The organism is Sphingomonas sp. LaA6.9 (assembly GCF_022601895.1).
Classification (GTDB): Bacteria; Pseudomonadota; Alphaproteobacteria; order Sphingomonadales; family Sphingomonadaceae; genus Sphingobium_A.
Genome location: NZ_JAKVIO010000001.1, coordinates 173,015 through 229,019, shown reverse-complemented (window position 1 = coordinate 229,019; position 56,005 = coordinate 173,015). Strand labels below are relative to the sequence as shown.

54 protein-coding genes and 1 riboswitch (1 of these 55 only partly in view) are annotated in these 56,005 nt (G+C 64.7%); of the genes, 31 read left to right on the top strand and 23 right to left on the bottom strand.

Translation table 11 applies throughout. The features are described 5' to 3' along the window. The 4 genes from MKI88_RS01010 to MKI88_RS00995 form a co-directional block, all read left to right on the top strand. Positions 1-50, top strand: partial view of a DUF2849 domain-containing protein gene (locus MKI88_RS01010; protein WP_241628547.1) — the 3' portion only. Its footprint begins 247 nt before the window's first position; only the last 50 of its 297 coding nucleotides appear in the window; its start codon lies off the left edge, out of view; the stop codon is at positions 48-50. A gap of 144 nt (positions 51-194) precedes the next feature. Further along, entirely contained in the window at positions 195-1,826 is a 1,632-nt protein-coding gene (locus tag MKI88_RS01005; protein ID WP_241628545.1) for a nitrite/sulfite reductase, read from the top strand. Beyond that, positions 1,819-2,256: a DUF934 domain-containing protein gene (locus tag MKI88_RS01000; RefSeq protein WP_241628543.1), complete on the top strand. Its 438-nt coding sequence runs from the start codon at positions 1,819-1,821 to the stop codon at positions 2,254-2,256. Before MKI88_RS01005 ends, MKI88_RS01000 begins: the two co-directional genes overlap by 8 nt. Continuing rightward, on the top strand, positions 2,237-3,007 hold the full coding sequence (locus tag MKI88_RS00995; RefSeq protein ID WP_241628533.1) for a phosphoadenylyl-sulfate reductase: 771 nt from the start codon (positions 2,237-2,239) through the stop codon (positions 3,005-3,007). The genes MKI88_RS01000 and MKI88_RS00995 overlap by 20 nt, the downstream gene beginning before the upstream one ends. Before the next feature lie 185 nt (positions 3,008-3,192). On the opposite strand, the gene MKI88_RS00990 is transcribed toward MKI88_RS00995, so the two are convergent. Together MKI88_RS00990 and MKI88_RS00985 are read right to left on the bottom strand one after the other, a co-directional pair. After that, positions 3,193-4,341 (bottom strand): aminotransferase class I/II-fold pyridoxal phosphate-dependent enzyme, encoded by a 1,149-nt coding sequence (locus MKI88_RS00990; protein ID WP_241628531.1) that lies wholly within the window; start codon positions 4,339-4,341, stop codon positions 3,193-3,195. Positions 4,342-4,385: 44 nt separating this feature from the next. Next, entirely contained in the window at positions 4,386-5,279 is an 894-nt protein-coding gene (locus MKI88_RS00985; RefSeq protein ID WP_241628529.1) for a LysR family transcriptional regulator, read from the bottom strand. Positions 5,280-5,381: 102 nt separating this feature from the next. Here MKI88_RS00985 and MKI88_RS00980 point away from each other — a divergent pair, with 102 nt between their 5' ends. The 7 genes from MKI88_RS00980 to MKI88_RS00950 all read left to right on the top strand — a co-directional run bounded on the left by MKI88_RS00980 (position 5,382) and on the right by MKI88_RS00950 (position 11,412). Next, positions 5,382-5,906 carry a DUF3598 domain-containing protein gene (locus MKI88_RS00980; protein WP_241628527.1) on the top strand — a complete coding sequence of 175 codons (525 nt, stop codon included), beginning with the start codon at positions 5,382-5,384 and terminating at the stop codon, positions 5,904-5,906. Further along, a complete protein-coding gene (locus MKI88_RS00975; protein WP_241628525.1) occupies positions 5,903-7,045 on the top strand; it encodes a nitrilase-related carbon-nitrogen hydrolase in 1,143 nt (380 codons plus the stop codon). Before MKI88_RS00980 ends, MKI88_RS00975 begins: the two co-directional genes overlap by 4 nt. Beyond that, a complete protein-coding gene (locus MKI88_RS00970) occupies positions 7,042-7,773 on the top strand; it encodes a DUF3108 domain-containing protein (protein ID WP_241628523.1) in 732 nt (243 codons plus the stop codon). The genes MKI88_RS00975 and MKI88_RS00970 overlap by 4 nt, the downstream gene beginning before the upstream one ends. Then, a complete protein-coding gene (locus tag MKI88_RS00965) occupies positions 7,770-8,432 on the top strand; it encodes a hypothetical protein (RefSeq protein ID WP_241628521.1) in 663 nt (220 codons plus the stop codon). The genes MKI88_RS00970 and MKI88_RS00965 overlap by 4 nt, the downstream gene beginning before the upstream one ends. Then, entirely contained in the window at positions 8,429-9,997 is a 1,569-nt protein-coding gene (locus tag MKI88_RS00960; RefSeq protein ID WP_241628519.1) for an FAD-binding oxidoreductase, read from the top strand. The genes MKI88_RS00965 and MKI88_RS00960 overlap by 4 nt, the downstream gene beginning before the upstream one ends. 21 nt (positions 9,998-10,018) lie before the next feature. After that, positions 10,019-10,393, top strand: a complete 375-nt coding sequence (locus tag MKI88_RS00955) for a cytochrome c family protein (protein ID WP_241628516.1) — start codon at positions 10,019-10,021, stop codon at positions 10,391-10,393. 110 nt (positions 10,394-10,503) lie between these two features. Continuing rightward, entirely contained in the window at positions 10,504-11,412 is a 909-nt protein-coding gene (locus MKI88_RS00950) for a DUF1838 family protein (RefSeq protein ID WP_241628515.1), read from the top strand. A gap of 152 nt (positions 11,413-11,564) precedes the next feature. Here MKI88_RS00950 and MKI88_RS00945 read toward each other — a convergent pair whose 3' ends face one another. Beyond that, positions 11,565-14,114: a TonB-dependent receptor gene (locus MKI88_RS00945; protein ID WP_241628513.1), complete on the bottom strand. Its 2,550-nt coding sequence runs from the start codon at positions 14,112-14,114 to the stop codon at positions 11,565-11,567. A 225-nt stretch (positions 14,115-14,339) separates the two neighbouring features. On the opposite strand from MKI88_RS00945, the gene MKI88_RS00940 reads away from it, so the two are divergent. From MKI88_RS00940 to MKI88_RS00930, 3 genes are read left to right on the top strand one after another with little or no spacing between them, the layout of a single operon-like run. Further along, the gene (locus MKI88_RS00940) at positions 14,340-14,645 is read left to right on the top strand and encodes a DUF1330 domain-containing protein (protein ID WP_241628511.1); all 306 of its coding nucleotides are present in this window, start codon (positions 14,340-14,342) and stop codon (positions 14,643-14,645) included. Between the two features lie 23 nt (positions 14,646-14,668). After that, complete coding sequence (locus MKI88_RS00935; protein ID WP_241628509.1) at positions 14,669-14,974, top strand: YciI family protein; 306 nt, start codon at positions 14,669-14,671, stop codon at positions 14,972-14,974. 10 nt (positions 14,975-14,984) lie between these two features. Further along, positions 14,985-15,959: a quinone oxidoreductase gene (locus MKI88_RS00930; protein WP_241628507.1), complete on the top strand. Its 975-nt coding sequence runs from the start codon at positions 14,985-14,987 to the stop codon at positions 15,957-15,959. A 70-nt stretch (positions 15,960-16,029) separates the two neighbouring features. Here the strand turns inward: MKI88_RS00930 and MKI88_RS00925 are convergent, their stop codons facing one another. The 6 genes from MKI88_RS00925 to MKI88_RS00900 form a co-directional block, all read right to left on the bottom strand. Next, the gene (locus MKI88_RS00925; RefSeq protein WP_241628505.1) at positions 16,030-16,356 is read right to left on the bottom strand and encodes a PspC domain-containing protein; all 327 of its coding nucleotides are present in this window, start codon (positions 16,354-16,356) and stop codon (positions 16,030-16,032) included. A gap of 161 nt (positions 16,357-16,517) precedes the next feature. After that, positions 16,518-16,973, bottom strand: coding sequence for a hypothetical protein (locus MKI88_RS00920; protein WP_241628503.1), 456 nt, complete (start codon positions 16,971-16,973; stop codon positions 16,518-16,520). Beyond that, positions 16,966-18,399, bottom strand: a complete 1,434-nt coding sequence (locus MKI88_RS00915; protein ID WP_241628494.1) for an aldehyde dehydrogenase family protein — start codon at positions 18,397-18,399, stop codon at positions 16,966-16,968. The genes MKI88_RS00920 and MKI88_RS00915 overlap by 8 nt, the downstream gene beginning before the upstream one ends. Next, on the bottom strand, positions 18,396-19,310 hold the full coding sequence (locus MKI88_RS00910; protein ID WP_241628492.1) for a polysaccharide deacetylase family protein: 915 nt from the start codon (positions 19,308-19,310) through the stop codon (positions 18,396-18,398). The genes MKI88_RS00915 and MKI88_RS00910 overlap by 4 nt, the downstream gene beginning before the upstream one ends. Continuing rightward, the gene (locus tag MKI88_RS00905) at positions 19,300-20,202 is read right to left on the bottom strand and encodes a polysaccharide deacetylase family protein (protein WP_241628490.1); all 903 of its coding nucleotides are present in this window, start codon (positions 20,200-20,202) and stop codon (positions 19,300-19,302) included. Before MKI88_RS00905 ends, MKI88_RS00910 begins: the two co-directional genes overlap by 11 nt. Further along, positions 20,202-20,882 carry an isochorismatase family protein gene (locus tag MKI88_RS00900; RefSeq protein ID WP_241628489.1) on the bottom strand — a complete coding sequence of 227 codons (681 nt, stop codon included), beginning with the start codon at positions 20,880-20,882 and terminating at the stop codon, positions 20,202-20,204. Before MKI88_RS00900 ends, MKI88_RS00905 begins: the two co-directional genes overlap by 1 nt. A gap of 86 nt (positions 20,883-20,968) precedes the next feature. Between MKI88_RS00900 and MKI88_RS00895 the strand changes: the two genes are divergently transcribed. The 7 genes from MKI88_RS00895 to MKI88_RS00865 all read left to right on the top strand — a co-directional run bounded on the left by MKI88_RS00895 (position 20,969) and on the right by MKI88_RS00865 (position 27,865). After that, positions 20,969-22,522, top strand: a complete 1,554-nt coding sequence (locus MKI88_RS00895) for an alpha/beta hydrolase (protein WP_241628487.1) — start codon at positions 20,969-20,971, stop codon at positions 22,520-22,522. 13 nt (positions 22,523-22,535) lie between these two features. Continuing rightward, a complete protein-coding gene (locus MKI88_RS00890; RefSeq protein WP_241628485.1) occupies positions 22,536-23,036 on the top strand; it encodes a DUF3598 domain-containing protein in 501 nt (166 codons plus the stop codon). Further along, complete coding sequence (locus MKI88_RS00885) at positions 22,990-24,411, top strand: 3-isopropylmalate dehydratase large subunit (protein ID WP_241628482.1); 1,422 nt, start codon at positions 22,990-22,992, stop codon at positions 24,409-24,411. Before MKI88_RS00890 ends, MKI88_RS00885 begins: the two co-directional genes overlap by 47 nt. Next, positions 24,408-25,025 carry a 3-isopropylmalate dehydratase small subunit gene (leuD, locus tag MKI88_RS00880; protein ID WP_241628480.1) on the top strand — a complete coding sequence of 206 codons (618 nt, stop codon included), beginning with the start codon at positions 24,408-24,410 and terminating at the stop codon, positions 25,023-25,025. The genes MKI88_RS00885 and leuD overlap by 4 nt, the downstream gene beginning before the upstream one ends. Then, the gene (locus MKI88_RS00875) at positions 25,022-25,951 is read left to right on the top strand and encodes a hydroxymethylglutaryl-CoA lyase (RefSeq protein ID WP_241628478.1); all 930 of its coding nucleotides are present in this window, start codon (positions 25,022-25,024) and stop codon (positions 25,949-25,951) included. The genes leuD and MKI88_RS00875 overlap by 4 nt, the downstream gene beginning before the upstream one ends. Then, the gene (locus tag MKI88_RS00870) at positions 25,948-27,090 is read left to right on the top strand and encodes a CaiB/BaiF CoA-transferase family protein (RefSeq protein ID WP_241628476.1); all 1,143 of its coding nucleotides are present in this window, start codon (positions 25,948-25,950) and stop codon (positions 27,088-27,090) included. The genes MKI88_RS00875 and MKI88_RS00870 overlap by 4 nt, the downstream gene beginning before the upstream one ends. Before the next feature lie 82 nt (positions 27,091-27,172). Beyond that, complete coding sequence (locus tag MKI88_RS00865; protein ID WP_241628474.1) at positions 27,173-27,865, top strand: phytanoyl-CoA dioxygenase family protein; 693 nt, start codon at positions 27,173-27,175, stop codon at positions 27,863-27,865. A 9-nt stretch (positions 27,866-27,874) separates the two neighbouring features. On the opposite strand, the gene MKI88_RS00860 is transcribed toward MKI88_RS00865, so the two are convergent. Beyond that, positions 27,875-28,768, bottom strand: a complete 894-nt coding sequence (locus MKI88_RS00860; RefSeq protein ID WP_241628472.1) for a LysR family transcriptional regulator — start codon at positions 28,766-28,768, stop codon at positions 27,875-27,877. Between the two features lie 104 nt (positions 28,769-28,872). Here MKI88_RS00860 and MKI88_RS00855 point away from each other — a divergent pair, with 104 nt between their 5' ends. After that, the gene (locus MKI88_RS00855; RefSeq protein WP_407073282.1) at positions 28,873-30,972 is read left to right on the top strand and encodes a malate synthase G; all 2,100 of its coding nucleotides are present in this window, start codon (positions 28,873-28,875) and stop codon (positions 30,970-30,972) included. Between the two features lie 219 nt (positions 30,973-31,191). Next, complete coding sequence (locus tag MKI88_RS00850) at positions 31,192-32,196, top strand: LLM class flavin-dependent oxidoreductase (protein WP_241628468.1); 1,005 nt, start codon at positions 31,192-31,194, stop codon at positions 32,194-32,196. On the opposite strand, the gene MKI88_RS00845 is transcribed toward MKI88_RS00850, so the two are convergent. Continuing rightward, the gene (locus MKI88_RS00845; protein ID WP_241628467.1) at positions 32,193-33,776 is read right to left on the bottom strand and encodes an ABC-F family ATP-binding cassette domain-containing protein; all 1,584 of its coding nucleotides are present in this window, start codon (positions 33,774-33,776) and stop codon (positions 32,193-32,195) included. The genes MKI88_RS00850 and MKI88_RS00845 overlap by 4 nt on opposite strands. 165 nt (positions 33,777-33,941) lie before the next feature. Here MKI88_RS00845 and MKI88_RS00840 point away from each other — a divergent pair, with 165 nt between their 5' ends. After that, positions 33,942-34,463, top strand: coding sequence for a phosphoribosyltransferase (locus MKI88_RS00840; RefSeq protein ID WP_241628465.1), 522 nt, complete (start codon positions 33,942-33,944; stop codon positions 34,461-34,463). An 11-nt stretch (positions 34,464-34,474) separates the two neighbouring features. On the opposite strand, the gene rnr is transcribed toward MKI88_RS00840, so the two are convergent. After that, entirely contained in the window at positions 34,475-36,769 is a 2,295-nt protein-coding gene (gene rnr, locus MKI88_RS00835) for a ribonuclease R (RefSeq protein WP_241628463.1), read from the bottom strand. A gap of 51 nt (positions 36,770-36,820) precedes the next feature. Between rnr and glpD the strand changes: the two genes are divergently transcribed. Further along, the gene (gene glpD, locus MKI88_RS00830; protein ID WP_241628461.1) at positions 36,821-38,314 is read left to right on the top strand and encodes a glycerol-3-phosphate dehydrogenase; all 1,494 of its coding nucleotides are present in this window, start codon (positions 36,821-36,823) and stop codon (positions 38,312-38,314) included. Here the strand turns inward: glpD and proS are convergent. Further along, positions 38,265-39,797, bottom strand: a complete 1,533-nt coding sequence (gene proS, locus MKI88_RS00825; protein WP_241628460.1) for a proline--tRNA ligase — start codon at positions 39,795-39,797, stop codon at positions 38,265-38,267. The genes glpD and proS overlap by 50 nt on opposite strands. Positions 39,798-39,932: 135 nt before the next feature. Between proS and MKI88_RS00820 the strand changes: the two genes are divergently transcribed. After that, positions 39,933-40,850 carry a DMT family transporter gene (locus MKI88_RS00820; protein WP_241628458.1) on the top strand — a complete coding sequence of 306 codons (918 nt, stop codon included), beginning with the start codon at positions 39,933-39,935 and terminating at the stop codon, positions 40,848-40,850. On the opposite strand, the gene MKI88_RS00815 is transcribed toward MKI88_RS00820, so the two are convergent. Continuing rightward, complete coding sequence (locus MKI88_RS00815) at positions 40,847-43,150, bottom strand: transketolase (RefSeq protein WP_241628456.1); 2,304 nt, start codon at positions 43,148-43,150, stop codon at positions 40,847-40,849. The genes MKI88_RS00820 and MKI88_RS00815 overlap by 4 nt on opposite strands. 45 nt (positions 43,151-43,195) lie before the next feature. After that, positions 43,196-44,101, bottom strand: a complete 906-nt coding sequence (locus MKI88_RS00810; RefSeq protein WP_241628454.1) for a nuclear transport factor 2 family protein — start codon at positions 44,099-44,101, stop codon at positions 43,196-43,198. 202 nt (positions 44,102-44,303) lie between these two features. Here MKI88_RS00810 and MKI88_RS00805 point away from each other — a divergent pair, with 202 nt between their 5' ends. After that, positions 44,304-44,432: an entericidin A/B family lipoprotein gene (locus MKI88_RS00805; RefSeq protein ID WP_241628451.1), complete on the top strand. Its 129-nt coding sequence runs from the start codon at positions 44,304-44,306 to the stop codon at positions 44,430-44,432. Positions 44,433-44,444: 12 nt separating this feature from the next. On the opposite strand, the gene MKI88_RS00800 is transcribed toward MKI88_RS00805, so the two are convergent. Further along, positions 44,445-45,089: a DUF938 domain-containing protein gene (locus tag MKI88_RS00800; protein WP_241628449.1), complete on the bottom strand. Its 645-nt coding sequence runs from the start codon at positions 45,087-45,089 to the stop codon at positions 44,445-44,447. 65 nt (positions 45,090-45,154) lie between these two features. Here MKI88_RS00800 and MKI88_RS00795 point away from each other — a divergent pair, with 65 nt between their 5' ends. Further along, positions 45,155-45,631: an isoprenylcysteine carboxylmethyltransferase family protein gene (locus tag MKI88_RS00795; RefSeq protein ID WP_241628447.1), complete on the top strand. Its 477-nt coding sequence runs from the start codon at positions 45,155-45,157 to the stop codon at positions 45,629-45,631. 74 nt (positions 45,632-45,705) lie between these two features. Here MKI88_RS00795 and gcvPB read toward each other — a convergent pair whose 3' ends face one another. The 7 genes from gcvPB to MKI88_RS00760 all read right to left on the bottom strand — a co-directional run bounded on the left by gcvPB (position 45,706) and on the right by MKI88_RS00760 (position 53,406). Continuing rightward, on the bottom strand, positions 45,706-47,271 hold the full coding sequence (gcvPB, locus tag MKI88_RS00790; RefSeq protein WP_241628445.1) for an aminomethyl-transferring glycine dehydrogenase subunit GcvPB: 1,566 nt from the start codon (positions 47,269-47,271) through the stop codon (positions 45,706-45,708). Then, positions 47,268-48,623, bottom strand: a complete 1,356-nt coding sequence (gene gcvPA / locus MKI88_RS00785) for an aminomethyl-transferring glycine dehydrogenase subunit GcvPA (RefSeq protein WP_241628442.1) — start codon at positions 48,621-48,623, stop codon at positions 47,268-47,270. The genes gcvPB and gcvPA overlap by 4 nt, the downstream gene beginning before the upstream one ends. Further along, positions 48,623-49,387: a trans-aconitate 2-methyltransferase gene (locus MKI88_RS00780; RefSeq protein ID WP_241628440.1), complete on the bottom strand. Its 765-nt coding sequence runs from the start codon at positions 49,385-49,387 to the stop codon at positions 48,623-48,625. Before MKI88_RS00780 ends, gcvPA begins: the two co-directional genes overlap by 1 nt. 26 nt (positions 49,388-49,413) lie before the next feature. Next, the gene (gene gcvH, locus MKI88_RS00775; RefSeq protein ID WP_241628438.1) at positions 49,414-49,785 is read right to left on the bottom strand and encodes a glycine cleavage system protein GcvH; all 372 of its coding nucleotides are present in this window, start codon (positions 49,783-49,785) and stop codon (positions 49,414-49,416) included. Then, the gene (gene gcvT, locus MKI88_RS00770) at positions 49,782-50,924 is read right to left on the bottom strand and encodes a glycine cleavage system aminomethyltransferase GcvT (RefSeq protein WP_241628434.1); all 1,143 of its coding nucleotides are present in this window, start codon (positions 50,922-50,924) and stop codon (positions 49,782-49,784) included. The genes gcvH and gcvT overlap by 4 nt, the downstream gene beginning before the upstream one ends. 169 nt (positions 50,925-51,093) lie before the next feature. Next, positions 51,094-51,193: riboswitch (glycine riboswitch) on the bottom strand. 100 nt (positions 51,194-51,293) lie between these two features. After that, positions 51,294-52,778: a hypothetical protein gene (locus MKI88_RS00765; protein ID WP_241628432.1), complete on the bottom strand. Its 1,485-nt coding sequence runs from the start codon at positions 52,776-52,778 to the stop codon at positions 51,294-51,296. Next, positions 52,765-53,406 carry a hypothetical protein gene (locus MKI88_RS00760; RefSeq protein WP_241628430.1) on the bottom strand — a complete coding sequence of 214 codons (642 nt, stop codon included), beginning with the start codon at positions 53,404-53,406 and terminating at the stop codon, positions 52,765-52,767. Before MKI88_RS00760 ends, MKI88_RS00765 begins: the two co-directional genes overlap by 14 nt. Before the next feature lie 110 nt (positions 53,407-53,516). On the opposite strand from MKI88_RS00760, the gene ispH reads away from it, so the two are divergent. The 3 genes from ispH to rnhA are packed head-to-tail and all read left to right on the top strand — an operon-like array spanning position 53,517 to position 55,884. Beyond that, a complete protein-coding gene (ispH, locus tag MKI88_RS00755) occupies positions 53,517-54,476 on the top strand; it encodes a 4-hydroxy-3-methylbut-2-enyl diphosphate reductase (RefSeq protein WP_241628428.1) in 960 nt (319 codons plus the stop codon). Then, positions 54,476-55,444: a homoserine kinase gene (gene thrB / locus MKI88_RS00750; RefSeq protein WP_241628426.1), complete on the top strand. Its 969-nt coding sequence runs from the start codon at positions 54,476-54,478 to the stop codon at positions 55,442-55,444. The genes ispH and thrB overlap by 1 nt, the downstream gene beginning before the upstream one ends. Continuing rightward, complete coding sequence (rnhA, locus tag MKI88_RS00745; RefSeq protein ID WP_241628424.1) at positions 55,441-55,884, top strand: ribonuclease HI; 444 nt, start codon at positions 55,441-55,443, stop codon at positions 55,882-55,884. Before thrB ends, rnhA begins: the two co-directional genes overlap by 4 nt. The last annotated feature ends 121 nt before the right edge of the window (positions 55,885-56,005 follow it).

Here is a 56,005-nt window from a genome sequence, read left to right as displayed (position 1 = left end):
ACCTGACCCTCAAGCCCGCCGACCCCGAAGCCGGCAACTGGGTGATCTGATGTCCTTCGAGACGGGCCTTCGCCAAGCTCAGTCCCTCCTCAGGATAAGCGGGTGGGTTTGCCCTTTCCCGCTCATCCTGAGTAGCGGCTGAGCGAAGACGAAGACGCGTATCGAAGGACCGCAAGAAGCTGGAATAATCTGACATGTACCAATATGACCAATATGATCAGTCGATCGTCGACGCCCGCGTCGAGGAATTTCGCGATCAGGTGAAGCGCCGCCTTGCAGGCGCGATCACCGAGGACCAGTTCAAGCCGCTTCGGCTGATGAACGGCCTCTACCTCCAGCTTCATGCCTATATGCTGCGCGTCGCGGTGCCCTATGGCACGCTGAGCGGCCAGCAGATGCACCTGCTGGCGCATATCGCGCGCAAGTACGACCGCGGCTACGGCCATTTCACGACGCGCCAGAACATCCAGTATAACTGGATCAAGCTGGAGGATGCGCCCGACATTCTCGCCGAGCTGGCAAAGGTCGAGATGCATGCGATCCAGACCAGCGGCAACTGCATCCGCAACATCAGCTCGGATCAATATGCGGGCGCGGCCGCCGACGAGGTGACCGATCCGCGTCCCTGGGCCGAGTTGATGCGCCAGTGGTCGACCTTCCATCCGGAGTTCAGCTACCTGCCGCGCAAGTTCAAGATCGCGGTGATCGCGGCGCCCGAGGACCGCGCGGCGATGCGGCTGCACGACATCGGCATCGAACTGCTGGAAAAGGACGGCAAGCTCGGCGCGAAGGTCTTCGTGGGTGGCGGCATGGGCCGCACGCCGATGATCGCGCCCGAGATCAAGGATTTCGTGGGCGCCGAGGATCTGCTGAGCTATCTCGAGGCGTGCCTGCGCGTCTACAACCGCTATGGCCGACGCGACAATATCTACAAGGCGCGGATCAAGATCCTCGTCCACGAGATCGGCGCCGACGAATATCGCCGCCAGGTCGAGGAAGAGTTCGCGCATGTGAAGACGCTGGGCATTGATCCGCCCGTGGCCGAGCTCGAGCGGATCGGCGCGTTCTTTGCGCCGCCCCCCTATGAAGCAGGCCTGTCGGACGAGATCGACCTGAGCGATCCCGATTTCCGCATCTGGGTGCAGGCGCAGACCGTCGCGCACAAGCAGCCCGGCTATACGATCGTCAATATCAGCCTGAAGCCGATCGGCGGTATTCCGGGCGACGCCTCGGCCGACCAGATCGACCTGATGGCCGAGCTGGCCGAGAAGTACAGCTTCGACGAGCTGCGCGTGACGCATGCGCAGAACATCGTGCTCCCCAATGTGCGCAAGGCCGATCTCTACACGATCTGGCAGGCGCTCGACGCCGCCGGTCTCGCTACGCCCAATCTGGACCTGATCAGCGACATCATCGCCTGCCCCGGCCTCGATTATTGCAGCCTTGCCAATGCACGCTCGATCCCGGTCGCGCAGAAGATCGCCGAGCGCTTCGCCGATCTCGACCGGCAGCGCGACCTGGGCGAACTGAAGCTCAAGATCTCGGGCTGCATCAACGCGTGCGGCCACCACCATGCGGGCCATATCGGCATCCTTGGGGTCGACCGTAAGGGCACCGAGAACTACCAGCTCCTGCTCGGCGGATCGGGCGCGGAGGACGTGTCGCTCGGCAAGATCACCGGTCCGGGCTTCGACGAGGACGGTGTGGTCGATGCGATCGAGAAGGTGACCGACGTCTACAAGGCGTTGCGCTCCGACGGCGAGCGCTTCGTCGACACCTATCGCCGCGTCGGCATCGAACCCTTCAAGGAAGCCATTTATGGGTAATCCCGTCTCGCTCGCCAACACGTCGCTGCACGAGGAGCCCGCGGTGACGCTCGACGCGTTCCTCGACCAGTCGAACGCGACGGCTGTCAGGGTCGAACCCGATGAAGACGTGCGTGCGCTCTTTCCCTTTCTCGACCGGCTCGCGCTGATCGAGGTCAGCTTTCCCGCATTCAGGGACGGCCGCGGCTATTCGGCCGCGCGCATCCTGCGAGAGGCGGGATACAAGGGCGAACTGCGCGCGCAGGGCGATGTGCTGGTCGACCAGATTCCGCTCATGCGTCGCTGCGGCTTCGACAGCTTCGCGCCCGAACATCCGGTAGATCCCGAGGTACTCAAGGCCACGCTCGAACGCTACGACCAGTTCTATCAGGGCGCGGCCGATGCGGCGGTGCCCGTGTGGAAACGCAGACATGACCCAGCCCTTGCGTAAAATCGACTTCATCGATGCCCGTCCGCGCTTCACCGAGGCGGATGCGATCGCGCTCAACAACCGTTTCCGGGGCACCGAGACGGCAGAGATGCTGCGCACGCTGCTCGAGGAAAACAACCTTGGCCGGATCGCGGTGGTCTCCTCCTTCGGCACCGAGAGCGCGGTGCTGCTGCACCTGATCGCGAGCATCGACCCGGGCGTGCCCGTGCTGTTCGGCGACACGCTCAAGATGTTTCCCGAGACGCTCGACTATCGCGACACGCTGACCAGGCTGCTTGGGCTGACCAATGTCATCACCTACCAGCCCGATCCGGAAGCGCTCGCGAAGAAGGACGACAAGGAACTGCGCTGGTCCTACGACCCCGATGGCTGCTGCGAGATCCGCAAGGTCATCCCGCTGGAAAAGGTCCTTACCGATTTCGACGTCTCGATCTCGGGCCGCAAGGGCTTCCAGTCGTCGACGCGCAAGGGCCTGCCGCGCTTCGAGATCGACGGCGACCGACTGAAGATCAACCCGCTCGCCAGCTGGACCAAGGAAGACCTCGAAGCCTATTTCGAGTTGCACGACCTGCCCCGCCACCCGCTCGAGGAAGAGGGCTATCCCTCGATCGGCTGCCAGCCCTGCACCAGCAAGGTGAAGCCGGGCGAGGATCCGCGCGCGGGCCGCTGGCGCGGCTGGGACAAGGTCGAGTGCGGCATCCACACAAGCATCGTCGATCCCGACGATCCGGCGAACCAGCCGGTATTCTGAAGCACCACGCGTTAAATCGGAATCACGATCCGCTCATCCTGAGGAGCCGTTGAGCGAAGCCGAAACGGCATCTCGAAGGACGCACCGAGCCGATCCTTCGAGACGGGGCTTCGACAAGCCCAGTCCCTCCTCGGGATGAGCGGGTATGACTAAGCCTACGATGCTCTAAAGGGCGGTCGAAACGATCACGCGGGTATGGCCGGCCTCGACTGCTGCGCGAACCAAGGTTCCATCCGCGCGATTGCGTCCTCGACCCGGTCGGTCGAGACCGCGAAGCTGAAGCGCATGAAGTGCCTGCCCTCGACGGGATCGAAGTCGATACCGGGCGCGGTGGCGACGCCGGTGTCCTGAAGCAGCCGCGTGCAGAAGGCGAGGCTGTCATCGGTCAGATGCCCGATATCGGCATAGATGTAGAAGGCGCCATCGGGCGGGGCGATCCGGCGCAAGCCCATCGCGGGAAGCGCGGCGAGCAGCAGGTCGCGGTTGCGCGCATAGGTCGCAAGATGCCCTTCCAGTTCCTCGCGGCAGTCAAAGGCGACGAGACCGGCATGCTGCGCGAGCGAGGGCGGTGTCAGCAGCATGTTGCCCATGCGCGCACGCGCCGCGTCGATCAGGTCGGTCGGCACCACCAGCCAGCCGAGACGCCAGCCCGCCATGCTGAAATATTTGGAGAAGCTGTTGATGACGAGCGCGTCGGAAGTGTCCTGAAGCGCGGATCTTGCAGGTCCGACATAGCTGAGGCCATGATAGATCTCGTCCGAGATGATGCGGATGCCGCGCCGCTTGCAGACCGCGACAATGGCGCTCAGCTCATCGGGTTCGATGATCGTTCCCGTCGGATTGGCGGGGCTGGCGATGATGAGCCCCTCGGGCGCGGGCTCAAGCGCCTCGATCGCGCGCGCAGTCACCTGATAGCGCTCGGCCTCGCCGCAATTCAGCTCGACCGGAACCAGATGCAGCGCCTTCAACGTGTTGCGATAGGCGACATAGCCCGGCCGCGCGACCGCGACGCGCGCGCCCGGCGCGAACAGGCACGACAGCGCGAGCACCAGCGCGGGTGATGCACCGCAGGTGAGGATCAGCTGTTCGGGATCGATCGTGACGCCATAGGTTTCGCGATAATGCTGCGCGATGCGTTCCTTGAGCGCGGGGCTTTCCCAATAGCCCATGCCGTCGGTGTCGAGCACGTGATGCGCGGCCGCGATCGCCGCCGCTGGGGCGCCGGTGGAGGGCTGGCCGAATTCCATATGGATTATCGAGCGCCCCTCGGTCCGCAGCTTGTGGGCAAGGCGGCTGATGGCGATGGCGTGGAAAGGATCGATCTGCGCGGTCATGCCCATGCCCTTACACCGGGATCGCGACAAGGCAACAACCGCCGTCAGCGCATCGCTTCGACAAGGCTCGCCATGAAGGCATCGACGATCGGCGGCTTGGGTGCACGGACGCGCGTCGCAACGATCAGCGGGCGCGTCCACGGCTCCGCATCGATGTCGATCCGCACGAGCCGTCGCATCTCGAGATCGCGCGCCACCAGCATCTCTGGCAGGATCGCGAGGTGCATCCCCGCATCGAGCATCGCCAGTGTGAAGATCACCGAGGTCGTCTCTATCTCGGGCCTCGGCCGGGGCAGGCCAGCCGCGCGGAAGCTCGCCTCTATCGCCTGCTCCACCGCGCCGATATTGGCGCCGGCGAGCCAGCGCGCGCCCTTGAGATCGGCAAGCGTCAGACGACCGCGCCCGGCGAGCGGGTGGTTTGCGCCCGCCAGCACCACATAGCGTATGTCGCCAAGCGGTTCTTCGCGGATCAGCGGATCGTTGCGATCGACCTGACGCACCGCGACGACCACATCGAGCTTTCCGAGCAGCAGGTCGGCGACCATCATTTCATAGATACCCGCGAGTACGCTCAGCCGCACATTCGGGCGCTCGGTGGTGATCATCTTGACCGCGCTCGCCACCACATCGGCGGCCGCGCTTGGCCCCACCCCGATCCGCAGCCGCCCATGCCGTCCGCCAAGCATGTCGCCGAGATCGGCGCGGAAACGGTCGGTCTCGGCCGCGATCGTCCGCGCATGGGGCAGGAACAGTTCGGCATAGGCGGTAGGACGGACCCGGCGCCCGTCGCGCTCGAACAGGCGGACGCCCAGCTGCGCCTCGAGACGCAGAATGCTCTTGCTCACCGCCTGCTGGCTCAACCCCAGCTGCTCGGCCGCGGCAACGAAGGTGCCCGCATCATAGGCGGCAAGAAAATGGCGGACCTGACGTGATTCCATGGACTTGTGAATACACAAACAATGATTGTTCAAAAAGACAATTAGTTGTTGGTTCTGCCGGCGTCGCTCGATCAAACATTGGTGCACAGAGAGCGAGGGCACATGCAGATCATTACCGAAAAACAGCCGATCGTTGCCGACCAGGCGGGCGTGTGGGAGGGCGAATATGTCCATCTCGACGCCGATCACAACATCATCGACCGCCACGCCTCGCGCCTCGTCTGCCGCCTGACCGACGGCCCCGATGGTGTCGCGAAGCTGAGCCAGACCAACATCTACACCTGGGCCGATGGCAGCCAGGAAATCCGCTATTTCGACGGCACCTTTGAGGGCGATCGCGTCTGGATCAGGAACGATCTGATCGACGGGTTTGTCGGCGCGCTCAACTATGACGAGACCAACCGCACGATCATGGTCGGCTGGACGCGGACGCACGAACCCGATTTCCGCTATTACGAGATGATCACCGTTGCCGAGGACGGCGAGGCCAAGAACCGGACCTGGCACTGGTATCGCAAGGGGCGCCTGTTCCAGCGCACCGTGATCAACGAGAACCGGATCTCGCGCGACTGGCAGGCCTATGACGATCCCAGCTATTACAGCTACCGCCCGAGGGCGGCGCTATGAGCGAGGCGGCGCTTTCACGCAGGGCGCTGTTGGGTGCGGCGGGAGGCATTGGCCTCTCCGCCGCTCTCGGCGTTTCGGGCGAGGCGCTTGCCGCCTCCGGCCACCCCGGGGCAGATGTGAAGGTCAGCCCTGACGGGCGCTATCCCGTCGTGCAGCTCGCGAAGGAGAGCTGGACGCTGGGTGTAGCGCAGGCGCGCTCGCTGCCCGTCGATCTCGCGCGCGTCGAGGCAAGCCGCCGCGACAACCTCAATCATATGCTGGGCCTGATCGACGCCGCCTTCGCGTTCGGCGCGGGGCCCGACCTGATGTTCTTCCACGAATTCCCGATCACCGGCTTTGGCGCGGGCTGGACGCGCAAGGACGTGCTCAGGGTCGCGATCGAGATACCGGGGGTCGAGACCGAGGCGATCGCGAAGAAGGCGAAGCAATACGGCATCTATGTCGTGTTCGGTTCCTATGCGCGCGATCCCGACTGGCCGGGTCATGCGCTGTCGATCACTACGGTGATCGGCCCTGATGGCAGCATCCTCGCGCGCGACTGGAAGGCGCGCAACATCAAGGGCGTCTTCGGCGGCGAGATAGAGCTGTTCACGACGACGATCTACGACGTACTCGACCGCTTCGTCGAAATGTACGGGCGCGATGCGATCCTGCCCGTGATCCGGACCCCGATCGGCAATCTCGCGACCAGTTCGGTCCAGCGCGAACCCGAACTGTTCCGCGCCATGGCGATCAAGGGCGCGGAAGTGATCCTGCGCACCGCGACGGGCGGCTTTGTGCCAACCGACATCGCCGCGACCTCGCTCTACAACGGCGTCTATACCGCGGTCGCCAATAACGCGATCTCGCCGGGTTCGCCCTTTTTCGAAGACACCAATGCGGGTGGTTCGGCGATCTACGGCCCCGATGGCGAGGCGATCGCGACCGCCAAATCGCCCAACGAAACGCTGGTCATGGCGCGCATCCCGATCGGCGCCTTCCGCGCGCGGCATCGCCAGCCGACGATCCACCCGCAGCTCTATATGGACGTGCTGAATGGGTACAATTCGAGATTTCCGCCGAACCTGTTCGGTGATTATGTGCCGGGCGACCTCAAGGACGCCGGGCGCTATCTGCATGACAAGGGTGCCTGGAAATGAACGGAATTACACGCAGCGTAACCGGCGCGATCCTTTATACCAGCACTAAACCCGATCGCCTCGGTCAGGGCCGTGGCCGCGAGCATTTCCGGATGGACTTCCACCGGGATGGCTGCCGGACGATCGCGGCACATGGCGAGATCGACGACGCACCTGCAGTGGTGCGTGACGTCAATCTGCGGATCGGCACCGATGGCCGCCCGCAGGAAAGCTTCGTGCGGATCGCGGTGGGCGGAGAGTTCCGCGGCTCGGGCTGGTTCCGCTTTTCTGACACCATTGCCGAATGCGAGGCGATGACCACGGTCGAGGGGCGCGTGTCGCAGCGGATGGAGCTGAAATCGCCGCTTGTCGCCTTTGGCAACCACGCGATGGTCAATGACGGCTTCCTGCTCAATCTCTACGATCTGTCGCAAGGGCCGGGCGTGCAGGTGTTCCGCAATATCCTGCTCTCTTCGCCCGATCATCGCGGCGCGACGGGTCCGATGCTCTTTCCGATCGATCTCGCGATCGAGTTCGTGGGGCGCGAAACGCTCAAGGTGGCGGCGGGCAAGTTCGACGCGCTCCATTTCCGTTTCACCGACATTCCCGGGCTGCTGCTCGAGCACCCGCCCTATGACCTGTGGTGCACCGACGACGGCGACTATGTGCTGCTGAAGGCCGCGGTCGGCGGCTATATGCAGACCGCCTATGAGTTGACCGCCTATGACCGCACCGAGGCGAGCGCATGATCGCGCCCTGGCTGCTCGCCGCGCATATTGCGGTGCTGGGCTACTGGCTCGGCTCCGAATTCGTGATCAACAGCACCTACCGCTATGTCTCGTACAGCGACCGCATGCCCTTCGAGGAACGGTCGCGGCTGATGGAGCATGTCATGCATGTCGATCAGCATGTTCGTTACGCGCTCGTGCTGCAGGCAAGCCTCGGCCCTGCGATCGCTGCACTCTACGGCTATGTCCCGGGCGGCGAGACGACGGCGATCGCGGCGGGCATCTTCGGCGCTATCTGGTTCGCATTCGTCGAAGCCGTGCACCGGCTACGCCACAGCGGCATCGGCAAGACGCTGGGCGCGATCGATCGCGGCTCGCGCTATGTGCTGATGGCGGTGCTGGGCGGCATCGCGACGGGCCTCATCGGCGGCACATGGCCGATGCCCGAATGGCTGCGCTGGAAGCTCGCGCTGTTCGCCTGTGTGATGATGTGCGGGGTCGGCATCCGCCTCGCGCTCATCGCGCACTTCCGCACCTGGGCGGTCATGGCGCGCGAAGGGCCGACCGACGAGACCAATGCGATCATCAAGCGCACCTATGTCCGCGCGACATCGGTGTTGCTGCTGCTCTGGGTGTTCATCACCGCGATCGCGATCATCAGCGTCTGGAAACCCGCATGAGCCACGCCGCGCTGCTCGAAGCGCTCGCTGGTGTGCTCGGCAACGATGCCGTGCGCACCGATGACGCCGCGCTGGATCTCGCCGCGAGCGATGTGCATGTGACGGGCGATCGCCCCGCTGCCGTCGTGCTTCCGCGCGACGCGGCGGGCGTCGCTGCGGCGCTCTCGACCGCCACCGCGCTTGGCTATGCGGTGCTGCCGCGCGGCGGCGGGCTCAGCTATACCGGGGGCTACGCGCCCCCTTCCGCCAAGGCCGTCACGATCGACATGCGCGGACTCGACCGCATCCTCGACATCGCCGAGGAGGATATGACGATCACCATGCAGGCGGGCGTGACGTGGAAGCAGATCAACGACGCGCTGAAACCGCGCGGGCTGCGCCTGCCCTTTATCGGCACCTTCTCGGGCGCTGGCGCGACGGTGGGCGGCGGGCTTGGGCATGGCGCGCTGTTCTTCGGATCGGCGCGTTATGGCTCGGCGGCGGAGAATGTGCTGGGGATCGAAGTCGCGCTCGCCGATGGCACCTTGCTGCGCACCGGACAGGGCGCGCTGATGCTTGGCAGCAAACCGATACTGCGCACATTCGGGCCCGATCTCACCGGCCTGTTCACGCATGACGGCGGCATGTTCGGGATCAAGACCGAAGCGAGCTTCCGCCTGATCCGTTCGCCCGCCGAGCAGGGCTATGCCAGCTTCGCCTTCGCAGGTATCGAGGAAGCGGCCGACGCGCTGTGCGAGATCGCGCGCGCCGATCTGGCGGAGGAAGTCTATATCCTCGACCCGAGCGCCGCAGGCGCGGTGCACGCCGATAGCGCGACGATGGCGAAGACCGCGATGTCGGTGGCGCGCGATGCGGGCGGCGCGCTCAAGGCGGTGAAGGCGCTCGCCTCGCTGGCCAAAGGCGGCACCGGCTTCATCCCCGAAGGGCATTTCTCGCTGCACCTGACCGCTGCGGGCCGCTGCGCCGCTGCGGTCGAGGCCGATCTGGAAGAAGCGCATCGCATCGCCGCGCGCTGGGGCGGGATTGCGGTCGCGCCCACGATTCCGCGCGTCGCGCGCGCCGAACTCTTCGCCAATCTGAACGGCGTACTCGGCCCCACAGGCGGTCGCTGGGCCGCGCTCAACGCGAAGGTCGCGCATTCGGAGGCACGCCGGCTCATCGCGGCCTTCGACGCGATGATCGCGCCGCATGCCGAGGAAATGGCCGCGCACGGGATCACCTTCACGCGGCTCGCCTCCGCGCTCGCCAATCACTGCTTCAGTTTCGAGCCCGTTTTTCACTGGCAGGACAGTTGGCAACCGCTGCATCGAGAAGCGCCCGACACCCGGCATCTCGCGGGTTTCGTCGAGCCCGCTCCCAATCCGGAGGCGCGCGCGCTGGTCGACCGGCTACGGCACGAAACCGTCGAACTCTTCCGCAGCCTTGGCGCCGCCTCCAACCAGATCGGACGCACCTACCCCTTTCGTCCCGCGCTGTCGCCCGCGCCCGAGGCGCTGCTCGCAACCATCAAGCAGGCGCTCGACCCCCGGGGATTGATGAACCCCGGCGTGCTCGGCTTCGCCTGAATTTTCCAGGGAACAATCATCATGAGAAGCATCGGACTTTCCATTCTTGCGCTGGCAGCGCTGACGCTTGCGGGTTGCGGCGGAGACAAGGCCGCGGGCCCCGGCGACGAGGTCGCGCGCTGCGCCACCTGCCACAGTTTCGACAAGGATGGCGCAAAGCGCTCCGGACCCAATCTCCACGACATCCTTGGCAAGACCGCGGGAACGCAAGCTGGCTTCACCTATTCGAACGCGATGAAGGGCAGCGGCGTGACATGGACCGCTGAGACGCTCGACGCCTTTATCGCCGCGCCGAACAAGATCGTGCCGGGCAACCGCATGGGGTTTGCCGGAGAAGCCGACGCCGCCAGGCGCAAGGCGATCATCGCCTATATCGAGGCGGAAAGCGCCAAATAGGGCTCAGCAATCAACAATGTCCTCGGGCATATTCCAAATTTGTCCGGACATATTTTCATTCTCGAAAAGCTGCGCTAGCATCTCCGCGTCCAAACAAGGGGAGGAAAGACATGATGAAATACGTGTTGCTGGGTTGCGCGGCGTTGGGGACGCTGGCGGCGATGCCCGCGAATGCGAGGACGCTGGATCCGGCCAAGCCCGAAGACGCGATAGAGATCATGAAGCGCACCCAGTGCGGTGTGAAGGACGGGACGCCCGCGGTCTATTATTGGTCGGGAAAGGTCTATTCGCGCATCACCGGCGAGCCCGACCGACTGCTGTTCCACGGTGAGGGCATGAACGTTCGTCAGTGCGTCTCTGTCGCTGACGAGAAGCGCGGCACCGGCTATCGCCAGGTCAGCCGCGAGGTCATGGTGTTCACCGACCCGAAGACGGGCGAGATCCTGCGCACATGGACCAACCCCTGGACCGATGAGAAGGTCGAGGTGATGCAGATTGCCAACGATCCCGTTAACGCGCGCCCGAGCTTTCCCTATGGCGCCGACGGCAAACCCTTTCAGCTCAGCCACAAGCGCATGGGCCAGTGGTTCGCGATGCCGCTGGAGGTGCCGCTTTTCTATCACAACGTGCTTGCCGGCGATTATCAGGACTTTGTCGGCAACAAATATCACGCGATGGAAATATTCGATTTCGTCGCGCGCACCGACGAACTGCTCGATACGAAAAACCCGACGGCCTACCCCTCGGTGTCATGGGTCCGCATCTCGGACTGGATGCCGTGGATGAAGATGCGCGGTCGCCAGGGACAGATCGTGTTCAACGCCATGGGTACCAAGCTCAAGAGCTATGACGAACTGCCCAAGGTGCTGAAGGACGAGATCGCGGCAAACTACCCGATCTACACCCAGGCACCCCCTGTCGACGATGCGCGCCCCAATGAGACGACCTGGACGGTCTTCAAGAAATGGGTCGACGAAAAGCGCAAGGCCGCGCCGGAAGCGCCGAGACAGGGCCATTGACATGACGCGCCGCCGCGACGGTCCCGATTGCGTTTAGCTGATCACGGACCACCGCAAGGCGGCGGCACCCCCGCTCGAGTTGAGAGCGCACTAAAAAAGAAGCCCCGCCGGATACACTCCGGCGGGGCCTTTTTTGTTTGAAAGACAGCGCGTCAGAACTTGAAAGTGCCCTCGATCCCGAAGGTGCGCCCCCGGCGCAGCGTCGCGAAGAACGCGCGCGGCGCGCCCGTTTCGACCGCGAAGGCCTGCCCCTGGAAGGTACCCGTCGTTCCGACGTCGCGGCGGGCGTTGCCATAGCGATAGTCGAACCAGCGGGTAGCGAGCGGTATCGCATCCTCGTCCGTCAGATTGCGGCCGAACAATGTGAGGCTCCAGTGCTCGGTACGGACACCGAGCCGCGCGTTGAGCAGGAAGGCGTCTCCGGTCTTAGCGAGATTGTCGACCTGGATGTATTTCGCATCCTCATAGCTGAAGCTGGTGTTCGCAAACAGGCTCAGTCCGTTTGCGCCGACCTCTCGCTCGTAGCTCATCGAACCGTTGACAATCCAGGGTGAACCCAGCGGCATGCGTTTGCCCGTGATATCGCACAGCGGCAACATGTTGGCCGGCGGATTGTCGGTGTCGAAATTCGGCCGGAACCCGCCCGAATTGAGCGTAAAGAGATCGGCATCGCAGCCGTTGGTGAACTTGGCATCGACATAGGCGACGCCCAGCGAGACGTTCAGTCCGTTCGTTGGCGCCGCCTGCATTTCGAGCTCGAAGCCTTTGGTTTCCGCGTCGCCCTGATTGGTCACGATGGACGTGGAAGACTGGCCGGCGACTGTTGGCGGGATGGCCCGTGTGAGCTGAACGTCAGCCAGTTTGTTATAGAAAATCGCTGCGGAGAAGCGTGCGATGCGATCGGCCGTATCGAACTTCACGCCAAGTTCGCCGCCCTTCACGGTTTCCGGCAGATAGGCGGTCTGATCGGTGCCCGTCAGCGTCGATGCCGAAAGGCCGCCCGCGCCGTTGAACCCACCCGGCTTGTTGCCTTCTGCATAGACGGCATAGACGAGCAGGTCGTCGGTCGGCTTCCAGTCGATGGTGACGCGGGGTGTCCAATCCTTGAACTTGCCCGCGGGCAAGCACGTGCCGGTAAATCCGAACTGGCCCGCGCGGCCAGCTTCGCCCGCGCAGAAGATTGACGTCGCAGCGGCGCGTTCGATGATCGTCTTGCGTTCCTCGGCATAGCGGATCTCGCCAGTGACCGTGATCTCATCGGTCAATTCGGCGCTGAGCAATCCGAACACTGCAACATCTTCTATGCTTCCATATGCCGAAGCGTTGGTGCCCAATGCTTCGCCGGCGGTTGGATTGGCGAAGGTCAGATCCTGGTTGCGGTTTGTCTGCTTGAAATAATAGCCGCCCAGCAAGCCGCGAATGGGTTGGTCCGCGGGGCTGGCAAGACGAATTTCCTGACTGAAATCCTCCGTTTCATCGCGATTGGTGTTCGCAAATGCCGGCTCGACGGTCGCAGGCGGCACGGGCGGGAACAGGAAGAAGAAGCTGTCGGTGTGGTCGCCATCGTCGCCAAACAGATTGGTATTGTTCCGATAGCCGGTAAGGCTGGATACGATCCACCCGGAACCCCCAATGTCCCAATCGACAATGCCCGACGCCAGATACTGATCGTTGCGATTGCCATCGAACGCCGTGGCGTCGCGTACGCCAAAAAAGGTTGAGACGGGATCGTTGTTGACGCGAATGTTGTTCGGCTGAGGCTCGATCGTGCCGCAGAAATACTGGTTGGCGTTATTGGAAATGCCGATGGCCGGTTGGAACGTCGAAGTCGGTGAAACCGGCACGGGCGGTGGAAGGTTGCGCTGGCGATAACGCAGGCTGCGAAAACCGGGCATACAGTTGTTGGCATCGGCGCCCTGCAGGAAGATCGGCAGCGATCCGTCCCGGTCGTGCTGATATTGGCCACGCAGGCGGATCTTGATGTCGTCATTGGGTTTCGCGACCAGCGTCACATAGCCCGAATAGCTCTTTTCCTGGCCTACCTTGTTGCCGGTAAGCTGGTTGCGATACTCGCCGCCATATTCGTAATAGCGCCCGCCGGCAGAAATACCGACCACATCACCCATGATCGGCGCTGATATCGAGGCGCTCAGATCATAGGTGTCGTGCTCGGCAACGCTTGCCTTGCCAGAAACGGTCAGCGTGTCCGACGGATCCTTGGTCACATAGTTGATCGCGCCGGAATAGGTGTTGCGGCCATAAAGCGCCGACTGCGGGCCCTTGATGATCTCGACGCGCTGGATCGAGTTGGGGTCGAAACCCTGGATGTCACCTTGATAGTAGATACCGTCTACAAAATAGGCCGCGCCCGTTTCCACCCCGAACTGCACATTGGCGAGGACGTTGGACTGACCGCGAATAACGGGCCGGTCCGAAGTTCTTCCAAATGCCTGGCTGAAGCTGATGCCCGTCGCTTGCTTGGCAAAATCGTCGATCGAGTTCAGACCGAGCTGTTCGATCATCTTTTCAGAGACGGCGGAGACTGCCACTGGTGCGTCCGAGAGCGACTCTTCGGTTTTCCTCGCGGTCACAATGATGTCTTCGATACCGCCCTGCACTTCGGCGGGTGCTTCCTGCGCCAGTACCGACGCAGGCACCAAAGCCGTTGCCGCGAGCAAGGTTGCCCGGATCACGAATCGCATAGCTTATTCCTCCCCATTGAATGACGCCTGGAAGCTTTCATTGCCCCTCAAAGTTGTCCAGACATTTGAGCGCATATGGCGACAAATCCGATCTCTGTCATATAATTGCAACACCCACATTCCGTAGGGTTGTTGGGCTTTCAGGATTCTGTGACGCCTGCCCATTTTTGATTGCAGCAATGGAGACACAAACTATGTTGTCCGGACATTTAACGGAGTCTCCGCATGCCCGCCTACTTGATCGTCACCGCCACGATTTCCGACCGTGAATCCTTCCTTGCGGGCTACGGATCGCGTGCGGCCGCACTCGTCGAAAAGTTCGGCGGAAAATATCTGATGCGCGCGCCGGGCTGTCAGCTGCTCGAGGGCCGCTTCGGCGACGGCGGATCGGTGGTGATCTCCGAATGGCCAAGCAAGGAAGCCGCGCTCGCCTTCTGGAATTCCCCTGAATATGGCGAAGCGAAGGCGCTGCGCCAGGGCATCGCCGATTGCCAGGTGCTGCTCATCGAAGGGCCCGCGATCGCCGGCTGAACAAATTCACGAAAGGAATCCAGATGTCCAAATTCTACGCGATCATCACGAAGGACAAACCCGGCGCGACGGCCACGCGCATGGAGAAGCTGAAGGAGCATCTCGCGCATGTCGAAGCGGGGCTCGACCGGCTCGCGGTCGCGGGCCCGCTGCGTGACGAGGACGGCAATTTCACCGGCTCGCTGCTCGTGGTGAAGGCCGAAAGCGAAGCAGAAGCGCGCGCGCTGCTCGAGGCAGATCCCTATTACAAGGCGGATATCTGGTCCGATATCGAGATCCGCGCGTTCAATGCTGCTGCCGGCGACTGGGTCGGCGGCAAGACCTGGTAAGGAGGGCGAGATGGCACGCGTAGCAAGAATAGAGGCCACCGGCGGACCCGAGGTCATACGGTTTCATGATGCCAATCTCCCCGCTCCCGGTGCGGGCGAGGTACGCGTCCGGCACACCGTGCTGGGCCTGAACTTCATCGACACCTATCATCGCCGCGGCATTTATCCCGTCGAGTTGCCCGCCGAACTCGGCGTCGAGGGCGTTGGCGTGGTCGAAGCGGTGGGCGAAGGCGTGACCGGCTTCACGCCCGGCCAGCGCGTCGGCTATTTCGGCCCCGAGCGCGGCGCCTATGCAAGCGAGCGCAATATCGCCGCGGCCTCACTCTTCCACATACCCGACGATATCGACGATGAGACCGCAGCGGCGGTGCTGCTCAAGGGCTGCACCGTCGAGTTCCTCGTCGAACGCTGCGCGAAGGTGGAAGCGGGCTGGCCCGTGCTCGTCCATGCGGCGGCGGGCGGCGTCGGCCTGATCCTCGTCCAGTGGCTGAAGGCGGTGGGCGCGACGGTGATCGGCACCGTGAGCACCGAGGAAAAGGCCGCCGAGGCGCGCGCGGCGGGCGCCGACCATATCGTCTTCTACCAGAGCGAGGACACCGCGAAGCGCGTCCGCGAACTGACGGGCGGCAAGGGCGTGCGCGTCGTGTTCGACGGGGTGGGCATGTCGACCTGGGAATCCTCGCTAGACAGTTGCGGCATCCGCGGCCTGATCGTGAACTATGGCAATGCCGATGCGCCCGTGGGCGGCGTCAATCTGGGCGTGCTCGCGATGAAGGGCTCGCTCTATAACTCGCGGCCGATGCTCTATCATTATTATGCCGAGCCCGCCGAGCGTGCCGCAGGTGTCGAGCGGCTCTGGGAGATGCTGCGCTCGGACAAGGTCAGGATCACCATTGGCCAGCGCTATGCGCTCGAGGACGTGGCGCAGGCGCATGTCGACCTTGAGGGTCGCAAGACGACCGGATCGACGGTTCTGCTGCCCTGAACAGAAAAAGGCGATGTCGGCATCCGATCTGCCGACATCGCCCTTTCGACATGGAATATGAAGCGTGGCGTCAGGCCGCGCAGGCCATTTCCGGTGCCTGGTTGCCCTCAACCGTCTGCGCGCTGCGCGTGGGCAGGCTGGCAACCGCGCCGCCTTCCTCCTGCTCCGCAGACTTGTCGCGACGAACATTGGGCACCAGCAGACGCGAAAGCCCGACGATCACGCCGAGGACCGCGTAGCCGCCGATCATCGCCATCGGATTCCAGAGAATTCCGACCGACAATGCGATCCGCAGCCACAGCGGATTGAAGCCGAAATCCTCGCCAAGCGCGGCGCAGACACCGAACAGATTGTCCTCTTTGGCGACCTTGGCAGCGGAAGATTTTGCGGCTTGCATCACTGTTACTCCGTAGGGCGGGCGGTCCGTCCGGACCGCGATGATCTGCCCTACGCAGCAATCGTGCCAATCCCGTAAAGCCGGGATTTTTGGCGAAACCCGGCAGAAATGCACGGGAGATCTTGCGCGCTATCAGCGCTTCTCACCAAATGTTGGCATTTTTACAGCGCATTTCCGACGCGCCACTCGTCGCAAAGCGTTCGCCGAACGGGCTCGCCGTTCCGGAACCATTGCCATGTTCGCGCGCGCTTCTGTCCGTTACCGGACAATTCGATCATTTCGGTGAAGCGCAGATCGGCTTCAGTCTTGTGGACGAGATTCAGCATGACGATGCCGCCTTCCGTCTCCCAGCCATAACCCTGGAGCCGCTCGGTATCCCACCATAGCCGACCGTCGCGAAAGCTGGCGCCGAACACGCGTTCGAGCGTGCGGCCGTCCTGCCATCTCAACCAGTTGTGCTGGAGATAGGCGTGCGGCCCCTCTGCGGGGAATTCACAAAAGGTGCGCATGTGGTGGAAATCGCTGAGCGTGCCGTCGCGCTCGATGACGCGATATTCGCCTTCCCACCATCCGGCATGGCGCAGCATGGTGGGCATGGACCTCGCAAGGTCAGCCACCCAGCGCTTCCTCCGAATAGGCCGCGAGCGGCAACGCACTGCCCGACTGGCGGATGAGCGCCTGCCGGCGGAAGAAGCGCAGCAGGCCGCTTTCGCCCATGCGCGAGGGGCCGAGCCCACTCTTGCCGAAGCTCGACTTCTCGGCTTCCCAGACAAGCCCGGTCAGCGATCCGTCGTTGATCGAGACGCCACCGGCATTCAGCCGCACCGCGACGGCTTCGGCTTCCTGCGTGGTGCCCGCGAGCACCGCTGCCGAAAGGCCAAAAATGCCGCTGTTCGCGTGGGCAATCGCCTCATCGACAGTGTCGAAGACCGTCACGGGGATGACCGGGCCGAAGGTTTCCTCCTCCATGATCGCCATGTCAGGGGTGACGTTCACCAGGACCGTCGGGCGCAGATACTTGCCGCCGCCGAGCGTCTCGACCTGGCCGCCTGCAAGCACCCGCGCCCCTTTCGCCACGGCATCGTCGATCTGCGATTGAACGATCTCTGCCTGCCGCGCGAAGATGAAGGGGCCGATGTCGCCCTGATGGACATCGGGATAGTTGAGCCGCGCGGCCTGTGCCTGCTCAACGAGCGCTGCGAGGAAAGGCCCGGCGATGGCACGCGCGACATAGACGCGCTCGATCGACTGGCACGCCTGCCCCGTGTTGAGCACCGATGCGCGCAGCGCGGTCTCCGCCGCCTTTACCGGGTCGGCGCTGGCGAGCACCAGCATCGGATCCTTGCCGCCAAGTTCGAGGCTCGCGGGGATGAAGGCGCGCGCCGCGGCCTCGCCCACCTTGCGCCCGGTCGCGACCGAGCCGGTGAAGGCGATGAAGTCGACATGATCGACCAGTGCCGCGCCCGTCGCTCCATCGCCCTCGATCAGCGTCAGCACCGCCGCGACCTCGGGCACCTCCGCGATCGCCGCCATCAGCGGCCGGATGAAGCGCGGGGTGATTTCGGAAGGCTTGATGATGACAGCCGATCCCGCCGCGAGCGCGGGGATCGCATCGATCAGCGCCAGCGTCAGCGGGAAGTTCCACGGGCTGATCGCGCCGATCAACTGATAAGGCACCAGCCGCGTCGTCGTGGTGATCGTGGGAATGCCCGTCTGCCGATCGGCCACGGTGGCGGCAGCGATGATGCCGGGTGCGGTGTCCGCCCAGCGGATGAAGGTCCGCGTCATCGCGTCGACCTCGATCACCGAGATAGCGGCACGGCCTGTATCGGCGGTCAACGCCGCGATCAGCGCGTCGCGATGGCGCCCCATTGCGTCGGCCAGCTTGCGCAATGCGTCGCCGCGCCCCTCGGGGGTCTGTGCCGCCCAGCCGGGCTGCGCCGCGCGCAATTGCTTCGTCAGCGCCGCGATTGTCGCGCCGTCGACGGGTTCGATGACGTAGTCCGCCTCGCCCGTACGCGGATTGATGACCGCAAGGCTCATTGCTGAGCCTCCCAGCTCGCGACGATTTCCTCACCCGTCGCGAACCATGCCTCGGGCCGCGCGGCGAGCTTTTCGAGCAGCGCCTCGAACGCCGAAATGCGATAGGGCAGCGCCATGATATAGGGCGTGATGTGGAGCGGCAGCACGCGGCCGCCATGGGTCTTCGCTTCTTCCGCCAGCCAGTCGAAGGCGTCTATCATCTGCTGCGCATAGCTGTCGGCCGATTGCTGCTGCACCGTGACGATCTGCCGGTCGGACAATTCGTGGTTGAGCGGCAGGTTGATGAGCCCGTTGGTGAAACGCCAGGGCAGTTCGTCATTGGCCCAGTCGCAGGCATATTTCAGCCCCGCCTCTTTCAGCAGATCGGGCGTATTCCAGCTTTCCGAGCGCGCGATCGAGAGCCATCCCGTCGGGCGCTTGCCCGAAGCCTTTTCCAGCGAAGCGATTGATTGCGCGATCAGCGCGCGCTCGTCCTCGATCGGCAGGCCGCTCGCGATCGTGCCGTTCATGTCGGTCGAATGCGCGACGATCTCGTGCCCGTCGGCGACGATGTCCGCAATGATCTGCGGATAGCGATCGGCGATCGCGCCATTGGTGGCGACCGAAACGCGCACCCCCGCCTTTTTGAACGCGTCGAGCAGACGATAGAAGCCCACGCGCGTGCCATATTCCCGCGCGGTATAGTGACGATAATCGGGATAGCTGGTCTGCATGTGCCCCGGCGCGCGAAAGGGCGTGTCCGACGGCGTGATCGGGAACCATTCGAGGCTGACGCATACCCACACCGCAACCGATCTGCCCTCGGGCCATTGCACGGGCTTGCGATCGAAGATCGAGGACCATGGATAGAGATCATGGTCATAGCCTTCGCGACGCTTCGGATATTCGAGATAGGCGGGATCAAGCGCCATGGGCGGCCTCCGCATAATGATGTTCGTAATAATGGTCGGCGATCTCGCCCGCGCGCGCGATCCATGCGCGCCCGTCTTCGGCGATGTGGCGCAACACCTCGGCAAAGGGGCCGATGCGGTGCGGCTGGCCGATCAGATAGGCGTGCAAGGGGATGCACATCACGGTGCCCGATTCCTCGCCCTCTTCCGCCAGCCGCTCATACTGCCGGATCAGCGTATCGGCATATTCGCGTGGGCTCATGTTGTAGACGAAGAAGCCGTAATGGTCGTTGACCTCAAGGCTGTAGGGGATCGAGACCAGCCTGCCCGATTGCACCTTCACCGGCTGGGGCTGGTCGTCGTGATAAAGATCGCAGGTATAGTCGAGGCCATATTCGGCGATCAGGTCGAGCGTGCGCGGCGTGTGCGTCAGCGCGGGCGCGAGCCAGCCGCGGATCGTCTGCCCCGTCGCCTCGCGTACCGTGCGGATCGAATCCTCGATGATCGCGCGTTCTTGGCGCTCATCCATCCCGTAGCTGTAGCGCGTGTTGTAGATGCCGTGACTGAAGAACTCCCAGCCGCGCTCATTGGCGTCGCGGACGACCTCGGGATGATGCTGGCAGAGCGCGACCGACAGCGAGACCGAGCCCGGAAAACCGTATTTCGACATCGCCTCGGCCATGCGCCAGTGCGACACGCGGTTCGAATGATCGCGATGCGAAAAGCCCACGACATCGGGGTGGGGCTTCGCCCAGCTCTTGCGCAGCGGGTTCGCGGGCGGATCGATCTCATAATATTCGAGATTGGGCGCGACCCATACCGCCACCTTCTTGCCGCCCGGCCATGCGATCTTGGGGCGGCCGCGATAGGGAACGAAATCGTAGAGGCCGGGATCGGCTTCGCCTTCGCGCATCAGCGGGCCTCCAGCCAGTCGATCACCGCCTGAACCGGCTCGACATCGGCATATTTGAGCTGGAGGTCGGTCAGATTGGCGAAGTGATAGCTCTCATGCTTGTCCGCGCAGGTCTCAAAGGGGACGATGGTGCGAAAGCCGTAGGACAGCGAATCGACCGCGGTCGCGCGCACGCAGCCAGAGGTGCTGCCCCCCGTCACCACCACGGTGTCGACCTTGTGCCAGCGCAGGTAGCTCGCGAGCGGCGTCTCGAAAAAGGCCGAGGGCATGCGTTTGGTGTATTGCAGGTCGTTCGCGTCGATCTCGCAGCGCGGGTCGAATGCGTGGCGCTCGCTGCCATATTTGATGTTCTGCAGCGAATCGGGTGTGTCGGTGCGCGTGCCCCAGACGCCTGCATCACCCGCATCATCCTTGTAGCCGACGCGACTCCAGACCACCGGCATGCCCCTCTCGCGCGCCAGCCGCGAGATCGTATTGGTGTACGCGATCTGCGCGGGATCGGTCTCGTAGGCGGTCTTGAACATGTCGGTGCGCGTATAGGCCTGCTGGAAATCGACGTTCACGATCGCCAGCTTCTCGCCGAATCCGAACTTGTTGCGCGCCGGATTCGCCATCACTTCCTCGAAAATCTGGCGCGCAGTCCGGCCGTCGCAGACCATCCGGGTACCGATCAGCGTCATCACAAAACTCCTGCAAAATCGTGATTCGCACGATAGTTTGCGAAAAGGACTTGTCGAGTGGAATTTGTCCGGACAAATTAGAGCGCATGACAATCACCCGCCACTTCATCCGCGTCGGCAACCGCCGTGTCCATTACCGCAAGGCAGGATCGGGGCCGACACTGCTCATGGTTCATCAGAGCCCGCGCAGCTCCGCCGAATATGAGCCGCTCATGGAAAAATGGGCGCAGCATTTCACCTGTATCGCCCCCGACACGCCGGGATTCGGCCAGTCCGATCCGCTGCCGGGTTCGCCCGACATAGGCGCTTTCAGCGGCGCCTTGATCGAACTGCTCGACGCACTCGGAATCGAGAAGACCGCGGCATATGGCTTCCATTCGGGCGGAATCATCCTGGTGGGCGCGGTCAAGCGCCATCCCGAACGCTTTACCGCGCTCGCGACGGGCGGCTATGCCGTCTGGACGCCTGAGGAAATGGCGATCTTCGACAAGGATTACCTGCCCCCCTTCCAGCCCAGCGCCTATGGCGAGCACCTGACATGGGTCTGGAACCGCATCATCGAGCAGACCTGGTTCTTCCCCTGGTTCGACGTCCGCGATGGCGCGCGGATCAGCGTTGCGCATGACGATCCGATCAAGACCGACGCGGTGGTGCGCGACATGCTCGACAGCGGCGACGCCTATCGCGCGGGCTATGGTGCGGTACTCCGCGCGCCGCGCGACATTCCCGCGACCGATGCCGAGACGGTCCCCGTGCTGATCGCGGCCTATAATGGCGATCCGCTGCAGGCGCATATCGCGCGGCTGGGCGAGATGCCGCCGAGCTGGCGCGCCGAGGCCGTCGCCACGCCCGCCGACCTCGAGGACGCGTGCCTTGCGCATCTGCGCGCCGCGCCTGCTCTCCCCCCTCACCCGATCGCCGAAAGCGAGGACGGCGGCTTTGTCCGGGTCGCGGGCGCAGGCTTTGACGGGCTGATCCACTGGCAGGGCAATCCCGATGCCGAGACCGTGCTGATTCACGCTCCCGGCCGCGCCGCCGAGCTGTTCGACACCAGCGACGCGCTGGCGATCGACCTGCCCGGCCATGGCCTGTCGGACGACTGGCAGCATGGCTACACCCCCGATCTCGACGGCTGGAGCACGATTGCAGCGGCCGCGATCGCGGGGGTCAGCAGGGCGAAGACTCCCGTCATTATCGGCGAGGGCTTCTCGGCGATGCTTGCCGCAGCCGTCGCCCGGCAGGTCGGCGCGCGTGGCTGGGGCGCGATCGACGCTCATATTCCAACCGCCGAACGCACCGAAGACTGGGCCGAACACGCCATTCCCGACCAGACGCCCGATCGCCATGGCGCCTATCTGGGCGCCGCATGGAGCGCGGTCCGCGCAGGCCATTTCTTCTGGCCGTGGTTCGAGGCGAAGGCGGCCAACGCCATTCCCTTCACTGCCGGGGGCATCGCGCCCGAAGCGCTCGCCACCGAGCATCGCAGCCTGATCCGCGCCCGCGCGGGACGCGCGCTGCTCGGCGCGCTTGCGGCCGCCGATCGCAATGCGCTGGTCAGCGCCGCCCCCACCCTGCTCAAATGGGAGCGGGCCGAGTGGGCGAACGCGCGTACCGATATCTGGTCACCACAAGGTTTCTGAGAAGGAGAGTAATATGGGTATTCGCGAAGACATGCCGCTGCTGGCGCGCCATGAGGGCGTGTGGGACGGCGTCTACACCTATTACAACGCGGCCGGCGAGAAGATCGACGAGCACAAGTCGCGCCTGTTCTGCCGCTTCAAGGAAGATGGCGAGCACCCCTATCACCAGACCAACCATTATACGTGGGATGATGGCCGCACCGACATTCGCGACTTTCCCGCCGCCTATCACGACAAGCGCGTCTGGTGGGACAATGAGCTGATCAAGGGCTGGGCTGCCGAAGTCGGCCTCGACGAGTATAACCGTACCGTCATGCTCTACTGGCAGCGTCAGGGCGATCCGAGCCTCTATCTCTACGAGATGATCCAGCTTTCGGACGATGGCCAGTCGCGCTGCCGTACCTGGCACTGGATCCGCAACGGCAATCTGGAAACGCGGACCGCGATCCAGGAAAAGCTGGTCAGCCGTGACTGGGCGGCGATCGAGAAGGAAATGGAGGCACAGGCTGTCTGATCCACAGACCCTGTTCGGAAAGATCTGGGACCGGCACGTCGTTGCCGGTCTCGGCGGCGGCGCAGAGCTGATCGCCATTGACCGGATCTTCCTCCACGAGCGTACCGGCGCCGCTGCCCTCAACAGCCTGAAGGCAGCAGGCCGTCCGGTCGCTGATCCCTCGCGCGTGTTCTGCGTGATGGACCATATCGTCGACACGCGCCCCGGGCGTGGCGACCAGACGCTGATGCCCGGTGGGCAGGCCTTCATCACCGAGACGCGCGCCGCCGCCATCGAGGCCGGTATCACCTTGTTCGACGTGACCGATCCCGATCAGGGCATCGTCCATGTCGTCTCCCCCGAACTCGGCATCGTGCTGCCCGGCTGCACGCTGATTGCGCCCGACAGCCACACCTGCACGCAGGGCGCCTTCGGCGCGCTCGCCTGGGGTATCGGCTCTTCGGAGGCCGAACATGCGATGGCGACGGGCACGCTGCGCCTCACGCGCCCGAAGACGATGCGCGTCACCTTCACCGGCATACTGGCGCCGGGCGTGACTCCCAAGGACATGATCCTGACGCTGATCGCGCGCCACGGCGCGGGCGGCGGCAAGGGATACGCAATCGAATTCACCGGCGAGGCGGTGACCGCGCTCGACATGGAAGGGCGCATGACGCTCTGCAACATGGCGACTGAATTCGCGGCGATGACGGGCATGATCGCGCCCGACGCCAAGACCTTCGACTGGATCGCGGGCCGCCGCTACGCGCCCAAAGGCACGATGCTCGATCGCGCAATCGCCGAATGGCGGACGCTCGCCACCGATGAGGGCGCGACGTTCGATGCCGAGATCACGATCGACGCATCCGCAATCGAACCGATGGTGAGCTGGGGCACCTCGCCCGAACACAGCGCGGGCATTTCGGGGCAGGTGCCCGCCGATCCGCCCGAGCGCCCCGTCGCCTATATGGGCGTCGAGCCGGGGCAGAAGCTCGCGGGCATCCCGATCGACGCGGCCTTTATCGGCAGCTGCACCAATGGCCGCCTCTCCGATCTGCGCCGCGCCGCCGCGCTGCTGAAAGGCCATCATGTCGCCGACGGCGTGAAGGCGCTCGTCGTTCCCGGCTCGATGGCGGTGCGCCGCGCCGCCGAGGCCGAAGGACTCGACAAGGTTTTCGTCGAGGCGGGCTTCGAATGGCGGATGAGCGGCTGTTCGATGTGCTTTTATGCGGGCGGCGAAAGCTTCCCCGCAGGTTCGCGCGTCGTCTCGTCGACCAATCGCAATTTCGAGGGACGGCAGGGGCCGGGTATCCGAACGCATATCGCAAGCCCCGAAACGGTGGTCGCAAGTGCTATCGCGGGATGCATCGCCGATCCGCGGGAGATCGCCGCATGACGCCCTTCACGAAGCTGACAGCAATCGCCGCGCCGCTGATCCGCGACAATATCGATACCGACGCGATCATCCCCTCGCGCGAGATGAAGAGCACGGGCAAGACCGGGCTTGCCGAAGGGCTGTTCTCGGCCTGGCGTTATCTGACGCCGGGCGGGCGGGATCCCAATCCCGAATTCATACTCAACCAGCCCGCTTTCGCTGAGGCACAGATGATCCTTGGCGGGACCAATTTCGGCTGCGGGTCGAGCCGCGAGCACGCGGTCTGGGCGCTTGCCGAATATGGCATCCGTGCGGTGATCGCGCCCGGCTTCGCGCCGATCTTCGCGGGCAACTGCACGCGCAACGGCATCGTGCCTGTCGTCCTTCCCGCCGAGGCGGTCGCGGAGATCGCGGCGGATGGCGGTCCGGTCACGGTCGACCTCGAACAGCAGCGCGTCAGCCTTGGTGACGGCCGCCACTGGTCGTTCGATATCGGCGCCGAAGCGCGCGCGATGCTCCTCGAAGGGCTCGACGCGATCGACCTCACCTTCAAGCGCAGGGCGGAAATTACCGCCTTTCAGGCCGCCGACCGGAAGGCGCGGCCGTGGATCTATCTCGGAGAATTGCCCGCATGACGCGTATTCATATCAGCGAGGTCGGCCCGCGTGACGGGTTGCAGAGCATCGACAGGGTGATGCCGCTCGAAGCCAAAAAGGCGTGGATCGCCGCCGAAGCGGCGGCTGGCGTGCCCGAGATCGAGGTGGGCAGCTTCGTGCCGCCCTCGCTCCTCCCCCAGATGGCCGACACCGCCGAACTGATCGCCTTCGCGAAGGGGATCGAAGGGCTTTCGGTCGCGGTGCTCGTTCCCAATCTGAAGGGCGCTGAGCGCGCGATCGCCGTGGGCGCGGAAAAGATGTCGATCCCCTTTTCGATGTCCGAAACGCACAGCCTGAAGAACGTCCGCAAGGATCACGCCGCGATGGTGGCCGAGATCCGCGCGATTGCCGAACTGGTCGCGGCGCAGCCCGCCAAAGCGCGACCGCATTTCGAGGTTGGCCTCGCGACCGCATTCGGCTGCACGATCGAGGGGCCGGTGAGCGAGGACAATGTCGTCCGCCTTGCCACCGCCGCGATCGAGGCGGGCGCGGTAGAGGTCGGGCTTTCCGACACGACTGGCTATGCCAACCCCGCGCAGGTGAAGCGCCTCGTCCGCCGTGTGAAGGGGGAGATCGGCGCGGACAGGCTCAATACGCTCCACCTTCACAACACGCGCGGGCTTGGTCTCGCCAATGCGCTTGCGGGGCTTGAGGAAGGCATCACCACGCTCGACGCCTCGCTGGGCGGCCTTGGCGGTTGCCCCTTCGCGCCGGGCGCATCGGGCAATATCGTTACGGAGGACCTGGTCTTCATGCTCGCGGCCATGGGTTATGAAACCGGGATCGACCTCGAAAAGCTGCTGAAGGTGCGCGGGATCATCGCGGATGCGCTGCCCGGCGAGCCGCTCTATGGCTTCACGCCCGATGCGGGCCTGCCGCTCGGTTTCGCGCAGGTGGCGGCATGAGCGCGCCACAGCCGCTCGCCGGCCTCAAAGTCGTCGAGTTCACGCATATGGTGATGGGTCCCGCCGCGGGTGCGATCCTTGCAGCGCTTGGCGCCGAAGTCGTCCGCGTCGAGCCCGCCGAGGGCGACAAGACGCGCACTCTGCTGGGTTCGGGCGCGGGCTATTTCCCGATGTACAACCGCCACAAGAAGAGCATCAGCCTCGACCTCAAATCGGAAGATGGCCTTGCGACCGCGAAGGCGCTCGCGGCCGATGCCGATATCCTGATCGAGAATTTCCGCCCGGGCGCGCTCGACAGGCTCGGGCTCGGCTATGACGCGCTGTCAGAAGTCAATCCGCGGCTGATCTATTGCTCGGCCAAGGGCTTCCTCCCCGGCCCCTATGAAAAGCGCACCGCATTGGACGAAGTGGCGCAGATGATGGGCGGCCTTGCCTATATGACCGGCCCACCGGGCCAGCCCCTGCGCGCCGGATCGAGCGTGATCGACGTCACAGGCGGCATGTTCGGCGTCATCGGCGTACTCGCCGCGCTCGAGGAGCGGCACCGCACGGGCAAGGGCAAGCTCGTTCAGGCCTCGCTGTTCGAAACCACCGTCTATCTCGTCGGCCAGCACATGGCGCAGCTCGCGGTCACCGGTAAGCCCGCCAGCCCGATGCCCGCGCGCATCTCGGCGTGGGCGATCTACGACGTGTTCGAGACGCAGGACGATCCCGTCTTCATCGGCGTCGTCACCGATGCACTGTGGGAAAAATTCTGCAAGCTTTTCGGCCTCGACGAGCTCTGGGCGGATGAAGGTCTGCGCAGGAACAACGAGCGCGTGCTCCAGCGCGACCGCATCCTGCCGCAGATCCGCGCGCTGATCGCGAATTTTACGCGCGCCGAGGTGATCGAACGGCTCGAAGGCACCGGCCTGCCCTTCGCGCCGATCGGCAAGCCCGAAGACATGTTCGACGATCCGCATCTCAACGCCTCGGGCGCGCTCGAACCCGTAACGCTGCCCGATGGCCGCGAAACGCGCCTGCCCGCGCTCCCGATCGCGTTCGACGGACAACTGGCGGCGGCGGCATCGGCACTTCCGCAACCGGGTGCGGACACCGAGGCGATCCTTGCCGCGCTTGCCGTGATCGCCGGGAAGTAACGGCTTTCGTTCTAAGGGTTGCATCGACCGGAGCCCGCTGCAAAGGCAGAAGCTCACGACCGCATGGAGCGTCCGGCTGACGATGACGAATGCAGCTTTCGATGTGCAGGGCTATGATACGGTATCGCTTTTCGATCCCGAACTGGTGACTGCCGCGCGCGACGACATCAGCGATCATATCGATCGCGTCGCGCGCGCCCTGCACCTGCCATTCGAGCACAGTCGGCCGGATCTTCCGCTCGAAGGCCGATTGGACGGCATCGCGATCCGCGATCGTCCCTATGCGAACCTGCTGCGCCTCGCGCTTTGCACCGACGCGCATCATGGCCGGCGCCTGTCCACACTGGCGCAGTCCTGCATGCTTCGCGCCGCCGCCGAGCGGCTTGCGGGACGCGAAATCTCCGACGCCATCGTGCGCGTGCGCGCCAGCATCGCGGCGTTCCCCGAGGAGCGCCATGGCTGGCATTCGGACGTCGCCATTGCTGATGAAACGCACTGCGGGCGAGTCTGCATCACCGCATGGCTGCCGCTGATGGATACGGGGCCGGACAGCGGCGGGCTCGAACTGATCGCCGGAAAGCGCGCCGCGCCCTTTCCGCATGTGCGTGATGACGGATATCGGATCGAGGACGCGACCCTCGCCGACTTGCCGCGCGCGCAACCCGCATGTCCCGCCGGCAGCGCATTGTTTCTCGATCGCTTCACGCCGCATCGCACGCTGCCGAATGCAGGCCTGGCGCGCTTCGCGCTCGTTATCTGGTGCGTCGCCGCCTGACCCCCGACGCTATCGCGCATCCTCCCATGGCGGAACGGGCGCAAAAATCGATCCGAGCCATTCTGCGAACAGACGGACGGGCGCAGGGGTGAGTTCAGCGCGGGGATAGACCGCCTGAATGCTCACATCGGTTGCGCCCTCATGCGTCGGAAGCACGCGGACAAGCTTTCCGCGGCGCAATTCTTCGGCAATATCCCAGGTCGAGCGCAGCGCGATGCCCATGCCGCTGATCGCGAGCTCGCGGACAACTTCGCTCGAATTGGTGCGCACCACGCTTTCCCCGTCGATCACGGTCAACCCGTCCGGTCCCTCGATACGCCAGGGCAACTGGTTCTCGGCGGCGAGCAAATGGTGGCGCGCGAGGTCGGGCAACGTCATGAGTGCCTCTGCCTCTGCCAGATAGCCGGGCGCGGCGCACAGGATACGCCGGTTCGCCGCCAGCCGATGCGCGACCAGATTGCCTTCCACCGCACCGCCGATCCGGATCGCCAGATCGAAGCGACCACCAATCAGGTCGGTAAAACCGTCGCTGAGATCGAGTTCGAGCGCTATCCTCGGATGCCGGTCGAGAAAGGGCTTGATGTGAGGCGCCACATGCATGCGCCCGAACGAGGTCGGCGCGGTCACGCGCAGTCGTCCGGCGGGTACGCCGTGCCCCGCGATACGCGCCTCGGCCTCGCTCGCCGCGGCGAGGATGCGAACGAGATCGTCGTAGAAGCGCTGCCCCGCCTCGGTCGTGACGAGCCGCCGTGTCGTGCGGTGCGCCAGCCGCGTGCCCAGCCGGGCTTCCAATCGTGCGAGCCGCTTGGAGACCATTGCGGGCGAGAGCCTCAGTGCGCGCGCCGCGGCCGAGATGCTGCCGCTTTCCACGACGCGGACGAACAGCGCGTAGTCCTGATCCATTTTTTCACCAGAGTTGAAACAGCTTTCTATTTTGATCGTCTACCGATCAAATCGCGTGCCTGCTAGAGCGGCTGTACGTTGCCAAATGGAGAATCAGGATGACGATGGTCGATCGCGCCGGGCTGAAGGTTGCCGAGGTGCTCGCGAACTTCATCGAAAGCCGTGCCCTGCCCGGCACGGGCATCGAAACCGATGCGTTCTGGGCGGGCACCGCCGCCATCTTCGCGAACTTCGCCCCCGAAAATCGGACGCTGCTCGCACAGCGCGACGCGCTGCAGGAAAAGATCGACGCCTGGCATGCCCAGCGCGTCGGCCAGCCGATCGACGGCGATGCCTATCGGGGCTTTCTGGAAGAGATCGGCTATCTGGCGCCCGAACCCGCGCCCTTCGCGATCGGCACCGCTAATGTCGATGCCGAGGTTGCGACGCTCGCGGGGCCGCAGCTCGTCGTCCCCATCCTCAATGCACGCTTCCTGCTCAATGCCGCCAATGCGCGCTGGGGAAGCCTGTACGACGCGCTCTATGGCACCGACGCGATCCCGGGCGCCCCTGCGGGCAAGGGCTATGACGCGGCGCGCGGCGCGCAGGTGATCGCGCGCGCCAGGGCGTTTCTCGACGAGGCGGTGCCGTTGGCCGAAGGAAGCTGGGCGGATCTGGCGAACCCCGAACAGGGCATCGCGATCCGTGACCCCGGCCAATATGTCGGCAAGTCCAAGCTCGGCCGCCTGTTCCGCCACAACGGGCTTCACATCGAAGTCGTCTTCGACCGCAATCATCCAATCGGCAGGGACGATCCCGCGGGGATCGCCGACGTCATCCTCGAATCCGCGCTGACCACGATCTGCGACCTCGAGGATTCGATCGCGGCGGTCGACGCCGAGGACAAGGTCGCCGCCTATGCCAACTGGCTCGGCCTGATGAAGGGCGATCTGGAAGATACGTTCGAGAAGAACGGCGCGATGATGACGCGGCGCCTGAACGGCGATCGCAACTATACTGCGGCTGACGGATCGGTCGTCACGCTGCCCGGCCGCAGCCTGCTCTTCGTGCGCAATGTCGGGCATTTGATGACGACCCCCGCAATCACGCTGCCCGATGGCGGCGAGGCGCCCGAGGGTATTCTCGACGGCATCGTCACCAGCCTGATCGCACTCCATGACCTGAAAGCCGTGGGCGGCCTGCGCAACAGCAAGGCGGGTTCGGTCTATATCGTAAAGCCCAAGATGCACGGGCCGGACGAGGCGGCGTTCACCAACCGGCTGTTCGACGCGGTCGAGGACCTGCTTGGGCTTCAGCGCCATACGCTGAAGGTCGGCGTGATGGACGAGGAGCGCCGCACATCGGCAAATCTCGCCGCGTGCATCCATGCGGTGAGGGACCGCATCTGCTTCATCAACACGGGCTTCCTCGACCGCACCGGCGACGAGATGCATACCTCGATGCAGGCGGGGCCGATGATCCCCAAGGCCGAAATGAAGACAAGCGCCTGGATCCAGGCCTATGAGGACCGCAATGTCCGCATCGGCCTGAAGCACGGCCTCTCGGGCCGCGCGCAGATCGGCAAGGGCATGTGGGCCGCGCCCGATCGCATGGCCGACATGATGGAGCAGAAGATCGGGCACCCCAGGGCGGGCGCCAACACCGCCTGGGTGCCCTCACCTACCGCGGCGACGCTGCATGCGCTGCATTATCATCAGGTCGATGTCTTTGCGGTGCAGGAGCGACTCAAGGGCGACGCCGTCCCATCGCTCGACGCGCTACTGACCGTGCCGCTCGCGCTCGGCCGCAACTGGACCCAGGACGAGATCACGCGCGAACTCGACAATAACGCGCAGGGCATTCTCGGCTATGTCGTGCGCTGGGTCGATCAGGGCGTCGGATGCTCCAAGGTTCCCGACATCAACGATATCGGGCTGATGGAGGATCGCGCGACGCTGCGCATCTCCTCACAGCACATGGCCAACTGGCTGCTCCACGGCGTCGCCACCACCGATCAGGCCGAGGCGGCGCTCAGGCGCATGGCTGAGAAGGTCGACGGTCAGAATGCGGGCGATCCGCTCTATCAGCCGATGTCGGGGCGCGAGGATGAGAGCCTCGCCTTTCAGGCGGCGCATGCGCTGGTGTTCGAGGGGGTGTCGCAACCCAATGGCTATACCGAACCGCTGCTCCACCGCTTCCGCGCAAAGGTCAAGGCGCTGGGGTAAGTCCGGTTCGACGCGCGCACAAGTTGTCATGCTGAACTTGATTCAGCATCCATGAACACGAACCTGTCCGAATGACGATCGAAATCGTGTTCATGGATCCCGGATCAAGTCCGGGATGACGGCAGGTGTGCGGTGTATGGCGCGGCCAAAACTTCTGCTCTCTGCGGCAACAGATATCCGATCATTGCCCTTGCAGGATACCGCACCATATTCAGCCGCATGACAGCATTCTCGGTACTCGACCTCTCCTCGATCGTCGAAGGCAGCAATGCGGGGCAGGCGCTCGCCAACTCGCTCGATCTCGCGCGCCATGCGGAGGCGCTTGGCTACAAACGCTTCTGGATGGCCGAGCATCACGGGATGGCGGGGATCGCGAGCGCCGCGACCGCGGTCGCACTCGCCTATGTCGCAGGCGGCACCGCGACGATCCGCGTCGGTGCGGGCGGGATCATGCTGCCCAACCATTCGCCGCTGGTAATCGCCGAGCAGTTCGGGACATTGAACGCGCTCCATCCCGGACGCATCGATCTCGGCCTCGGCCGCGCGCCTGGCTCGGACATGACGGTGGCGCGTGCGCTGAGACGCAATCTCGACACCGACCCCAACCAGTTCCCGCGCGATGTGGTCGAGCTTCAGGGCTATCTGGCAGGCGATCCGCAGCTCGGCATCATGGCGGTGCCCGGCGCGGGCGAGAATGTGCCGCTCTACATCCTCGGCTCAAGCCTGTTCGGAGCGCAGCTCGCCGCGATCCTCGGCCTGCCCTATGCCTTTGCCTCGCATTTCGCGCCGGGTGATCTGGACGAGGCGATTGCGCTCTACCGGCGGAACTTCCAGCCCTCCGCACAGCTTGCCCGACCCTATGTGATGGCGGGATTCAATATCTTCGCCGCGGATACCGACGAAGAGGCCGAACTGCTCGCGAGTTCGATGCAGCAGGCGTTCGTCGCGCTGCGCACGGGCAATCCGCGCCAGCTTCCCCCGCCCGTTCCCGGCTATCGCGACACGCTTCCCCCCAATGCGGTCGCGATGCTTGATCATGTGCTGCAGGCCTCGGCGATCGGATCTTTCGACACGGTGCAGCGCAAGGTGGCGGCTTTCCTCGAGCGCACACATGCGGACGAGCTGATCATCGCGTGCCAGATGTTCGATCATGAGGCGCGCAAGCGCTCGTTCAGCATCGCGATGGATGTCCACAACGCACTCGCCGACACCGTCGCTGCCTAACCCTTCAGGGCGATACTCCGAGTGATCCCGATTGCGTCGAGGAAATCGCGGTCGTGGCTGACCACGAGCAATGCACCATCAAACGCGTTGAGCGCCGCCTCCACCGCTTCGGTCGAGGCGATGTCGAGGTGGTTGGTCGGTTCGTCGAGCATCAGCAGCTCGGGCGGTGCGCTACCCCCGAGCACACAGGCCAGCCCGGCGCGCAGCATCTCGCCGCCGCTCAGTTCGCCAACCCGGCGCAAGGCCGCATCGGCGCGAAAGAGGAAGCGCGCGAGCGCCGCGCGACAGCCATTCTCGCTCTCTCCGGGGTTGAGCCGGCGATAATTGTCGAGAATCGTCTGCGCGGGATCGAGCAGCGCGACCTGCTGGTCGAGCAGCGCCACGCGGCCGCGCCGAATCTGACCTGAAGACCGTGCTAGCTGACCGGCCGCGAGCCGCAGCAGGGTCGATTTTCCAGAGCCATTGGGGCCGGTCAGCGCCACGCGTTCGGGTCCGACAATCGTGAAGCTCAAATCGTGCAGCACCGCGTGATCGGGCGCGGGACCGCCCGTCACCTGATCGAAGGCGAGCACCGTGCGCCCCGCGGGCAGGCCGCTCGGCGCAATCTCGAAGCGCAGCGCGCGCAGTTGCTCGACGCCTGCCCGCGCGTCGTCCAGAGCCTCGGCGGCCTCGCCGCGCAGCCGGTCGGCGAGGCGGCTGGCGCTGCCACCACTCCGCTCGGCGCGATCCTCGCGCGCGCCGAGAAGGATCTTCGGCATGCCGCCCTTTGCGGCGTTGCGTCGACCCGCCGCATCGCGCCGCGCCTTGCGTTCACGCGCGACCTGCACCTCGCGCTCGACGCGCTTCGTCTCCTTCTGCGCATTGTCGAGCTGGCGCTCGGCGGTCGCCAGCTCCTCCGCCTTTTGCGCGGCATAGTGCTCCCAGTCCCCGCCATAGGATTTCAGCCCCAGCGTCGTCAGCTCGACGATCCGGTCCATTTCACGAAGCAGCGCGCGATCATGACTGACGACGATCGCGCCACCGCGCCAGTCGCGCAGCACGCGCGCCACAGCCAGACGCCCCTCGGCATCGAGATTGTTGGTCGGCTCGTCGAGCAGGATCAGGTCGGGTTCCGCGAAAATGAGCGCGGCCAGCGCGGCGCGCGTGCGCTGCCCGCCGCTGAGTTTGGCGAGTGGCCGGTCCACGGTCACGTCCGCGAGCCCGACCTGCTCAAGCGCTTCCTCGATCCGCGGCGCGATCGTCCAGTCGGCCTCAGCCAGATCCTCGGCCAACCCCGTGCCTGCCTCCGCCCTCGCGGTTGCATCGAGCACCCGGCGCACGCCGAACAGATCCGCGACGTTTTCGTGCAGCGCAACCTGCACGATCTGGCGCAACGTGCCGACTACGCCCGTGCGGACGACCTCGCCCGAACCCGGCGCGAACTCGCCCGCGGCGAGGCGGAGCAGCGTCGACTTACCCACGCCGTTGCGGCCGATCAGCCCCGCACGCTCGCGCCCGAAGCCGGTTGTTATGTCGGTAAAAAGTGGCCGACCGTCAGCGGTCGAAAAGCTCACATTGCGGAAGGTAACAAGCGAAGACATATGCGGAATCCGGTTCGATCTGGCTGGCAGGAATGACTGTCAGTCGCTGGATCCGCATCGAACTTTCCTTCACTTGCTGTTCGTCGGTGGAGATAGAGCCCGCGCGATCGCAATTCAATGACCTTGCGATTGCGGCCACCCGGCTTGGCGCTATCATCGGTCGCCATGACCGATCCCGTCCTTACTCCCGTCGGATATGATACGTTCGTGGCAGATATCCACACGCTCGCGACTGCGCTTGCCGACAGCGAATGGCAGCCCGGATTCATCATCGGAATAGGACGCGGGGGACTCGTGCCCGCAACCTATCTGTCGCATGCGTGCGGCCTCCCGCTGCTCTCGGTCGATCATTCGACTGGCATTGAGAGCTTTGGCGATCGGCTGCTTGGCAAACTTGCGGGCCAGACGCGGGATGGCGCGCACTTGCTCGTGGTCGACGATATAAACGACAGCGGGCGCACGATCGGCCATATCCGGCGTGCGCTCCGGGCGGCGGGCAGTGTGGCCGACAACATCCGCTATGCGGTATTGATCGACAATGTCACTTCGACCGAGCGCGTCGACTATTACGCGCGTAGCATCGATCGCACCGTCACCAAGGACTGGTTCGTCTTCCCGTGGGAGGCCGTTGCCGACCGCACAAGCATATTGCGCGACGCCGCTGAAGTGCCCGAGCGGATCGCGTAGCACCGCTTCCCCTAGCGCCGCTTCCCCTGGTGCCGGATATTGGCCGGCCGACCGCGCCTGATGATCGGCCGCCCGCGCTTGTCGCGGTTGTTCCGGGGTGGCGGCGCCGCGCCCCGGCCCTCGGGAAGCTCGAAGCGCAATGCGCCATTCACGGGATTGGCTTCGGCGAGCCGCAATTGCAGCCGCTGCCCGATCGTATAGACCGTCTCGCTGTCCTCGCCGGTGAGGCTGTGCGTCGTCTCGTCATAGCGGAAATACTCGCCGCCAAGATCGCGCACGGGCACCAGCCCGTCGCCGCCCAGCCCCTCGACCGTCGCGAAGAAGCCGAAATTCTGGACGCCGGTGATGCGCACGTCGAGTATCTCGCCCACCTTTTCGCTCAGATAGGCGGCGACATAGCGGTCCATCGTGTCGCGTTCGGCCTCCATCGCGCGGCGCTCGAGCTGGCTGATCATCTCGCCAATGCGCGGCATCGAGGCCGCCTCGTCGGCGGTCAGCGCGCCCTCACCCAGCTTGTACGCCCCCGTCAGCGCGCGGTGCACGACAAGGTCGGCATAGCGGCGGATCGGCGATGTAAAATGCCCGTAGGAACCTAGCGACAGCCCGAAATGGCCCTGATTGACGGGGGCATAATAGGCCTGGGTCTGGGTACGCAGGATCTGCTCCATGACCTGCGGCTTGTGATCGGCCTCACCCACGCGTGCGATCACGTGATTGAAGGTCGCGGGGCGGATCACCTGCCCAAGCGCGAATTCGAGCCCGAAGGTCTTGAGATACTCCTTGAGCGCCGCCAGCTTCTCGCGCGCGGGCGGTTCGTGGACGCGGTACATAACCGGCGCCTTCTTCGCCTCGAGCGCCTTCGCCGCCGCGACATTGGCCGCGATCATGTAATCCTCGATCAGCTTGTGCGCATCGAGCCGCTCGCGCGGCGCGACCGAGAGGATGCGCCCCTTCTCATCGAGCGATATCTGGCGTTCGGGCAGGTCGAGGTCGAGCGGCTCGCGCGCCTCACGCGCCTTGTAGAGCGCGCGCCAGCACGCCCAGAGCGGCTTGAGCGCATTCTCGACCAATGCCGGATCGACGCCGTGGCTCGACAGATCCGCGGGATCCAGCGCGCAGGGCGACGACGTGACATCGACGCGTTCTTCGCCCGCAGCGTCGATCGCGGCTTGCGCGTTCTCATAGGCGATGTTCGCCGACAGCCGCACCACCGCACGCGTGAAACGCCAGCCCTTGATCTGGCCATCCTTCGAGATCGTCAGATGGCATGCCATCGCCGCGCGGTCCTGCCCGGCCTTCAGCGAGCAGACGTCCGCCGACAATATCTCGGGCAGCATCGGCACGACGCGATCGGGAAAATAGACGCTGTTGCCGCGCTTCTTCGCCTCGCGGTCGAGCGCTGAGCCCGGACGCACATAGAAGCTGACATCGGCGATCGCGACGATCGCCTTCCAGCCGCCAGAATTTGCCGGGTCTTCATCGGGTGCCGCCCAAACCGCGTCATCATGGTCGCGTGCGTCTGCGGGATCGATCGCGACGATCGGCAGGTGGCGCAGATCCTCGCGATCCTTGCCGAGATCGAGCTTTGCGACGGTTTTCGCCTCTTCGAGCACCTCGTCGGAAAAGACGTGCGGTATGCCGAGCTTGTGGATCGCGATCAGCGAGAAGCTACGCGGCTCGAACGGATCGCCCAGTTTCTGCGTCACGCGTGCGGTGATGCGCGGTGGCCGCCCGGTCTTTTCGGCGAGCACGAGATCGCCCGCTTCCGCGCCGCCAAGATCGGAGATAGCAAGGTCGCGGCGTTCCTTCTTGTCGAGCCCCTTGAGCCAGAACTTGCCGCCCTCGTCGTGGATCACGCCCATCATCAGCTCGGACCCGCGCGCGAGCTGCTTGAGCGGATGCGCGATCCAGCCCTTGCCCGCCTCCTCGGTGCGCGCGAGCACGCGGTCGCCGACGCCCAGAGCGCCCTTTCGGCCTTTTTCCTTGAGACGCAGGCGCGGCTCGGGCCCTTCCGCCTCCCAGCGTTCGGGCACGGCCCAGGCCTGCCCGTCCTCATCGACATCGGTGACGCGCAGCACGGTCACCTTGGGAATCCCGCCCATCTTGTGAAAGGCGCGACCGGGGGCGCTGTCGATCAGCCCTTCATCGGCCATGTCCTTGAGCAGCGCCTTGAGCTGGATCTTCTCCTGCCCCTTCAGCCCGAAAGCCTTGGCGATCTCACGCTTGCCCGCGGGCTGGTCGGACCCCGTGATGAAATCCAGGATCTGCTGGCGGGTCGGAAGGCCCGTGTGCTTTTGTTTCGCCATTCTATCCACATAGGCTTTCACGACCGGCCGTCCAACGGATAAGACGGGCAAATGGTCCACGATCTTCTCATCGTCGGCGGCGGCATCAACGGCACCGCGATCGCGCGCGAGGCCGCACTCAACGGCCTTTCGGTCCTGCTTGTCGAGAAGGACGATCTCGCCGCGCATACCTCATCGGCGTCGACCAAGCTCATTCACGGCGGGTTGCGCTATCTCGAATATTACGAATTTCGGCTGGTGCGAGAGGCGCTCAAGGAGCGCGAACTGCTGCTTCATGCGGCGCCGCACCTGATCCGCCCGATGCAGTTCGTGCTGCCACATGCGCATGCCGTCCGGCCATGGTGGCTCGTGCGGCTGGGGCTGCTGCTCTACGACACGATTGGCGGCCGTAGCAGCTTGCCTCGTTCACGAGGAGACGGCCTAATCGACGCCAAGGAACTCACCGCACAACTCAAGAATCCGCTGGGCCACCACTTCTTCTACTGGGATTGCGCGGTCGACGACGCACGCCTGACCCTGTTCAACGCGGTGGACGCGGCCGCCAACGGTGCGGAGATCGCCACGCGCACCGCATTGCTGCGCGCGGATATCAAAGACCGGCTATGCCATGCGATGCTGTCGGACGGGCGCACCATAATGGCGCGTGCGGTCGTCAATGCGGCGGGGCCATGGGTCGAACAATTGCTGCACACACTTGGCGCAGATGGCCGCAATCGCATCCGGCTGGTCCGCGGCAGCCACATCATCGTGCCGCGGCTTTTCGCCGGCGAACACGCCTACATGCTCCAGCAGCCCGACCGGCGGATCGTCTTTGCGATCCCGTACGGCCATGACTCCACGCTGATCGGCACCACCGATATTGCCGTGGACACGCCTGAGCAGGTAGCGATCTCGGAGGAGGAGATCTCCTATCTTTGCGCCGCCGCGAACCGCTATTTCGCGCGCCAGATCGCACCGGGCGATGTCGTCGCGACCTATTCGGGGGTCCGCCCGCTCTATGACGATGGGACATCGGACGCGAAGGCGGTGACGCGTGACTATGTGCTTGAACTCGACGATTCCGGGGCACCGCTACTCTCTGTCTTCGGCGGCAAGATCACGACCGCACGCCATCTTGCGGAGGAAGCACTCGGCAAGCTTGGGCCGGTGCTGGAGCTCACGCCCCGCGTCGTCACACGTGCCCGTGCTTTCCCCGGCGGAGACATCGCACATTTTTCCGATTTTCTGGCCGAGGTCCGCACGCAATGGCCCTTTCTGGGCGACGCGCGCGCCGAACGCATGGCGCGCGCCTATGGGACGCTGCTGCGCGACATGCTCGCCGAAGTCGCGGCCGAGGCAGACATGGGCGAGGATCTCGGCGCGGGCCTGACCGAGATCGAGCTCGAATGGATGGTCACGCGCGAATGGGCGCGCGCCGCCGAGGACATACTCTGGCGGCGCAGCAAACTGGGGCTTGGCGCCGATCCCTCGCTGGAACGGCGCGTCACCGAATGGCTCAGTAAGCGCGCCCGATCAGGATTCGCTCCACCGCAGCCGCGCCCGTGAAGAAGCACGCCCCGTCGACGGGCTTCGCGTCGTTGGGGACGTTACGCATGGTGAGCTTCAGACCCTTGAGCTTCTCGACAATGTCCTCAAGCTCGGCGCCCGTCGGCTTCGACCACTGCACTTCGACCCAGCCGGCGAACTTGCCCGCCTTTTCGTAAAAGCCCTTGAGCCCTGCGAAATCGGTCACGTCACGCGTAATGTTGCTATCGGTGCGCGCCTTCGCCTCGGCGAAGAGCGAGGACTGGATATCCTCGAGCGCCGCCGTCGCCGCGCCGACGAACTCGCCCTGCGGCCGGATTTCCGATGCCAGCTTGCCGCCCTGGTCGTAGAGCCGGTCACGGCGCAGCACCGAGACATTGCCACCTGCCACGTCGCGCGGGCCGACCTCGACGATCAGCGGCGCGCCCTTCTTCACCCACGCCCAGCGCTTGTTCGACGCCTTTTGGGCACGCGCATCGAGCAGCGCGCGCACCGGCTCGCCAAACGCCGAAAGCGCGTTCAGATCGCGGACCAGCGCCTTGCAGTAATCAAGCACGGCCTCGTCCTCGTCATTGTCGCGCAGCATCGGCACGATGACGATCTGGTGCGGAGCAACGCGCGGCGGCACGCGCAGGCCGTCATCGTCGCCATGCGTCATGATCAGCCCGCCAATCATCCGCGTCGACATGCCCCAACTCGTCGTCTGGGCGAGTTCGAGCTCGCCTTCCTTGTTCTGGAACCTGATGTTCTGCGCCTTGGCGAAATTGGTGCCGAGGAAGTGGCTGGTGCCGGCCTGGAGCGCCTTGCCGTCCTGCATCATCGCCTCGATCGAATAGGTCGCGACCGCACCGGGGAAGCGCTCATGCTCGGGCTTCTCGCCCGCAACCACGGGCATCGCCACGCAATCCTCGGCAAAGGCGCGATAGACTTCAAGCATCTTCAGCGTTTCCTCGCGCGCCTCGGCTTCGCTGGCGTGCGCGGTATGGCCTTCCTGCCAGAGGAACTCGCTGGTGCGCAGGAACATGCGCGTGCGCATCTCCCAGCGCACGACGTTCGCCCACTGATTGATGAGCACGGGCAGATCGCGCCAGCTCTGCACCCAGCGCGCGAAGGCGGTGCCGATCACCGTCTCCGAGGTCGGGCGCACGACCAGTGGTTCTTCAAGCTTCGCTTCGGGATCGGGGATCAGTCCGCCCTTGCCGTCCGCGACCAGCCGATGATGCGTAACGACCGCCATTTCTTTCGCGAAACCATCCACATGCTCGGCTTCCTTCGCAAAATAGCCGAGCGGGATGAAGATCGGGAAATAGCAGTTTTCGTGCCCCGTCGCCTTGATCTCGGCGTCGAGCAGCTTCTGGATGCGCTCCCAGATGCCATAGCCCCAGGGACGGATGACCATGCAGCCGCGCACCCCCGATTCCTCGGCGAGATCGCCCTCGGCGATGACGGCCTGATACCAGGCGGCGAAGTCCTGTTCGCGGGTGACGTTGAGCGCGTGTTTCACGGATCTACTTTCGACGGTGCATGGGTTTTGAGGCGCCGCCTTAAACCAGATCGTCCCTCGCGCGAAAGCGGGAATACCCGTTCTGCGGCAATGACGGGCTGTATTTTTCGGACAATCTGTAACAAGGCGCTTCGCATGGCCCAAACCGCAGCGCATCCGCACCGTCCCCTTTACGCGCTCGGCCTGCGCCTCACCGCTGTCTTCTTCCTCGCCAGCATGAGCGCGCTGATCAAGCTGGCGTCGACCCGCGGCGTTCACCTTGCCGAAGCCATCTTCTTCCGACAGTTCTTCGCGTTGCCCGTGGTGATCCTGTGGGTGATGGCGGGACCGGGGCTGGGCTCGCTCCGCACCGCGCGGATCGGCGCGCATGTCGTACGCACCGTGGTGGGATTGCTCGGCATGATCGCGACGTTCGGATCGATCATCCTGCTGCCGCTCGCCGAACAGACGACGCTCGGATTCACCGTGCCGATATTCGCCACCATTCTCTCGGTCGCATTTCTCGGCGAGAGGGCGGGGATCCACCGCTGGGGTGCCGTGCTGGTCGGATTTATCGGGGTGCTGGTCGTCGTCCAGCCGGGCAGCAACCATTTTCCATTGATCGGTGCGATCGTCGGCCTCACCGCCGCCTTCATGATCGCGGTGGTCAGTATCCTGCTTCGCCAGATCGGCCGCACCGAGACCGCCCCGACCACAGTCTTCTGGTTTTCGCTCCTGTCCATCATTCCGGCGGGCATCGTCTATGCCTTCTTCGCCCAGCCGCATGACCTTACCGAATGGCTGCTGCTGATCGGCGTCGGTGTCGCAGGGGGGCTGGGCCAGATGGCGCTGACCGGTGCACTGCGCTGGGGCCCGGTGTCGCTCGTTGTGCCGATGGACTATTCGAGCCTGATCTGGGCGACACTCTATGGCTGGCTGCTCTTCAGCGCGCTGCCGACCGCCGCGACATGGATCGGCGCCCCGATCATCGTCGCCAGCGGCCTCTACATCGTCTGGCGCGAACATCGCCTCAGCCGGCAAAACACCGACATGGCGACGACCGCCGCGGATTAGGCGAGCAGCGCCGCCATCGCTTCGGTTACCGCTTCGGCATCGAGCCGATAGGCGCGGTAGAGGTCGGGGAGATCGCCCGTCTGGCCAAAGCGGTCAGTGCCGAGCGGGACGACGCGCTGGCCACGCACGCCGCCAAGCCAGGACAGCGCGGCGGGCGAACCGTCGAGCATCGTGACCAACCCCGCCCCGGCGGGCAGTGCCGACAACAGCGCCTCGATATGCGACGCTTTGCGTGCGCCGCCCTTCCAGCGCGCGGCCTCGACCGCTGACCACTCGCGGTGGAGCAGATCGGGCGAGGTGATCGCGAGCAGGCCGAGCCCCGGCATCTCCTCGGCCATCGCCTCCCACGCCGCCAGCGCCTCGGGCGCGATCGCGCCGCAATAGACGATCGCGGCTTCCGCCCCCGCACCCGGCCTGCGCAGCCAGTAGCCGCCGCGAATCGCGTCAGCCTTCCAGTCATCATCGGCACGTTCGACCTGCGCGATGCTGCGCGTCGTGAGGCGCAGATAGACGCTTTCACCGTCCAGCGCCTGAATCAGCCGGAACCCCTCCCCCATCAGCACAGCCAGTTCGTCGACAAAGGCGGGTTCGTAATGACGCAGACCGGGCTGCCCCATCGCGATCAGCGGCGGGTTGATCGACTGGTGCGCGCCGCCCTCGGGCCCGAGCGTGACGCCCGAGGGCGTCGCGACAAGCATGAAGCGCGCATCCTGATAACAGGCATAGTTGAGCGCATCGAGCCCGCGCGCGATGAAGGGATCATAGACCGTGCCGACGGGGAACAGCCGCTCGCCGAATACGTCGCCCGCAAGGCCAAGTGCGGCCAGCATGAGGAACAGGTTGTTCTCCGCAATGCCCAGCTCGATATGCTGGCCGGCGGCGCTGCCGCCCCATTTCTGAGCGGAGGGGATGCGCGCCTTCTGGAAAACATCCTCCATGTCCTGCCGACGAAACAGCCCGCGCTGGTTCACCCACGCGCCGAGATTGGTCGAGACGGTAACATCTGGCGAAGTGGTGACGATCCGCTCCGCAAAGGCCGAGCGCCCCTTGGCGAGATCGAGCAGGATCTTGCCGAACGCGGCCTGCGTCGATTGCTCCGCGCCTTCGGGCGGCGTGATTGCGGGCACGTCGATGACCGCCGCCTTGTCGCGCTTGTCGCGCACCAGGGGCGATGCTTCCGCCAGCGCGCGCGCCGCACTCGTGGCATTGTCGCCCAGCCCGGCCCAGGGCTCCCATTCCGCGCCCGCCGCAATGCCGAGCTGGTCGCGCAAGCCTTCGATCTGCGCAGGGTTCATCAGGCCCGAGTGATTGTCCTTATGCCCTGCGAAGGGCAGGCCATAACCCTTTACGGTATAAGCGATAAAGATCGTCGGCACATCGTCCTGGCAGGCGTCGAATGCTTCCACCAGCGATTCGAGGCAATGCCCGCCGAGATTGGTCATCAGCCGGGCGAGCGCGTCGTCGTCGCGCCTGCCGACGAGCCCGGCCGCCTCGGGAATGTCCCTGAGCAGCCGTTCGCGCCATGCCGCGCCACCCTGATAGGTCAGCGCCGCGAACTCGGCATTGGGCGTGGTGTCGATCCAGTTCCTGAGCGTCTCGCCGCCCGGTTCCTCGAACGCTGCGCGCTGCAACCGCCCGTGCTTCAGCGTCATGACGCGCCAGCCGCAGGTCTCGAAGATGTCGTCGAAGCGCCGGAACATGCGGTCCGCGGTGGTCGCGTCGAGCGATTGCCGGTTATAGTCGACGATCCACCAGCAATTGCGCACCTGATGCTTGTACGCTTCGATCAGGCATTCATAGATATTACCCTCGTCGAGCTCGGCATCGCCCATCAGCGCGATCATGCGGCCAGCATCGGCTTCCGCCATGCCGCCATGCGCGATCAGGTAATCCTGCACGAGGCTGGCAAAGGCGGTGATCGCGACACCCAGCCCCACCGAGCCCGTCGAGAAATCGACCGGGATCCGGTCCTTGGTCCGGCTTGGATAGCTCTGCGCGCCGCCGAGTGCACGAAAGGCCTGCAACTGCTCGACAGACTGATTGCCGAGCAGATAGTGGATCGCGTGCAGCACCGGCCCCGCATGCGGCTTCACCGCAACCTTGTCATTGGGCCCGAGCGCATGGAAATAGAGCGCCGCCATGATCGCGGTCATCGAGGCGCAGCTCGCCTGATGCCCGCCGACCTTCAGCCCGTCGCGGCTCTCACGGACATGGTTGGCATTGTGGATGGTCCAGGCGGAGAGCCAGCGCAAACGGGTATCGAGATTCTCGAGCGCGGCGATATCGGGTGCGGATTTCATTGCGCCGCTTTTCGGCTCCGCGGGAGGAAATGCAAGCTTCGCGTTCTACTCTGCGATGTAACGCCAGGGCTCGTTCGGCCCATCGCGCCGCCAGATCGTGAAGAACGCGATGGCCTGAGGCGGATTTGCGTTTTTCAATCGGATTGCGCCCCAGCTCAGGCCGAGATCGCCGCTCGACGCCACCAGCACCCCATCCGATGACCATTGGATCGGGCTGCCCGGCCGAGGCGCGCCGAACAGTTCGCGCGCGATATTCTCCGAGCCTATGGTGAAGGCGGCCTTTCGTCCCATATTCATCGAATCCGGCCCGCCATGCCTGGCGAAAGCGGCCGCCAGCCCGACCGTCTGCGCCTCGTCCGAAAAGCCCTTTTCGGCGGCCACGAGGCTCTCCGCGTGATGATCGCTGCTTGCAGGTTCGACGCTGATGGCATGATTCGGGAGCAGCGGCGCCATGATCCCCGTCGGCACATCGCCGTCCGGTCGGCGCACATATTTGTAGCCCGCGATGCGCCAGCCTTCAGGACGCCTGATCCAGTAGGCCAGGTATTTGAGCTGGAATTCCCCGCCATCGACAGCGCGAGCCGTCATGAAGCCAAAGGAAAATCCATGCTGGCCATCGGCGGAAATTCCACCGCGCACCGGCTGCCAGGTGACGTTTGCGCCGGACAGGGCAGGATCAGCCGCAATCGCGGCGACCACTGCTTGCTTACCCCGGAACAGCTTGCCTTCCTCGGTCGTGAAGATGACGTCGGGGCCAAACATCGCACCAAGCGCCACAGGGGAGGCCTGTGACTCTGCCGCAGCAGCAAAGGCGCGATCGGCGGTCAACAGCGCATCAACGTCCGCCTGTCGGTGGACAGCCCCTTGAGCCTGAACGGGATGCGCTGCCGACATTGCGTACGGCAGCGCCAGCCCCATGCTGAACATAAGCGCGGTGAGTCTGGTCTTCATTCTGATCGGTCCCGCGATTGGCGGCGCGTCGGCGCGTTGTGATGCCAGTCTAGATCCGTCCCCTCCCAACGCGCGCGATTTGCGACCAAGGATCACGAACGGGCGACAAATGTTTCGTGCCGCAATCGACGCATTTCATGTTCGACGAGAGGGAGGAATCCGCTATGCGGACGTCGAAACATCCTGCTTTGAGGTGCCCTGCATGAAGAAGTCCGTTGCCATCGCCATTCTCGCCCTGACCGCCGTCACGCTCAGCGCGTGCTCGACCGTGAAGGGGCTTGGTCGCGACATCGAATCGGTCGGCCAGGCGGGCGAAGAAGCGATCAACTGAGCGGGCGCGCGTTCAGCCGCGCCTGCGGAAGACCAACGACAGGTTGTTGGCGGGCATTTCCACCAGCCGTTCAAGCTCCAGCCCCGACGCCGCGCCGAGCGTTATCATGTCCTCTACCCGCCGCAGTCCCCATTCAGGATTGCGGCTCCTGAGCGACAGATCGAAGGCTTCATTGCTCTCCGCCGTCGGAACGTCGTCCCGGCGATAGGGACCATATAGATAGAGCGGTGCGCCAGGCGCGAGGTGCACCGACGCACCGCTCATCAGACCCTGTGTTGCGACCCAAGGGCTGATATGAACCATGTTGATGCACAGGATCGCGTCGACCGGTCCCACCGGCCAGTCGCTTGCCGAGGCATCGATATCGAGCGGCGGGCGGATATTGCGCAACCCGCTCTGCGCGCCCCACGCCGCGATCGAACGCCGCCCATCGGGGTCGGGATCGCTTGGCTGCCATTCCAGTGCGGGAAACACTTGCGCGAAATGGACGATGTGTTCACCGCTGCCGCTCGCGATCTCGAGCACCGTGCCTCGTACGGGCATCAGGGTGCGCAGCACGTCCACGATCGGTTCGCGATTGCGCAGCGTTGCGGGCGCATGTTTGCGCGCCGATCCGCCAGCTTCGCGGGCAAACCAGGGTTCGGATCCCCCCGTCATCTGTGTCCTCTGTCCGCCGCGCCACGCTCGACATATAAGGGTGCTTCGATCAACCGGGCCGGGGAATGCGCATGCCGGAAACAAAGGACGTGGCCGGAATTCCCCTTCCGCCGCCTCTGGTATATCTGGGCCTTCTGCTGCTTGGTCTTGCCGCCGGCGGATGGCTTGATCTCCCCGGCTTCGGAATCGGACCGCTCCATAGATACATCGGAGCAACGCTTGTTGTTCTGGGCGCTGCGATTCTTGTGGCGGCGGTGAGCGGCTTCCGCAGGGCCGGAACCAACCCCGAGCCCTGGAAACCAACCACCGCGATCGTGGCGACGGGCCTGTACCGCTACACGCGCAACCCGATGTACCTGGCAATGGCCATGATCCATGCGGGAATTGCGCTGATGTGCGACAGCCCGGCCGCGCTCCTCGCCCTGCCGATAGCCCTGATCGTCATCCAGAGCCAGGTGATCGTTCGCGAAGAACGCTATCTCGAAGCGAAATTCGGAGAGGGCTACCGTCATTACAAGGCTCGCGTCCGTCGCTGGCTCTAGACCTTGAACAAGGCTCGATTCCCGCCTTCGGTGGCAACGCACAGCGCTTCCACCGAAGGCGATCAGGCCCAGGCTCATTCGGCTGCTTGCGCGACCTCCGCGTCCCGCCACACGAGCACTGGCTTGCGCGCGGCGAGCGTCTCGTCGAGGCGGCGGCGCGGTGCGAAGTGCGGCGCGCCCTTGAGCGCTTCGTCGCCCGCCCTGGCACGTTCGGCCACCGAACGCAGCGCGCCGATGAACTGATCGAGCGCGGCCTTGCTCTCGGTCTCGGTGGGCTCGACAAGCATCGACCCGTGGACGACGAGCGGGAAATACATCGTCATCGGATGATAGCCCTCGTCGATCAGCCCCTTGGCAACGTCGAGCGTGGTGAAGCCCTCGGCAAAGCCATCGTCGGAGAACAGCGCCTCGTGCATGCACGGCCCGCTGGGACCAAAGGGCGCGTCGAGCACGTCCTCGAGGCTGCGCAGGACATAGTTGGCGTTGAGCACCGCATCCTCTGCAACCTGGCGCAGCCCGTCCGCGCCATGGCTGAGGATATAGCTCAGCGCGCGCGTGAACATGCCCATCTGGCCGTTGAACGCCGTCATCCGGCCAAAGCTCTGCGCATGGTGCTCTTCGGCGGTTTCCTCTTCGATCAGGCGATAGCCTTCGCCGTTCTTCTCGACAAAGGGCAGCGGCGCGAAAGGCGCGAGCGCTTCGGAAAACACCACCGGTCCCGCGCCCGGCCCGCCGCCGCCATGCGGCGTCGAGAAGGTCTTGTGCAGGTTGATGTGCATCGCGTCGATGCCGAGATCGCCCGGCCGCACGCGCCCGACGATCGCGTTGAAATTGGCGCCGTCGCAATAGACCAGCCCGCCCGCGGCGTGCACCGCGTCCGAGATCGCCTTCATGTCGCGCTCGAACAGGCCGCAGGTATTGGGATTGGTGATCATCACCGCCGCCACGTCGGGCCCAAGCCGTGCCTTCAACGCTTCGAGGTCGACACGACCTTCGGCGGTCGCGGGGATGTCCTCAACCTTGTAGCCGCAGAATGCCGCGGTCGCCGGGTTGGTGCCGTGCGCACTTTCGGGAACGAGAATGACCTGACGCGCGTCACCGCGCGCCTCGAGCGCCGAACGGATCGCCAGCAGGCCGCACAGTTCGCCATGCGCGCCTGCCTTGGGGCTCATCGCGACCGCGGGCATGCCCGTCAGCGTGCACAGCCAGTGCGCCAGCTCATGGATGAGCTGGAGCCCGCCCTGCACTGTGTCGATCGGCTGGAGCGGGTGGATGTCGGCGAAACCCGGCAGGCGCGCCAGTTTCTCGTTGAGGCGCGGATTGTGCTTCATCGTGCACGAGCCCAGCGGGAAGAGGCCGAGGTCGATCGCGTAGTTCTGGCGGCTGAGACGCGTGTAATGGCGCACGGTCTCGGGCTCGGAGAGGCCCGGCAGGCCGATGGCGCGGTTACGCTCCAGGCCGCCGAGACGGCTGGCGACGGCGGGTGCCGGTTCAAGGTCGACCCCGGTCGTGTGCGTATCGCCGATCTCGAAGATCAGCGCCTCTTCCAGCATCAGCGCGCGGTTGCCGGTAAAGGTACTGCCGGCGGCTTGCGTTGTGGCTTCGGGGCGCGTCGGGCGGCCTTCGCGATTCATGCTCATGCCAGTACCTCCTCGAGCGCGGATGCAAGGGTTTCGACGTCCTCCGCCGTGGTGGTTTCGGTCACTGCGACGACTAGGCCGTTCTCGAGCGCCTTGACCCCCGGGTAGAGCCGGCCGAGCGAGACGCCGGCAAGCACCTTGCTGTCGAGCGCGCGTACGACGGGGCGCGCCTCCTTCGAAAGCCTGAGCGTAAACTCGTTGAAGAAGCTGTCGTTGACGACTTCGACGCCCGGCACCTTTGCCAGTCGCTCGGCAGCCTGCACCGCGAGCGCGTGGTTGAGCGTCGCCAGATCGCGCAGCCCCTTCTCGCCCAGCAATGTCATGTGAATTGAGAACGCCAGCGCACAAAGTCCTGAATTGGTGCAGATATTCGATGTCGCTTTTTCGCGGCGGATATGTTGTTCGCGCGTCGACAGCGTCAGCACGAAGCCGCGCTTGCCCTCCGCGTCCACGGTTTCACCACACAACCGGCCCGGCATCTGGCGCACGAAGCGTTCCTGACAGGCGAACAGGCCGACATAGGGGCCGCCGAACTGGAGGCCTACGCCGATCGACTGGCCCTCGCCCACGACGATGTCCGCGCCCATCTCGCCGGGCGACCTGAGCGCGCCCAATGCCACGGGTTCGGTAACGACTGCAACCAGCAGCGCGCCATTCTCATGCGCCTTGGCAGCGATCGGTGCGAGGTCGGTGACACGGCCGAGAATATCGGGATATTGCACGACGACGCACGACGTGTCCTTGTCGATTGCAGCGAGCAGCCGCTCGGCATCGGTTTCGGCGGTCAACTCAGGCAGCGCGGTGTCGAGCACGTCGCCGGTGAACTTCGCCATGGTATTGGCGACCGAGACATAATGCGGGTGAAGGCCGCCCGAGAGGATCGCCTTGCCACGCTTGGTGACGCGACGCGCCATCACGATCGCTTCCCAGCACGCGGTCGAGCCGTCGTACATCGACGCGTTCGCCACGTCGCAGCCATAGAGGCGCGCGACCTGCGTCTGGAACTCGAAGAGCATCTGCAGCGTGCCCTGCGCAATTTCGGGCTGATACGGCGTATAGGCGGTCAGGAACTCGCCGCGCTGGATCAGGTGATCGACCGATGCAGGCACGTGATGCTTGTACGCACCGCACCCGAGAAAGAACGGGATCTGGCTCGCCGCGGTGTTCTTCGCCGCCAACGCCGACAGGTGCCGATCGACCGCGAGTTCGCTCGCGTGGGCGGGCAGCCCCGCAATGGGACCGTCAAGCTGCGCCGCTGCGGGCACATCGATGAAGAGATCGTCGATCGACCTGGCGCCGATCCTGGCGAGCATCGCGCCGCGATCCTCGGGTGTAAGTGGCAAATAGCGCATCAAAGGGGCTTTCTCATCGTGAAACGCAATCGGACATAATCGGCAACCCAGTTGCCATCGGGCTGGCGCAGGATCGGCGCGACGCGCGCCTCGGCCGCCATCGCGACCTCCTCCTGCGCCTCTTCGGGAACGTCAGCGGCATCGAGGAAACCCGCGCGAAATGTACGGAACCACGACGCCGCGCCCGCGGGCAAAGGCGTCGGCCGCTGGATCAGCCACGCCTCGATATCGGTGAAGCCGGCATCGCTGTAGATGCGCGTGAATTCCTCGGGCGTTGGATACCATTGCGGGTCCTCGGCCGGGACGGGATAGCCGCGATCGGTCAGTTCGGCGCGCAAGCCCGCGCGAAGCTGCGCAATGTTGCCGTGGCCGCCCTGCTCGCCCACGAAGCGCGCGCCCGGCTTGAGCGCGCGGAACACGCCTGCAGCAACCGCCGCAGGATCGAGCATCCAGTGCAGCGCCGCGTTGCTGAAAGCGGCATCGAACGCGCCATCGAAGTCGAGCGCCTGCCCGTCCTTCACATATGCGTCGATCCCGCGTGCTTTCGCCGCCGCAATCATGTCGGGCGAGGCGTCGACGCCGACGACCTCGGCGCCCGCGCGCACCAGCGCCTCGGTCAGGACGCCGTCACCGCAACCGAGATCAAGGATGCGCTCGCCGGGCCTGGGATCGAGCAGTTCGACCGCGGGCATGCCAAGCGCCGGCACAAAGGCCGCGTTCCTGGCGTAATCCGCCGCATCCCATTTGCTCGTCGTGTTGACCATGGCCCGGCCTTTCCAGCGCGTACGGCTTAAAGCTTGGCGACGAACGCCTTGTAGGCCGCTTCGTCCATCAGTTCTTCCAGCTCGGCGGCGTCGGACAGCGTCAACTTGAAGAACCAGCCGTCTTCCTCGGGCGAGCTGTTGACCAGCGCCGGCTCGCCCTCAAGCGCCGCATTGCCTTCGATCACCGTGCCCGAGACGGGCGCATAGACGTCCGACGCGGCTTTCACCGATTCGACCACCGCGACGTCGTCGCCCTTGGAGACTTCCTTGCCCTCTTCGGGAACCTCGACGAATACGATGTCGCCGAGCTGCTCCTGCGCATAATCGGTGATGCCAACGGTCGCGATATCACCCTCGACGTCGACCCATTCGTGATCCTCGGTGAAATAACGGCTCATTTCGCAGCTCCTTTGCGATGATAACGGTGGGGAACGAAGGGCATGGGCGCGACGGTGGCGTCGAGCCGCTTGCCCCGGACTTCGATCTGCAAACGCGTGCCCGTCGCGGCGTGGGCTGCATCGACATAGCCCATGGCGATCGGCGCGCCGACGCTGGGCGCGAAGCCGCCAGAGGTGACGGTGCCGACCCTGACATCGCCCGCGAAAATTTCGGCGCCTTCGCGTGCGGGGAGGCGTCCCTCGATCGTCAGGCCCACGCGCTTCGTCGCTGCGCCCTCGGCGAGCTTTTTCAGGATCACGTCGGCGCCCATGAAGCCGCCCTCCTCGCGCCTGCGCTTCTGCATCGCGAAGGTGAGGTCGGCCGAGACGGGATCGGTGTCGAGGCTCAGGTCATGGCCATAGAGCGGCAGTCCCGCTTCGAGCCGCAGCGAATCGCGTGCACCGAGCCCGATCGGCTTGACCTCATCCTGATCGACCAGCGCCTGCGCCAGTGCCTCGACCTTGTCGGCGGGCACCGAGATTTCGAAGCCGTCCTCGCCGGTATAGCCCGAGCGGCTGATCCAGAGCGGCGCGTCGTCCCATTCGAATGCGCCCGCCTGCATGAAATAGAGCGCCTCGACGCCCGGCACGATCCGCGAGAGCGCGGTTACCGCCTTGGGGCCCTGCAGCGCCAGCAGCGCCTGGTCCTCCATGTGGTTCATGGCGATCTCGTCGGGCAGAAACTCGCGCAGATAGCCGATGTCTTCGAACTTGGTCGCGCCGTTCACGACCATGTAGATGTCGGCGCCATCGAAAGCGCCGGCGCCCGGCAGCCGCGACACCATCAGATCGTCATGGATGCCGCCGGTCTCGTCGAGCAGCAGCGAATAGCGCATGCGATTGGCGCCCAGCGCCTGGATCTCGCCGGGCAGCAGCGTTTCGAGCGCCTTGTCGACGCCCTCGCCCGAAAAAGTGAGCTGGCCCATATGGCTGACGTCGAAAAGCCCCGCATTCTCGCGCGTCCAGAGATGCTCGGCCATGATGCCTTCATACTGGATCGGCATGGCGTAGCCCGCAAAGCCCACCATCCGCGCGCCCTGCGCACGATGCCAGCCGTCGAGCGGCAATGGGTTCATGGTGTCTTCGGAAGTCTCGCTCATGATGCACTCCGTCACGTCGAAAAGGGTCAATGAGGCGATGCACGGATTCGTGCCGTCTCCTCATTGCCCCCTCTGTCACGGTACCTGAGAGCTTTCGCGCGATCCTGTGCGAACCGGGCTTACCCCTTCGGTGGTCCTGGCCTTCGCCAGAACGCTTTCCAGAGTGTCACGGGCCCGCGCGGTCCTTTGACCTGAGAGATTCCGGGGCGGTTGCTCCTTCGGCGGTTCCGCACCTTTGTGGATGCAGCACACTCTCCCGCGCGATCCCCGGCGGTTACCCGCCGATGACGCGAATCCCATGCCCTTCACCCCTGCGCGAGTCAACGGGATTAGAGGTAGCCCACGATTATCGGCCACGAACCGGCAGCCTCACGCCGTAGGCGTCAGCCCCGCGTCGTCGAGGATGTCGTGATCGTGAATATTGTCGTTGTCAGGCAGTTTCGCGCGCAGCTCGGCCGCCTCCCGCGTCCGTCCGGCACGTTCGAGAATGTCGATCCGGGCCTCGTCCAGACCGGGTTTGTCGATCAGAATATCCAGCGGGTCCGAGGTCATCACGCCCGATTTCTCGGCGACATCAATCAGCGCAAGCGCCTGATCGAATTGTCCCGCCTCGGCATACATCGCAACAAGCAGCTCGCGCAGCGGGTTGACGTCGCGCCAGTCATCAACCTGCGTGCGAACAAGCAGATCATGGCCACGCCGCAGCTCGGTCACAGTCTCTTGCCAGCCGGTCGCCAGCGGCTGCAGCTCGCCAGCCTCTATGCGCTGTTGAGTGAGTTCCATGAACGAAACGATCGTGACCGCGCTGTCGGGTCCGTTGCCGGCCAGCCTTCCCTGATAGATGGCGCGCTGCCGCCGGCCGGCTTCTGCTGCGCCGAACCAGTTCCGCGCCGTCGCGATCGCATCGGTTAGCGTGTTGAGTGACAAAGTGCGCAGCGGATGCCCTTCTGGCACCAGACGTTCGTAGAGCGCGAGCGCCTTCTGGAAATAGGGAATGCTGCGTTGCTGCTCGTCGCGCTCGTACCAGCCCAGCCCGGCCCATGTCAGCGCTTCCGTATAGGCGATTGAATCGGGCCCCGCCGCCTGTTCGACTTCGCGCAACGCCGCATCGAGGCGCTCGCCTATGTCGTCGTCGCCAAAGCCATCATCGAAGATGGCGGCGAACCTATCCTCATCATGCCATCTGGAAAGGCGGAACCCTTCGGGCAACATGGGATCCGCAAGTGTTTCACGCGTCTGTGCAGCGCACCGGAAATCCGCTGATTTGACAAGGCTGCCGGGCTCGAAAATGTGTTCGGGCAAGGCGCAACGTTCGATCCAGTCGGCAACCGCCCATCCCTTCGCTGCGCGGCCGGGGCCGTAGGGTCGGTAGGAAATCGCCATGATCACATTGTCGGGATCAAGGCGGATCCAGCGTTCAAAACCCGCGTCGGGCACCACTACAAGCCGCGCGCCGCCGGCGAGCCGGGTCACGCCGCCCTGAACCTCGATCTCGGAATTCTCAATGGGCGACGGCGTGATGCCGCACAGATGTTTCCAAATGTCCCGATCTTCGACGACCTTGCTGCCCTGCGCGGACCAGCCCTTGCGGCTCGCACAATCCGCGAGATGACGGCCGCCCCCCGCTTCGACCCGCACCCGCCCGTCCTGGCGCCACTCGATCAGTTCCGCGGTCCGCTCCGTATCGAGCACGTCGATGAGCCGCGTCTTGAGATGAAGGACATAGCTCGTCTTCGGCGCACGCGAATCGGCGACGGCGACGTCGAATGCGGTGGGCGCGCCGGTCGCCGCGGCGGGCGCGGTTCCCAACGCCGCCCAGAGCAATGCCAATGCGCGCGCGTCAGCGCGTGGCATTATACTGAAGCTGCTCACTGGTGAGCTGGAAGCCCACGAGCAGTTCGAAGGTCGCACGCGACACCGCGTCGCGGACTTCGGGAATCGACATCGGATCGATCGCGGCATCGGCGTCGCCCGCCTTACGGCGGCGCGTGAGACGCTGCTCGATATCCTCGGGCAGCGTCGCCGCCGCGCGATTGATCGAGGCGCTTGCCGCGCCGCTCGTCTGCGCGCGGGTCTGGCCATCTTCGAAACGCACCGCGATACGACCGAGCCGCTTCGATACGACCGCGCGGCCACCGCGCAGAACAGTCGAGAAATAGGGAAGCACCACCTCGCGCGCGCCGCTGGCATTGCTGCGCGTCGCGATCACATCGAAGGTCGCATTGGCGACGATCTCTGCGCCCGCATCGTCGCAGGTCGTGCGCACATTGGTGATCGCCGCCACCACGTCGATCGCGCTCGCGTCGCGGCTGGTCGCCGGATTGAAGAGGGTGATATCGCCAGCATGCGCGGGGACGCCAACGCCCGGACACGCCGAACGCACGGCCGCGATGCCGCCTTCCTTGATCTCGTTTTCCTGACCGGCGCAGGCCGAAAGCGCGAGCAGAGCAGTGCAGACAAATAGCGGCTTCAGACTGGGCACAGACGGATCCTCAAAACTATGACGGAGCGCACGTTTGCCAGCCAAGAGCGCAACGGACAAGAGGAAGCGACTTTCGCAGCCCAGCACAATGGCGTAGAGGCGTCCGCGAGATGACTGAAAACGCCGTATCCCGTCCCCGCATGAACCTGCTCATCGCCGCCCCCCGCGGCTTTTGCGCTGGCGTCGATCGCGCAATCCGCATCGTCGAGCTCGCAATCGAAAAATATGGCGCGCCGGTCTATGTCCGGCACGAGATCGTGCACAACAAATTCGTCGTCGACACCCTCAAGGCCAAGGGCGCGATCTTCGTCGAGGAACTCGACGAGGTGCCCGACGACGTACCCGTCGTCTTTTCGGCGCATGGCGTGCCCAAGATCGTCCCGGCTAAAGCCGCCGAACGCGGTCTCAACTATCTCGACGCAACCTGCCCGCTGGTCTCGAAGGTGCACCGCCAGGCCGAAAGACTGGTCGCAACGGGGCGCCACATCCTCTTCATCGGGCACAAGGGCCATCCCGAGGTGATCGGTACATTCGGGCAGGTGCCCGAAGGGTCGATGACCCTGGTCGAGACCGTCGAGGACGCGGTGGCGCTCAACCCGGCCGATCCCGACGCGCTTGCCTTCCTGACACAAACGACCCTGTCGGTGGATGACACCGCTGAAATCGTGCGTGCGCTCGGCGAACGGTTCCCTGCGATCCAGGCGCCGCGCGGCGAGGATATCTGCTATGCCACCTCGAACCGTCAGGCTGCGGTGAAGTCCATCGCCGCATCCTGCGATGCAGTGCTCGTGATCGGCGCGCCCAATTCCTCCAACTCGCTCCGCCTCGTCGAAGTCGCCGAGCGCGAGGGGGTGCGCGCACGCCTGATCCAGCGCGCGAGCGATATCGACTTCGAATGGCTCAAGGACGTTGCGACGCTCGGCCTGACCGCAGGGGCGTCCGCCCCCGAACTGCTCGTCCGCGAGGTCGTGGACCGGATCGGCGAGGTCTATGACGTCGTCGAACGCGAGGTGACGAACGCGGTCGAGGACATCGCCTTCAAGCTGCCCCGCGGCCTCGAAGCGGCCTGATGGCTGTCTACACCCAGGTCTCCGCCGAAGCCCTCGGCGACTTTCTCGCGCGCTTCGACGTCGGCGAACTCGTCTCGGCCAAGGGCATTGCAGAAGGCGTGGAGAATTCGAACTATCTGGTCGACACGACCAGCGGCCGCTTCATCCTGACGCTATACGAGAAGCGGGTCTCTGCGGACGACCTGCCCTATTTCATGGCACTGCTGGATCATCTCGCCGCGCGCGACATGCCGGTTCCGTGCTCCGTACGCGACCGTTCAGGCGAAGCGATTCATGTTCTCGAAGGACGCCCTGCCTGCCTGATAGAGTTTCTGCCCGGCGTGTCGGTGTCGCATCCCACGGTTACGCAGGCGCAGGCGGCGGGTGCGGCGATGGGCCGGATGCATGCGGCGCTTGCCGACTTTCCCCTCACCCGCGCCAATTCGATGGGACTCAATACCTGGTATCCCTTGTTCGAGCGATGCGGCCACGCCCTTAACGAGATGGCGCCTGACCTTTACGACGATGTGGGCTTTACCATCGAAGATCTGCTCTCCGGATGGTTTCATGAGGAGCTCCCGCAAGGCACCATTCACGCAGACCTTTTCCCCGACAATGTGCTGATGCGCGGCGATGAGGTAAGCGGCCTGATCGACTTCTATTTCGCCTGCACTGACATCCGGGCGTACGACCTTGCAGTGATGCACAGCGCCTGGGCGTTCGATGCGAGCGGGCGCAAATTCAATCCCGCGATCGGGGATGCGCTTATTCGCGGCTATGAACAGACGATTCCGCTGAGCAGTCACGAAAGGGCCGAATTTAATGCGCTCGCGACGGGCGCGTGCGTGCGCTTCTTCCTTTCACGGGCATGGGACTGGCTCAATACCCCCGCCGACGCTCTCGTAACGCGCAAGGATCCGCTCGCTTATTGGCGTCGGGTGAAGGTCTATGATCCCGATCTCGGGCACCGGTTCAAATCGCTGGCATGAGCGAACTTTCCTTCGTCGAGATCTTCACCGACGGCGCGTGCAAGGGAAATCCCGGTCGCGGTGGCTGGGGCGTGGTGCTGCGCATGGGCGACCGCGAGAAGGAATTGTCGGGTGGCGAAGCCCATACGACCAACAATCGCATGGAACTGATGGCTGCGATCGAGGGGCTCAACGCGCTCAAGCGCCCCTGCCGGGTAAAGCTCCACACCGACAGCCGCTATGTGATGGACGGACTGACCAAGTGGATCCATGGCTGGCAGAAAAATGGCTGGAAGACCGCGGACCGCAAGCCCGTCAAGAATGCCGACCTCTGGCAGGAGCTGCTTGCCGCCGCGCGACCGCATCGCGTGGAATGGCAATGGGTGAAGGGCCATTCCGGCCACCCCGAGAATGAGCGCGCCGACAGGCTGGCCAGTGAGGCCGCGCTCGCGGCGCGCTGATCCTTATTCCTCGACGGGAGCGCCGGGCCCGTTCTTCAGGATCGATTCGATCACGTTCTTCCATCGGACTCTCCGTTGGTTGACAGGCGTGACCGAGGCTAATCCCTTGTGTTTGCTGGCG

Bases quoted from the DNA above. Each gene is read 5' to 3' on its own strand.
- MKI88_RS01005 (WP_241628545.1), top strand. From the start codon at position 195: ATGTACCAATATGACCAATATGATCAGTCGATCGTCGACGCCCGCGTC.
- MKI88_RS00840 (WP_241628465.1), top strand. From the start codon at position 33,942: ATGACCGATCCCGTCCTTACTCCCGTCGGATATGATACGTTCGTGGCA.
- MKI88_RS00765 (WP_241628432.1), bottom strand. From the start codon at position 52,778: ATGCCACGCGCTGACGCGCGCGCATTGGCATTGCTCTGGGCGGCGTTG.
- MKI88_RS00820 (WP_241628458.1), top strand. From the start codon at position 39,933: ATGGCCCAAACCGCAGCGCATCCGCACCGTCCCCTTTACGCGCTCGGC.
- gcvH (WP_241628438.1), bottom strand. From the start codon at position 49,785: ATGAGCCGTTATTTCACCGAGGATCACGAATGGGTCGACGTCGAGGGT.
- MKI88_RS00910 (WP_241628492.1), bottom strand. From the start codon at position 19,310: ATGGCGCTTGATCCCGCCTATCTCGAATATCCGAAGCGTCGCGAAGGC.
- MKI88_RS00985 (WP_241628529.1), bottom strand. From the start codon at position 5,279: ATGGAATCACGTCAGGTCCGCCATTTTCTTGCCGCCTATGATGCGGGC.
- rnhA (WP_241628424.1), top strand. From the start codon at position 55,441: ATGAGCGAACTTTCCTTCGTCGAGATCTTCACCGACGGCGCGTGCAAG.
- gcvPA (WP_241628442.1), bottom strand. From the start codon at position 48,623: ATGCGCTATTTGCCACTTACACCCGAGGATCGCGGCGCGATGCTCGCC.
- MKI88_RS00970 (WP_241628523.1), top strand. From the start codon at position 7,042: ATGAACGGAATTACACGCAGCGTAACCGGCGCGATCCTTTATACCAGC.
- MKI88_RS00945 (WP_241628513.1), bottom strand. From the start codon at position 14,114: ATGCGATTCGTGATCCGGGCAACCTTGCTCGCGGCAACGGCTTTGGTG.
- MKI88_RS00990 (WP_241628531.1), bottom strand. From the start codon at position 4,341: ATGACCGCGCAGATCGATCCTTTCCACGCCATCGCCATCAGCCGCCTT.
- MKI88_RS00875 (WP_241628478.1), top strand. From the start codon at position 25,022: ATGACGCGTATTCATATCAGCGAGGTCGGCCCGCGTGACGGGTTGCAG.
- MKI88_RS01000 (WP_241628543.1), top strand. From the start codon at position 1,819: ATGGGTAATCCCGTCTCGCTCGCCAACACGTCGCTGCACGAGGAGCCC.
- thrB (WP_241628426.1), top strand. From the start codon at position 54,476: ATGGCTGTCTACACCCAGGTCTCCGCCGAAGCCCTCGGCGACTTTCTC.
- leuD (WP_241628480.1), top strand. From the start codon at position 24,408: ATGACGCCCTTCACGAAGCTGACAGCAATCGCCGCGCCGCTGATCCGC.
- glpD (WP_241628461.1), top strand. From the start codon at position 36,821: ATGGTCCACGATCTTCTCATCGTCGGCGGCGGCATCAACGGCACCGCG.
- MKI88_RS00795 (WP_241628447.1), top strand. From the start codon at position 45,155: ATGCGCATGCCGGAAACAAAGGACGTGGCCGGAATTCCCCTTCCGCCG.
- MKI88_RS00890 (WP_241628485.1), top strand. From the start codon at position 22,536: ATGGGTATTCGCGAAGACATGCCGCTGCTGGCGCGCCATGAGGGCGTG.
- MKI88_RS00960 (WP_241628519.1), top strand. From the start codon at position 8,429: ATGAGCCACGCCGCGCTGCTCGAAGCGCTCGCTGGTGTGCTCGGCAAC.
- MKI88_RS00810 (WP_241628454.1), bottom strand. From the start codon at position 44,101: ATGAAGACCAGACTCACCGCGCTTATGTTCAGCATGGGGCTGGCGCTG.
- MKI88_RS00915 (WP_241628494.1), bottom strand. From the start codon at position 18,399: ATGAGCCTTGCGGTCATCAATCCGCGTACGGGCGAGGCGGACTACGTC.
- MKI88_RS00845 (WP_241628467.1), bottom strand. From the start codon at position 33,776: ATGTCTTCGCTTGTTACCTTCCGCAATGTGAGCTTTTCGACCGCTGAC.
- ispH (WP_241628428.1), top strand. From the start codon at position 53,517: ATGACTGAAAACGCCGTATCCCGTCCCCGCATGAACCTGCTCATCGCC.
- MKI88_RS00780 (WP_241628440.1), bottom strand. From the start codon at position 49,387: ATGGTCAACACGACGAGCAAATGGGATGCGGCGGATTACGCCAGGAAC.
- MKI88_RS00815 (WP_241628456.1), bottom strand. From the start codon at position 43,150: ATGAAATCCGCACCCGATATCGCCGCGCTCGAGAATCTCGATACCCGT.
- MKI88_RS00950 (WP_241628515.1), top strand. From the start codon at position 10,504: ATGATGAAATACGTGTTGCTGGGTTGCGCGGCGTTGGGGACGCTGGCG.
- MKI88_RS00800 (WP_241628449.1), bottom strand. From the start codon at position 45,089: ATGACGGGGGGATCCGAACCCTGGTTTGCCCGCGAAGCTGGCGGATCG.
- MKI88_RS00855 (WP_407073282.1), top strand. From the start codon at position 28,873: ATGGTCGATCGCGCCGGGCTGAAGGTTGCCGAGGTGCTCGCGAACTTC.
- MKI88_RS00930 (WP_241628507.1), top strand. From the start codon at position 14,985: ATGGCACGCGTAGCAAGAATAGAGGCCACCGGCGGACCCGAGGTCATA.
- MKI88_RS00850 (WP_241628468.1), top strand. From the start codon at position 31,192: ATGACAGCATTCTCGGTACTCGACCTCTCCTCGATCGTCGAAGGCAGC.
- MKI88_RS00865 (WP_241628474.1), top strand. From the start codon at position 27,173: ATGACGAATGCAGCTTTCGATGTGCAGGGCTATGATACGGTATCGCTT.
- MKI88_RS00965 (WP_241628521.1), top strand. From the start codon at position 7,770: ATGATCGCGCCCTGGCTGCTCGCCGCGCATATTGCGGTGCTGGGCTAC.
- MKI88_RS00955 (WP_241628516.1), top strand. From the start codon at position 10,019: ATGAGAAGCATCGGACTTTCCATTCTTGCGCTGGCAGCGCTGACGCTT.
- MKI88_RS00975 (WP_241628525.1), top strand. From the start codon at position 5,903: ATGAGCGAGGCGGCGCTTTCACGCAGGGCGCTGTTGGGTGCGGCGGGA.
- MKI88_RS00900 (WP_241628489.1), bottom strand. From the start codon at position 20,882: ATGACGCTGATCGGTACCCGGATGGTCTGCGACGGCCGGACTGCGCGC.
- gcvT (WP_241628434.1), bottom strand. From the start codon at position 50,924: ATGAGCGAGACTTCCGAAGACACCATGAACCCATTGCCGCTCGACGGC.
- MKI88_RS00905 (WP_241628490.1), bottom strand. From the start codon at position 20,202: ATGCGCGAAGGCGAAGCCGATCCCGGCCTCTACGATTTCGTTCCCTAT.
- MKI88_RS00940 (WP_241628511.1), top strand. From the start codon at position 14,340: ATGCCCGCCTACTTGATCGTCACCGCCACGATTTCCGACCGTGAATCC.
- MKI88_RS00860 (WP_241628472.1), bottom strand. From the start codon at position 28,768: ATGGATCAGGACTACGCGCTGTTCGTCCGCGTCGTGGAAAGCGGCAGC.
- rnr (WP_241628463.1), bottom strand. From the start codon at position 36,769: ATGGCGAAACAAAAGCACACGGGCCTTCCGACCCGCCAGCAGATCCTG.
- MKI88_RS00895 (WP_241628487.1), top strand. From the start codon at position 20,969: ATGACAATCACCCGCCACTTCATCCGCGTCGGCAACCGCCGTGTCCAT.
- MKI88_RS00870 (WP_241628476.1), top strand. From the start codon at position 25,948: ATGAGCGCGCCACAGCCGCTCGCCGGCCTCAAAGTCGTCGAGTTCACG.
- MKI88_RS00805 (WP_241628451.1), top strand. From the start codon at position 44,304: ATGAAGAAGTCCGTTGCCATCGCCATTCTCGCCCTGACCGCCGTCACG.
- MKI88_RS00925 (WP_241628505.1), bottom strand. From the start codon at position 16,356: ATGCAAGCCGCAAAATCTTCCGCTGCCAAGGTCGCCAAAGAGGACAAT.
- gcvPB (WP_241628445.1), bottom strand. From the start codon at position 47,271: ATGAGCATGAATCGCGAAGGCCGCCCGACGCGCCCCGAAGCCACAACG.
- MKI88_RS00995 (WP_241628533.1), top strand. From the start codon at position 2,237: ATGACCCAGCCCTTGCGTAAAATCGACTTCATCGATGCCCGTCCGCGC.
- MKI88_RS00980 (WP_241628527.1), top strand. From the start codon at position 5,382: ATGCAGATCATTACCGAAAAACAGCCGATCGTTGCCGACCAGGCGGGC.
- MKI88_RS00935 (WP_241628509.1), top strand. From the start codon at position 14,669: ATGTCCAAATTCTACGCGATCATCACGAAGGACAAACCCGGCGCGACG.